This window comes from Bradyrhizobium sp. MOS003 (assembly GCF_003020125.1).
In the GTDB taxonomy this organism is placed as follows: Bacteria; Pseudomonadota; Alphaproteobacteria; order Rhizobiales; family Xanthobacteraceae; genus Bradyrhizobium.
This window is the reverse complement of sequence record NZ_PYFW01000004.1, coordinates 339,614-397,284: the sequence shown is the minus strand read 5'-3', so window position 1 is coordinate 397,284 and position 57,671 is coordinate 339,614. Positions and strand designations below refer to the sequence as shown.

General features: G+C 64.8%; 42 protein-coding genes, 1 tRNA gene and 1 pseudogene (2 of these 44 running past the window's edge). 33 read left to right on the top strand and 11 right to left on the bottom strand.

The genetic code is table 11. The annotated features are described in order from the left end of the window. Positions 1–35 carry the 5' end (the start) of an OpgC domain-containing protein gene (locus C7G42_RS20655; protein ID WP_106950788.1) on the bottom strand. 1,141 nt of this gene lie to the left of the window's left edge, so only the first 35 of its 1,176 coding nucleotides appear in the window; the start codon lies at positions 33–35; the stop codon falls past the left edge of the window. A 254-nt stretch (positions 36–289) separates the two neighbouring features. On the opposite strand from C7G42_RS20655, the gene C7G42_RS20650 reads away from it, so the two are divergent. From C7G42_RS20650 to C7G42_RS20635, 4 genes and pseudogenes are all read left to right on the top strand, one after another. After that, complete coding sequence (locus C7G42_RS20650; protein ID WP_014495449.1) at positions 290–595, top strand: ETC complex I subunit; 306 nt, start codon at positions 290–292, stop codon at positions 593–595. Positions 596–725: 130 nt separating this feature from the next. Then, positions 726–2,611 (top strand): annotated as a pseudogene (locus C7G42_RS20645) (caspase family protein). Positions 2,612–2,768: 157 nt separating this feature from the next. After that, positions 2,769–3,257 (top strand): Lrp/AsnC family transcriptional regulator, encoded by a 489-nt coding sequence (locus C7G42_RS20640; RefSeq protein WP_106950787.1) that lies wholly within the window; start codon positions 2,769–2,771, stop codon positions 3,255–3,257. Positions 3,258–3,492: 235 nt separating this feature from the next. Beyond that, the gene (locus tag C7G42_RS20635; protein ID WP_106950786.1) at positions 3,493–3,792 is read left to right on the top strand and encodes a DUF3551 domain-containing protein; all 300 of its coding nucleotides are present in this window, start codon (positions 3,493–3,495) and stop codon (positions 3,790–3,792) included. 96 nt (positions 3,793–3,888) lie between these two features. Here the strand turns inward: C7G42_RS20635 and C7G42_RS20630 are convergent, their stop codons facing one another. Continuing rightward, the gene (locus C7G42_RS20630; RefSeq protein WP_106950785.1) at positions 3,889–4,917 is read right to left on the bottom strand and encodes an AraC family transcriptional regulator; all 1,029 of its coding nucleotides are present in this window, start codon (positions 4,915–4,917) and stop codon (positions 3,889–3,891) included. Between the two features lie 144 nt (positions 4,918–5,061). Here C7G42_RS20630 and C7G42_RS20625 point away from each other — a divergent pair, with 144 nt between their 5' ends. Genes C7G42_RS20625 through C7G42_RS20610 form a run of 4 tightly spaced genes read left to right on the top strand, consistent with a single transcriptional unit; the run spans position 5,062 to position 10,753 of the window. After that, on the top strand, positions 5,062–6,189 hold the full coding sequence (locus C7G42_RS20625; RefSeq protein WP_106951072.1) for an isovaleryl-CoA dehydrogenase: 1,128 nt from the start codon (positions 5,062–5,064) through the stop codon (positions 6,187–6,189). Between the two features lie 24 nt (positions 6,190–6,213). Further along, positions 6,214–7,818, top strand: a complete 1,605-nt coding sequence (locus tag C7G42_RS20620) for a carboxyl transferase domain-containing protein (RefSeq protein WP_106950784.1) — start codon at positions 6,214–6,216, stop codon at positions 7,816–7,818. Between the two features lie 4 nt (positions 7,819–7,822). Then, positions 7,823–9,826, top strand: coding sequence for an acetyl/propionyl/methylcrotonyl-CoA carboxylase subunit alpha (locus C7G42_RS20615; protein WP_199581034.1), 2,004 nt, complete (start codon positions 7,823–7,825; stop codon positions 9,824–9,826). 15 nt (positions 9,827–9,841) lie between these two features. Further along, on the top strand, positions 9,842–10,753 hold the full coding sequence (locus C7G42_RS20610; RefSeq protein ID WP_106950782.1) for a hydroxymethylglutaryl-CoA lyase: 912 nt from the start codon (positions 9,842–9,844) through the stop codon (positions 10,751–10,753). 103 nt (positions 10,754–10,856) lie between these two features. Here C7G42_RS20610 and C7G42_RS20605 read toward each other — a convergent pair whose 3' ends face one another. Genes C7G42_RS20605 through C7G42_RS20595 form a run of 3 tightly spaced genes read right to left on the bottom strand, consistent with a single transcriptional unit; the run spans position 10,857 to position 13,785 of the window. Then, on the bottom strand, positions 10,857–12,215 hold the full coding sequence (locus C7G42_RS20605; protein ID WP_106950781.1) for a TRAP transporter large permease: 1,359 nt from the start codon (positions 12,213–12,215) through the stop codon (positions 10,857–10,859). Continuing rightward, positions 12,212–12,766, bottom strand: coding sequence for a TRAP transporter small permease (locus C7G42_RS20600; RefSeq protein ID WP_106950780.1), 555 nt, complete (start codon positions 12,764–12,766; stop codon positions 12,212–12,214). Before C7G42_RS20600 ends, C7G42_RS20605 begins: the two co-directional genes overlap by 4 nt. Continuing rightward, on the bottom strand, positions 12,763–13,785 hold the full coding sequence (locus tag C7G42_RS20595) for a TRAP transporter substrate-binding protein (RefSeq protein WP_106950779.1): 1,023 nt from the start codon (positions 13,783–13,785) through the stop codon (positions 12,763–12,765). The genes C7G42_RS20600 and C7G42_RS20595 overlap by 4 nt, the downstream gene beginning before the upstream one ends. Before the next feature lie 335 nt (positions 13,786–14,120). Between C7G42_RS20595 and C7G42_RS20590 the strand changes: the two genes are divergently transcribed. Continuing rightward, the gene (locus C7G42_RS20590; protein ID WP_018323138.1) at positions 14,121–14,366 is read left to right on the top strand and encodes a pentapeptide MXKDX repeat protein; all 246 of its coding nucleotides are present in this window, start codon (positions 14,121–14,123) and stop codon (positions 14,364–14,366) included. Positions 14,367–14,507: 141 nt separating this feature from the next. On the opposite strand, the gene C7G42_RS20585 is transcribed toward C7G42_RS20590, so the two are convergent. Next, positions 14,508–14,855 carry a DUF6481 family protein gene (locus C7G42_RS20585; protein ID WP_094974237.1) on the bottom strand — a complete coding sequence of 116 codons (348 nt, stop codon included), beginning with the start codon at positions 14,853–14,855 and terminating at the stop codon, positions 14,508–14,510. Positions 14,856–15,116: 261 nt separating this feature from the next. Between C7G42_RS20585 and C7G42_RS20580 the strand changes: the two genes are divergently transcribed. The 3 genes from C7G42_RS20580 (at position 15,117) to C7G42_RS20570 (ending at position 16,609) form a co-directional block, all read left to right on the top strand. Further along, entirely contained in the window at positions 15,117–15,353 is a 237-nt protein-coding gene (locus C7G42_RS20580) for a hypothetical protein (protein ID WP_199581033.1), read from the top strand. A 79-nt stretch (positions 15,354–15,432) separates the two neighbouring features. Continuing rightward, positions 15,433–15,663 (top strand): hypothetical protein, encoded by a 231-nt coding sequence (locus C7G42_RS20575; RefSeq protein WP_106950777.1) that lies wholly within the window; start codon positions 15,433–15,435, stop codon positions 15,661–15,663. 175 nt (positions 15,664–15,838) lie between these two features. Then, positions 15,839–16,609 (top strand): hypothetical protein, encoded by a 771-nt coding sequence (locus tag C7G42_RS20570; protein ID WP_199581032.1) that lies wholly within the window; start codon positions 15,839–15,841, stop codon positions 16,607–16,609. Positions 16,610–16,950: 341 nt separating this feature from the next. Here the strand turns inward: C7G42_RS20570 and C7G42_RS35050 are convergent, their stop codons facing one another. Next, on the bottom strand, positions 16,951–17,124 hold the full coding sequence (locus tag C7G42_RS35050; protein ID WP_158537615.1) for a hypothetical protein: 174 nt from the start codon (positions 17,122–17,124) through the stop codon (positions 16,951–16,953). 682 nt (positions 17,125–17,806) lie between these two features. Here C7G42_RS35050 and C7G42_RS20565 point away from each other — a divergent pair. Beyond that, positions 17,807–18,037, top strand: coding sequence for a hypothetical protein (locus C7G42_RS20565; RefSeq protein WP_106950775.1), 231 nt, complete (start codon positions 17,807–17,809; stop codon positions 18,035–18,037). 376 nt (positions 18,038–18,413) lie between these two features. Here the strand turns inward: C7G42_RS20565 and C7G42_RS20555 are convergent. Continuing rightward, positions 18,414–18,490: transfer RNA gene (locus C7G42_RS20555), tRNA-Arg, on the bottom strand. 405 nt (positions 18,491–18,895) lie between these two features. On the opposite strand from C7G42_RS20555, the gene C7G42_RS20550 reads away from it, so the two are divergent. The 6 genes from C7G42_RS20550 (at position 18,896) to C7G42_RS20525 (ending at position 30,110) form a co-directional block, all read left to right on the top strand. Continuing rightward, positions 18,896–24,100, top strand: a complete 5,205-nt coding sequence (locus tag C7G42_RS20550; RefSeq protein WP_106950774.1) for an alpha-2-macroglobulin family protein — start codon at positions 18,896–18,898, stop codon at positions 24,098–24,100. Between the two features lie 110 nt (positions 24,101–24,210). Then, positions 24,211–26,319, top strand: a complete 2,109-nt coding sequence (gene pbpC, locus C7G42_RS20545; protein ID WP_106951071.1) for a penicillin-binding protein 1C — start codon at positions 24,211–24,213, stop codon at positions 26,317–26,319. Positions 26,320–26,369: 50 nt separating this feature from the next. Further along, positions 26,370–28,112, top strand: coding sequence for an ArnT family glycosyltransferase (locus C7G42_RS20540; protein WP_106950773.1), 1,743 nt, complete (start codon positions 26,370–26,372; stop codon positions 28,110–28,112). Position 28,113: 1 nt separating this feature from the next. Then, positions 28,114–28,959, top strand: a complete 846-nt coding sequence (locus tag C7G42_RS20535; protein ID WP_106950772.1) for a phosphatase PAP2 family protein — start codon at positions 28,114–28,116, stop codon at positions 28,957–28,959. A 63-nt stretch (positions 28,960–29,022) separates the two neighbouring features. After that, positions 29,023–29,775, top strand: coding sequence for a glycosyltransferase family 2 protein (locus tag C7G42_RS20530; protein ID WP_106950771.1), 753 nt, complete (start codon positions 29,023–29,025; stop codon positions 29,773–29,775). Then, positions 29,772–30,110 (top strand): lipid-A-disaccharide synthase N-terminal domain-containing protein, encoded by a 339-nt coding sequence (locus C7G42_RS20525; protein WP_106950770.1) that lies wholly within the window; start codon positions 29,772–29,774, stop codon positions 30,108–30,110. The genes C7G42_RS20530 and C7G42_RS20525 overlap by 4 nt, the downstream gene beginning before the upstream one ends. An 8-nt stretch (positions 30,111–30,118) precedes the next feature. Here the strand turns inward: C7G42_RS20525 and C7G42_RS20520 are convergent, their stop codons facing one another. Next, positions 30,119–31,810, bottom strand: coding sequence for a Na/Pi cotransporter family protein (locus C7G42_RS20520; RefSeq protein ID WP_106950769.1), 1,692 nt, complete (start codon positions 31,808–31,810; stop codon positions 30,119–30,121). Positions 31,811–31,986: 176 nt separating this feature from the next. Beyond that, positions 31,987–33,171: a cystathionine beta-lyase gene (gene metC, locus C7G42_RS20515; RefSeq protein WP_106950768.1), complete on the bottom strand. Its 1,185-nt coding sequence runs from the start codon at positions 33,169–33,171 to the stop codon at positions 31,987–31,989. Positions 33,172–33,557: 386 nt separating this feature from the next. On the opposite strand from metC, the gene C7G42_RS20510 reads away from it, so the two are divergent. The 8 genes from C7G42_RS20510 to C7G42_RS20475 all read left to right on the top strand — a co-directional run bounded on the left by C7G42_RS20510 (position 33,558) and on the right by C7G42_RS20475 (position 45,711). Next, entirely contained in the window at positions 33,558–34,574 is a 1,017-nt protein-coding gene (locus tag C7G42_RS20510; protein ID WP_106950767.1) for an amino acid ABC transporter substrate-binding protein, read from the top strand. Between the two features lie 25 nt (positions 34,575–34,599). Beyond that, positions 34,600–35,805: an amino acid ABC transporter permease gene (locus C7G42_RS20505; RefSeq protein ID WP_106950766.1), complete on the top strand. Its 1,206-nt coding sequence runs from the start codon at positions 34,600–34,602 to the stop codon at positions 35,803–35,805. Then, a complete protein-coding gene (locus C7G42_RS20500; protein ID WP_106950765.1) occupies positions 35,802–37,322 on the top strand; it encodes an amino acid ABC transporter permease in 1,521 nt (506 codons plus the stop codon). The genes C7G42_RS20505 and C7G42_RS20500 overlap by 4 nt, the downstream gene beginning before the upstream one ends. A gap of 11 nt (positions 37,323–37,333) precedes the next feature. Then, a complete protein-coding gene (locus tag C7G42_RS20495) occupies positions 37,334–38,071 on the top strand; it encodes an amino acid ABC transporter ATP-binding protein (RefSeq protein ID WP_106950764.1) in 738 nt (245 codons plus the stop codon). Between the two features lie 98 nt (positions 38,072–38,169). Beyond that, positions 38,170–40,410 (top strand): O-linked N-acetylglucosamine transferase, SPINDLY family protein, encoded by a 2,241-nt coding sequence (locus tag C7G42_RS20490; RefSeq protein ID WP_199581031.1) that lies wholly within the window; start codon positions 38,170–38,172, stop codon positions 40,408–40,410. A 113-nt stretch (positions 40,411–40,523) separates the two neighbouring features. Further along, the gene (locus tag C7G42_RS20485; protein WP_199581030.1) at positions 40,524–42,797 is read left to right on the top strand and encodes an O-linked N-acetylglucosamine transferase, SPINDLY family protein; all 2,274 of its coding nucleotides are present in this window, start codon (positions 40,524–40,526) and stop codon (positions 42,795–42,797) included. Positions 42,798–42,908: 111 nt separating this feature from the next. Further along, the gene (locus C7G42_RS20480; protein ID WP_199581029.1) at positions 42,909–45,146 is read left to right on the top strand and encodes an O-linked N-acetylglucosamine transferase family protein; all 2,238 of its coding nucleotides are present in this window, start codon (positions 42,909–42,911) and stop codon (positions 45,144–45,146) included. Positions 45,147–45,282: 136 nt separating this feature from the next. Beyond that, complete coding sequence (locus C7G42_RS20475) at positions 45,283–45,711, top strand: hypothetical protein (protein ID WP_199581028.1); 429 nt, start codon at positions 45,283–45,285, stop codon at positions 45,709–45,711. Between the two features lie 30 nt (positions 45,712–45,741). Here C7G42_RS20475 and C7G42_RS20470 read toward each other — a convergent pair whose 3' ends face one another. Next, positions 45,742–46,776, bottom strand: coding sequence for a cysteine synthase A (locus C7G42_RS20470; protein WP_106950763.1), 1,035 nt, complete (start codon positions 46,774–46,776; stop codon positions 45,742–45,744). Positions 46,777–47,485: 709 nt separating this feature from the next. Between C7G42_RS20470 and C7G42_RS20465 the strand changes: the two genes are divergently transcribed. From C7G42_RS20465 to C7G42_RS20440, 6 genes are all read left to right on the top strand, one after another. Further along, entirely contained in the window at positions 47,486–48,973 is a 1,488-nt protein-coding gene (locus tag C7G42_RS20465) for an efflux transporter outer membrane subunit (protein ID WP_106950762.1), read from the top strand. Next, a complete protein-coding gene (locus C7G42_RS20460; RefSeq protein WP_106950761.1) occupies positions 48,963–50,357 on the top strand; it encodes an efflux RND transporter periplasmic adaptor subunit in 1,395 nt (464 codons plus the stop codon). Before C7G42_RS20465 ends, C7G42_RS20460 begins: the two co-directional genes overlap by 11 nt. Positions 50,358–50,394: 37 nt before the next feature. Further along, the gene (locus C7G42_RS20455; RefSeq protein WP_106950760.1) at positions 50,395–53,544 is read left to right on the top strand and encodes an efflux RND transporter permease subunit; all 3,150 of its coding nucleotides are present in this window, start codon (positions 50,395–50,397) and stop codon (positions 53,542–53,544) included. Beyond that, a complete protein-coding gene (locus C7G42_RS20450) occupies positions 53,544–56,648 on the top strand; it encodes an efflux RND transporter permease subunit (protein ID WP_106950759.1) in 3,105 nt (1,034 codons plus the stop codon). The genes C7G42_RS20455 and C7G42_RS20450 overlap by 1 nt, the downstream gene beginning before the upstream one ends. Positions 56,649–56,685: 37 nt before the next feature. Continuing rightward, positions 56,686–57,417, top strand: a complete 732-nt coding sequence (locus tag C7G42_RS20445; protein ID WP_106950758.1) for a tRNA-uridine aminocarboxypropyltransferase — start codon at positions 56,686–56,688, stop codon at positions 57,415–57,417. Positions 57,418–57,616: 199 nt separating this feature from the next. Beyond that, on the top strand, positions 57,617–57,671 hold the 5' end (the start) of the coding sequence (locus C7G42_RS20440) for an ABC transporter permease (protein WP_245427850.1). The gene runs 662 nt beyond the window's last position; the window shows 55 of its 717 coding nt (coding positions 1–55); the start codon lies at positions 57,617–57,619; its stop codon lies beyond the right edge, outside the window.

The window sequence follows — 57,671 nt, the reverse complement described above, 5'->3', positions numbered from 1 at the left end:
TCAGGAAGCGTGGCGTTGATATTCAGGAAGGCCATGCGACGGAAGCTCTCGAAGCGGACGGATACGCCGAGGTCGGCGAGGTGGTGCCGCCGGGCGGGACCCCGGCGCGGAAGGCGGGTACGCAATTGTCACGGTGCAGCATAATGACTATACCGTCGGGGAGGGTGCCAGGGCCGGAATCACCGATCAGTTCCCGACCGGTGTCTCTATACTATGCCCGCGGTTTCCACCAACTGCCACCGTGACGCATCGAAATCGAACGAAAAGACGAAAGAGGCCCGGATCGCCCATGACCGCACGCATTTTCAAGCCCGCCAAGAACGCGATGCAATCCGGCCGGTCCAAGACGAAGGAATGGCAACTCGACTACGAGCCGGAGCAGCCGCGTTCGGTCGAGCCGTTGATGGGCTGGACCTCGTCCGGTGACATGAAGCAGCAGATCACGCTGCGCTTCCATTCCAAAGAAGAGGCGGTCGCCTATTGCGAGCGCAAGGGCATCGCCTACCAGGTGATCGAGCCGCAGGATTCGATCCGCCGCCCGGTCGCCTATGCCGACAATTTCTCGTTCCGCCGCGGCGAGCCCTGGACGCATTGAGGGCGGCCCGGCCGGCCGTCATCCTAGCCTCGGCAAAGCGTGAAGCGCGCAGTGCTGTGTGATCGACGTCACGGAGCCGATGTTTGCGTATTCGTAGGCTCATCGTAAGCTGCGCACAGGTGGGGCACGGATGGGCGCGTTTCGCTGGCTTTCATTGTTTGTCTTGATCAGCCTCGCCTGCGGCTCGGCTCATGCCGAGCGCCGTGTTGCGCTGGTGCTTGGCAATTCCGCTTACAAGAGCGTACCCAGGCTCGCCAATCCGGCGAACGATGCTGCCTTGGTTGGCGGCATGTTCAGGAAAGCCGGATTCGACTCGGTCGACATCAAGACCGATCTCAATGCCGCCGAGATGCGCAGGGCTTTACGCGAGTTTGGCGGGCGTGCACGCGATGCCGAGGTGGCCGTTATCTATTATGCGGGTCACGGCATCGAGCTTGACGGGGCCAATTACCTGATCCCGACAGATGCGGCCCTCGAAACCGATAGCGATGTTCTCGACGAGACCGTGGGGCTTACCGTGCACTGTTCGCCGTTGAGCCCGCGAAGCAGCTTCGGCTCGTTATTCTGGACGCCTGCCGCGACAATCCCTTTGCCAAAAACATGAGGCGCACCGTCGCCTCCCGCGCTATTGGGCGCGGTCTTGCCAAGGTCGAGCCGACGAGCGCGAATACCATGATCGCTTTCGCCGCGAAGGCGGGATCAACGGCTTCTGACGGCGATTCCAAAAACAGCCCCTTCGCGACCGCACTCGTCGAACGTCTGCCGACACCCGGTCTCGACCTGCGTAAGGCGTTTGGCTTCGTCCGAGACGATGTCTTGAAGATCACGAGCTACAGACAAGAGCCCTACGTCTACGGCTCCCTTGGCGGCGAGGATGTCGCGCTGGTCCCGGCAAAGCCAGCCGTGACAGGACCGCAGGCCAATCCGCAGGATGCCGTCCGTCGGGATTACGAACTCGCGCTCCAACTCGGTTCTCGAGAGGTCTGGACCGCATTCCTCGCACAATATCCCGAGGGCTTCTACGCCAGTCTCGCCAAGGGGCAATTGAGCCGGGTCGCAGCCGAAGAGGCGCGGGCTGTGGCCGCGGAAAAGGCCCGCGAAGCCGAGGACGAAAAGGCCCGCCTCGCGGCCGACCGCGCCAAGAAGGCCGAGCGAGATAAGGCCGCTGCCGCGGCCAAGTCGGCCGAGGACGCCCGTCTTGCCGCCGAAAAGGCGAAGCAGATTGAAGAGGCCCGCGCAGCAGCTGCAGAGCAGCGGCGAAAGGAGGCTGAGGCTGCCGCAGCGAAGGCACTTGCTGAAAAGCAGGCGGCAGAAAAGATTGTCGCAGACCGGATCGCCAATGAGAAGGCAGCTGCGGAGTTGGCGGCGAAGCAGGCTGCGGAGAGGAAAGCTGCCGAGACCAAGGCGAAGGAGGAGGGTGAGCAGAAAATTGCTGCTATCGCTCCGGCGTCAACGCAACCGAGCCTCTCGCCACCGGAGACGGCGAAGCTGGTTCAATTGGAGCTGCGCCGTGTCGGGTGTCTGACAGGCGCCAGCGACGGCGAGTGGAACGCGCAGTCGCAGCGCTCGCTGACACTGTTCAACAAACATGCCGGTACGACGTTCGAGCCGAAGCTCGCGAGCTTAGACGCGCTTGATGCTATCAAGTCGAAGCAAGGTCGCGTCTGCCCCCTGATTTGCGACCGCGGCTACAAGGCCAGCGGAGACACATGCGCAAAGATCACCTGTCGCTCCGGCTACCGCGTCAATGATGACAATGAATGCGAGAAGCTGCAGGAGAAAAAGCCCGTTGCCACGCGCGACGACCAAAAGCCGCGTGATGCCGAGCGCAAGCAGATTGAGCAAATGCCGTCAAAGCCGCAAGCCTCGGGTCAGATAATCTGCGGTCAAACCGGCTGTCGCCCGGTCCAGAAAGGCTGCAGGCTGGAACGCGCTAGTGCCGCGGCCGGTTCGGGAAGCGTCGGCTCGACATACGCGGCAAATGGTATGGGTGGTTTGGTCGAGATCTGCAGGTAGAGAAACATCACATGCATGCCGATGAGAAGTCGGAGCGCGCCAGGGTTGGAGACTTGGCGTCCGCCCGATGATGTTGCGATACGGCTGCCAGAGCCCTTGGCAGTGATTGTGGTCCGTGCTTCGCTGGCCTACCTGACGGGATATGACGAGGCAGGGTATGGCCGGGCGTGACCAGCTCGACGGCGTCGATCTGAAGATTCTCTCCGAGCTGCAGCAGGACGGGCGCATCCGCAACAACGAACTGGCGCTGCGCGTCGGCGTGTCCGCGCCGAACTGCCTGCGGCGGTTGAAATCGCTGTTCAGCCGCGGCGTGATCCGGGCGGTGCGGGCCGTTATCGACGAGCGGCGTCTTGGTTACGAAGTGGTGTCGTTCGTCTCGATCCAGCTCGGCAGCCAGGCGCAGCCGGTGCTCGAGGCGTTCGAGAGCTCGATCGCCGCGATCCCGCGCATCCAGCAGTGCTGGCGGATTTCCGGCGACACCGACTATCTCCTCAAATGCGTCGCGCCGAGCGTCGAGAGCATGCGCCAGCAACTGCTGCATTTCGCCGCGATGCCTGACGTAAAGAACGTTCGCAGCTTCCCGGTGCTGGGTGTTGCGAAGGATGTGCCGCTGCCGCTGCAGGAACTGACGGCGCCGGCAACCTAGGCTGCGCACAATAATTCCGACTCGGAACGCTGACCGCTAAGGGAATACAGTTTCGATTATTACGAATTTATAACTTAGTAATTCACCTAACTGTGACATGTGATTTGGGAAGTCCTGCAATGCGCTGATCCGTGATTGTCGGAGCCCGTGCGCCGCCTAGATGCGAGGTGTGAACCTCAGCATGTGTCGCATGCCGGGGATTCTTTTGTGGGGCCCTCAAGCAGGAAAAGACAACATGACCTCGAGCTCCAAGACGTTCGTCGCCTCCGCCGCGACGCTGTTCGCCTCTGCGTTTCTCGTGATGACCGCGCCGGCTGCCAGGGCCGACGACTACTGCATCACCAACGGCGCCCAGGCCGCGCACGGTTGCGGCTTTCCGACGATGGAAGCCTGTCAGCAGGCGGCCGGCGGTATCGGCGGCACCTGCTCGCAGAGCGGCGGCACGAAGACCTCGAACGATGCGCTCGCCTATCAGCCGAAGCACGCGAAACCACGCGCCAGACTTCGCTCCGGTGGTCAGACCAACTCGAACTGACGTCGAAACCGACACCGGTTTCGCGATGTTGCGGCCTTCGGGATTGATCCCGGAGGCCGTTGGTTCATGGCGGCAAGGCGATGGCTCGGAGGCGCTTCAGCGATACCTGCCGCGAAACTCGCGCGGGCTCGCGCCTGTCCAGGTGCGGAAGGCGCGGGAGAAGCTCTTCTCGTTGCGAAAGCCGGAGATCTCCGCGATGCGTTTGATCGGCGTGCGGCCGCGCATCAGTTCCTGTTTTGCCAGTTCGAATTTTGCCTCTTCCTTGAGGTTGCGCAGCGAGGTGGCTTCCTCGCGCAGGCGCCGATGCATGGTACGGGTGGAGAGCGCCAGTTCGCTTGCGACATCCTCGGCGCCTAGACCGCGGCCGCGCGCAGTGCGCAGCACGCGGCGGACACGTTCGACCAGTAGCCGGTCGCGGCGATAGGGCAGAACGGTCAGCCGCAACGCGCCCTTGAGCATGTTGTCGAGATCGGCGGCGCTACGGGTGATCGGCAGCGACAGATAGTGCCTGTCGAAGACTATGCGGGCACCATCCGCGTTGAAGCTCAGAGTCCTGCAGAAGATGGTGGGATAGACCGAGACATGGCCGGGCTCGGCATAGGGAAACGCCGCCGCGCGCAGCGCGATCGCGGAATCGACCGCCCAGCAGGAGAAGCCGAGCACATAGCGGAGCAGGGTGACCAGGCAGAATTCGCGCAGAGGGCCGAGGTCGCGCTGCTCGCGAATGGAGATGGTCGCGGTTTCATCGCTGATCGCGAGTTCGAACAACACGTCCTCGGTGAGCAGGCGGTGATGTCGGCACCAGCGTTTGAGCGCGACTTCGAGCGTCGGGGCCGTGATCGAGGCGCGGCACAGCATGCCGTAGGTTCCCCAGGGCAGCCGGCGCGAGAACCAGCCGAGCGCCTCGTCGTCGAGTTCGCGCATCGCATGGCCAGCCAGCGCCTCGAACTGGGCCGCCGTGACCCGCGCATCCGCGGATTGAACGAGGTCTTCGGTGACCTGTCCCTTGCCCAGGGCTTCAGCCGGATCCCGCCCATAGCGAGCATAGGCCGCGACCACGCCGCGAACGAAGGCGGCGGGGGTCATGGCGCGGCGGGGCGTCGCGGTCGCGGCTTGGAAGGTCATGAAAAATCCTCGCCAAAGTTGGCGGAAAATGCAACCTTTTCGACCGCCAAGGCGCCCGGACGGAGGTAGGTTCGGGCGATAAAAGACGGAGGAATCGCCTTGAACATCCCGAGCATCGATTTCGATCTGGGCGAAGACATCAGCATGCTGCGCGACACCGTGCGCGCCTTCGTGGAGGCGGAGATTACGCCGCGCGCCGCTGAGATCGAGAAGGCCAATCTGTTTCCGGCCGACCTCTGGAAGCGCCTTGGCGACCTCGGCCTGCACGGCATGACCGCGCCGGAGCAATATGGCGGCTCGAACATGGGCTATCTCGCCCACATCGTCGCCATGGAGGAGGTCTCGCGCGGCTCTGCGGCCGTCGGCCTGTCCTACGGCGCCCACTCCAACCTCTGCGTCAACCAGATCCGACGCAACGGCAACGACGCGCAGCGCCAGCGCTATCTGCCGAAGCTGATCTCCGGCGACTATGTGGGCGCGCTTGCGATGTCCGAGCCGGGCGCCGGCTCCGACGTCGTCTCGATGAAGCTGCGCGCCGACAAGCGCGGCGATCGCTATGTGCTCAACGGCTCCAAGATGTGGATCACCAATGGCGGCGACGCCGACGTGCTCGTCGTCTACGCCAAGACCGATCCCGAGGCCGGCCCGCGCGGCATGACCGCTTTCCTGATCGAGAAGGGTTTCAAGGGGTTTACCCACGGCCAGCATCTCGACAAGCTCGGCATGCGCGGCTCCAACACCTATCCCTTGTTCTTCGACGAATGCGAGGTGCCGGAGGAGAACGTGCTCGGCAAGGTGGGCGAGGGCGTCAAGGTGCTGATGTCCGGCCTCGACTATGAGCGCACGGTACTGTCGGGCGGCCCGCTCGGCATCATGGCGGCCTGCATGGACGCGGTCGTGCCTTATATGCACGAGCGCAAGCAGTTCGGCCAGCCGATCGGCGACTTCCAACTGATGCAGGGCAAGCTCGCCGACATGTACGCGACCTGGCAGGCCACGCGCGCTTACGTCTATGCGGTGGGCCGCGCCTGCGACCGCGCCGACCACGCCCGCAGCTTGCGCAAGGACGCGGCGGCTGCGATCCTCTATTCCGCGGAAAAGGCAACGTGGATGGCGGGCGAGGCGATCCAGGCGCTTGGCGGCGTCGGCTACACCAGCGAATTTCCTGTGGGGCGCCTGTGGCGCGACGCAAAATTGTACGAGATCGGCGCGGGGACGTCCGAAGTTCGCCGCATGCTGATCGGCCGCGAACTGATGTCCGAGACGGCTTAAAACCTTCACCCAATTGGAATCAACATGCCGCTCCATTCCAGCATCGATCCGTCGTCGTCAGACTTTGCGCGCAACTCCGAGGCCATGCGCTCGCTTGTCGCGGATTTGCGCGAAAAGCTCAGCCAGGTCGCCGGCGGCGGCGGAGAGGCCTCGCGCAACCGCCACACCGCGCGCGGCAAGATGCTGGCGCGCGAGCGCGTCGACCTCCTGGTCGATCCCGGCACTTCGTTCCTGGAGCTGTCGCCGCTCGCGGCCTACGGCCTCTATGGCGGTGACGTGCATTCGGCGAGCGTGGTGACGGGGGTCGGGCGCGTTGCCGGTCGTGAATGCGTGATCGTCGCCAACGATGCCACCATCAAGGGCGGCACCTATTACCCCATGACCGTGAAGAAGCATTTACGCGCGCAGGACGTGGCGCGGCAGAACAATCTTCCCTGCGTCTACATGGTCGATTCCGGCGGCGCCTTCCTGCCACTGCAGGACGAGATCTTTCCGGACGAGCGGCATTTCGGCCGCATCTTCTACAACCAGGCACAGATGTCGTCGCAGGGCATTCCGCAGATTGCGATCGTGATGGGATCGTGCACCGCCGGCGGTGCCTATGTGCCGGCGATGTCGGATGAGAGCATCATCGTGCGCAACCAGGGAACCATCTTCCTCGGCGGTCCGCCGCTGGTGAAAGCTGCGACCGGCGAGGTTGTGAGCGCGGAAGAGCTCGGCGGTGCCGACGTGCATTCGCGTCAGTCGGGCGTGACCGATCACTACGCCCAGAACGATGCCCATGCGATCGGCATCGCCCGGCGCATCGTCGGCACCTTGAAGCCCGCCACGCGGCCAAACCTCAACATGCACAAGCCACGCGAGCCGCTGTTCGCGGCGGAGGAGATTTACGGCGTGGTGCCCGTCGACGGCCGCAAGCCGTTCGACGTGCGCGACATCATCGCCCGTGTCGTCGACGGCTCCGAGTTCGACGAATTCAAGAAGTTGTACGGGACGACGCTGGTCTGCGGCTTCGCCCACATCTGGGGCTATCCGGTCGGCATCATCGCCAACAACGGCATCCTGTTCAGCGAGAGCTCGCTGAAGGGCGCACATTTCATCGAACTGTGCTGCCAGCGCGGCATTCCCCTCGTGTTCCTGCAGAACATCACCGGCTTCATGGTCGGCAAGAAATACGAGGCCGGCGGCATCGCGCGCGACGGCGCCAAGCTGGTGACGGCAGTCGCGACCGCCTCGGTGCCGAAATTCACCGTCGTGATCGGCGGCTCCTACGGCGCCGGCAATTACGGCATGTGCGGCCGTGCCTACTCACCGCGTTTCCTGTGGATGTGGCCGAACGCGCGCATCTCGGTGATGGGCGGCGAGCAGGCCTCGATGGTGCTGAGCCAGGTCCGCCGCGACAATATCGAGGCCAAGGGCGATAGCTGGTCGAAGGACGAGGAAGACAAATTCCGCGAGCCCATTCGCGCGCAATACGAGAGCCAGGGGCACCCGTATTACGCGACTGCGCGGCTGTGGGACGACGGCGTGATCGATCCCGCCGACACCCGCCTCGTGCTCGGCCTTGGCCTCTCGGCGGCGTCGAATGCGCCGATCGAGCCGACGAAATTCGGCCTGTTCAGGATGTGATGCGATGGACCGCTCAAAGCTCTACCGGCGATTTCGCACGCTCCTGATCGCCAACCGCGGCGAGATTGCAGCCCGCGTCATCCGCACCGCGCGCGCCATGGGCTTGCGCACGGTCGCGGTCTATTCCGAGGCCGATCGCGACGCGATGCATGTCGCACTCGCGGATGAAGCCGTGCTGCTGGGGCCGGCTCGCGCCCGCGACAGTTATCTCAATGTCGAGCGGTTGATTGAAGCTGCGAAGAAGACAGGCGCTGAGGCCGTCCATCCTGGTTACGGATTTCTGTCGGAGAATGCCGAGTTCGCGCAGGCCTGTTACGATGCCGGCCTCGTCTTTGTCGGCCCGACCGCCGAAATGATGAATGCGATGGGCTCGAAGTCCGGTTCGAAAGCGCTGATGGAAAAGGCCGGCGTACCGTTGGTACCCGGCTATCACGGCGATGCGCAGGACGTCGCGACGCTGGCGAAGGCGGCCGACAAGGTCGGCTTCCCCATCCTGGTGAAGGCTTCCGCCGGCGGCGGCGGGCGCGGCATGCGCATCGTGCGTTCGGCCGACGAGCTTGCGCCAGCCATCGTCAGCGCCAAGCGCGAGGCCAAGGCCGCGTTCGGCGACGATCGCATGCTGATCGAAAAATATGTCGACAATCCCAGGCATATCGAGGTGCAGATCGTCGGCGACAGCCACGGCAATCTGGTGTCGCTGTTCGAGCGCGAATGCACGTTGCAGCGCCGCCACCAGAAGGTGATCGAGGAGGCGCCGTCGCCGACGCTCAACGCTGCCCAGCGCGAAACGGTCTGCGCCGCCGCGCGAAAAGCGGCCGGAGCGGTGAACTATGTCGGCGCCGGCACCATCGAGTTCGTCTCCGACGGCAAGGACGTGTTCTTCATCGAGATGAACACCCGTCTCCAGGTCGAACACCCCGTGACCGAGTTGATCACGGGGATCGATCTGGTCGAATGGCAATTGCGCGTCGCCTTCGGCGAGGCGCTGCCGCTGAAGCAGGACGAGATCCGGCTCAACGGCCATGCCGTCGAGGCGCGCGTCTATGCCGAGAACCCGACCAAGAATTTCATGCCGTCGGTCGGCAGAATCTCGACATGGCGCTTGCCAGCGGAAGGCGGGGGCTTGCGGATCGATGCCGGCTATCGCGATGGTGATACCGTCTCGCCGTATTACGACGCCATGCTCGCAAAGATGATCGCGTGGGCGCCGACGCGGGATGTCGCGATCGAAAGGTTGAACCGTGGACTGGAGGAGTCCGACGTTCGCGGCATCGTCACCAATATTCCATTCTTGTCGGCGCTGATGACGCATCCGAAAGTGCGGACCAATGCGATCGACACCGGCTTCATCGAGCGAGAGCTGGCGGTGCTGACACAGGCGGCGCCGGCGCCGGGTGAGCTCGAGCTCTGCGCGGCGGTGGCTGCTGTCATCAACGACGAGCAGCGGGCAGCTCAAGGCGAGGCGAATTCGCCTTGGCAGACCTTCGGTTGGCAGCCGGTCGGCCGCCGGCAGCGCAGCTTTGCCTTTCGCGTCGGGCACGGGCCCGAGCAGAAGGTCGTGCTGAACTACGGCAGCGGACCGTCGACGCTGGTCATCGGCGAGCGCGAATTGGCGTTCGCGACCGTCGCGAAGGACGGCGGCTTCGACCTGACGCTTGACGGCGTCAAATCGTCGGTTGCCGCGGTCATCACCGGCCACGAGCTTTACTTGCGTACCCGCAACGGCCGATTCGACCTGCACTGGGTCGATCCGTTCGGCGGCGAGACCGAGGAGCAGACCGGCGCGGACAAGATCGCGGCGCCGCTGCCGGGCACGGTCGTCGCCGTGCTGGCCGAGGAGGGGGCGAAGCTGGAGAAGGGCGCGCCGATCCTCACCCTGGAAGTGATGAAAATGGAACAGACACTGCGCGCGCCCTATGCCGGCGTGCTGACGTCCATCAAGTGCAAGGTGGGCGACATCGTGCAGGAGGGCGTCGAACTCGCCGTGGTCGAGCCTTCGGAAGAATGACTTAGGGAGAGTGAGATGAGCGACCAGGTCCGCATCATCGAAATGGGTCCGCGCGATGGGCTCCAGAACGAGAAGACGCCGGTCAGCGTCGAGGACCGTATCGCCTTCATCGAGGCGCTGGTCGGGGCCGGCCTCGATACGGTCGAGGTCGGTGCGTTCGTCTCGCCCAAGGCGATCCCGCAAATGGCGAGCTCGGATGCCGTGCTGCGCGGCGTAAGCCACGTCAAGGGCGCCGAATTCCACGTGCTGGTGCCAAACGAGAAGGGCTATGACGCCGCGCGCGCGGCGGGGGCGAAAGTGACCTCGGTGTTTGCCGCGGCCTCGGAGGGCTTTTCGCGCGCCAACATCAACTGCACGATTGCGGAGTCGATCGAGCGCTTCAAGCCGGTGCTGGCGCGCGCGAAGGCCGATGGCATACCGGTGCGCGGCTATGTCTCCTGCGTGCTCGGCTGTCCGTTTGACGGCGAGATCAAGCCGAAGGCAGTGGCTGATCTGGCGAGCACGCTGTGGGATCTCGGCTGCTACGAGATCTCGCTCGGCGACACCATCGGCGTCGGCACGCCAAGCAAGGCCAAGGAGATGCTGCGCGCGGTTGCCGCCAACATCCCGCCGGGAAAGCTTGCCATGCACTTCCACGACACTTACGGGCAAGCGCTCGCCAATCTCTATGCGGGGATGGAGGAGGGCGTGCGCGTCATCGATGCCGCCGCCGGCGGCCTCGGCGGCTGTCCCTACGCGCCGGGTGCGACCGGCAATGTCGCGACTGAGGATGTCGTCTACATGCTCGAAGGCATGGGCATCAGGACCGGCGTCGACATGGAAAAGCTGCTGGCCGCGACGAACGAGATGAGCGGCGTGCTGGGCAAGCCGCCCGTGAGCCGGGTGGCGTCCGCGCTGAATGCGAAGAAGAAGCGGGCTGTTTCGTAGGGTGGGCAAAGGCGCGTAGCGCCATGCCCACCATCTCTCCGCGATCGCCGACAGACGGTGGGCACGCTCCGCTTTGCCCACCATATGGCAGCGGTGATTGCCGCTATCGGCTTCCGTCCGGCCCCATCACCAGATCGGGCAGCCCGGTCGAGATCTCCGGCACGAAACACAGCAGCAGCACCGCGAGCATCATCAGCAGCACGAACGGGAGCGTGCCCCAGATCACCTCGCGCAGGGGAATGTCCGGCGCGACGTTGCGGATGACGAAAATGTTGAGGCCGACGGGGGGATGGATCAGGCCCATCTCCATCACGATGGTCATGACCACGCCGAACCAGATGATGTCGAAATTCGCGGCGCGTAAGGGAGGCAGGATGATCGGTGCCGTCATCAGGATGATCGAGACCGGCGGCAGGAAAAAGCCGAGCACGACCACCATGACCAGGATCGCGAACAGCAGCTCCCAGCGCGGCAGGTGCATCGCGACGATGGATTCGGCGACCGACTGCGAGATGTGCAGATAGCTCATCACGTAGGAATAGAGCAGCGACATGCCGATGATCATCATCAGCATGGTCGATTCCCTGATCGTCGACTTCATGATCGGCGCGAGGTCGCTCGGCCGCCATACGCTGTAGATCGCAGCGATCAGCGCCAGTGCAAGCAGGCCGCCGAGGCCGGCGGTCTCCGACGGGGTGGCGTAGCCGCCATAGAGCGCGATCATGACGCCGGTGAGCAGCAGCACGAACGGGATCACGCGCGGCAGCACGCTGAAGCGTTCGGCGAGCGTATATTCGTCGCGCTGCAGGATCGGCGCCTCCGGGCCGCCGTTCTTGTAGACCGCTTCGGCCGCGGCATATTCCTGGCGGAAACGGATGACAGCGTAGGCGCCGAACAGCGTGACCAGCAGCAGGCCGGGCCCGATGCCGGCAAGGAACAGCCGGCCGAGCGACTTTTCCGCCGCGACCGCGAACAGGATCATGGTGATCGAGGGCGGCAGCAGGATGCCGAGCGTGCCGCCGGCAGCGATGATGCCGGCCGCGAAGCCGCCGGAATAGCCGCGCTTGCGCATCTCGGGGATGCCGGCCGAGCCGATCGCCGAGCAAGTTGCGGGCGATGAGCCCGCCATCGCCGCGAACAGCGCGCAGGCAAACACATTGGCGACGCCGAGGCCGCCGGGCACGCGGTGCAGCCAGGCATGCAGGGCCGAATAGAGATCCTGGCCCGCGCGCGACTTGCCGATCGCCGCGCCCTTCAGGATGAAGAGCGGGATCGACAACAGCGTGATCGAGGCCATTTCCTCGTAGACGTTCTGCGTCACCGTATCGAGGGACGCTGTGGGCATGTAGATGCCCATGAAAACGATCGCGACCGCGCCGAGCGCGAATGCGATCGGCATGCCCGAGAACATCACGAGCAGCGTCGCAACGCCATAGGCAACGCCGATACCGAACACGCTCATGAACGCTTGGCTCCGGTGAAGGGCAGCGCAAGCTGCACGAGGATCTGGATGCAGAGCAGGCTCATGCCGAGGGCCATCAGCGAATAGGGGATGGCGAGCGGCGGCGACCACATCGAGTTCGAGACCTGGCCGTCGACATAGGCCTCGTGAGCCAGCGTCCAGGATTTCCAGGTGAAGAAGGCGCAGAACAGGAACGTGACGGCATCGACCAGCCAGAGCCTGATCCGGTTCGCCAGCGGCGACAGCAGGCCGACAAAAGCCTCGATGCCGATATGACCGCGGTTCTGCTGCACATAGGCGGCCGTCATGAAGGTCGCACCGACCAGCAGGAACACGGCGGCCTCGTCCTGCCAGTAATTGGCGGCCTTGAACAGGGCACGGCTGAGCACGCTGTAGCTCAGGATGGCGCAGGCCGCGACCAGCGCGATCGCGGCGAACACCACGATGATGTTGTTGAGGATGGCGAGACCGCGATCGATCGCCGCCGCAGGGCCGGTGCCTGCGGCAGCGTTGGCGCTGGCGTCACGATCCGGAATCGGACCGTGGCTCATGCCGCGACGTCGATTGCGAGCTTGAGCAGGTTTGCAGCGGTCGCGGTCTTTGCGCTGTAGTCCTTCCAGGCGGTGTCGCGGGCGATGTCGCGCCACTTGCCGACGGTCGTGGCATCGAGCGCCGAGACCTTGGCGCCGGCCTTCTCGTAGACCTTGGCGACCTCGACGTCGTCGTCCTGCGCACCCTTGCGGCCGAAGGCCTCGAGCTCGGTGCCGACGGTAAGCAGGATGTCCTGCTGGTTCTTCGGCAGCTTGTCGAAGATCGCCTTCGACATCATCAGCGGCTCGAGCATGAACCAGTAAGATGCGCCGGCACCTGACGTCAGCGACTTCGCGACCTCTTCGAGGCGGAACGAGATCAGGCTGGTGGAGGAGGTGATGCCGGCATCGCAGGCGCCGGTCTGCATCGCCGCGTAGATTTCATTCGAAGGCACCGACAGCACCGATGCACCGGCGGTCTGCAGCACCATGTCCATCTCGCGCGAGCCGCCGCGCACCTTCAGGCCCTTGGCGTCTTCCGGCGCGACGATCGGCTTGGAGCGGCTGGCGACGCCGCCGGCCTGCCACACCCAGGTGAGCAGGATGATTCCCTTGTCGGCCAGGAAGTCGGTCAGCGCCTTGCCGACCGGCTCCTTCTTCCAGCGCAGGCCCTGGTCGTAGGTGGTCACGAGGCCGGGCATCAGGCCGATATTGGTCTCCGGCAGCTCGCCGCCGGCGTAGGGCATCGGATAGAGGCTGACGTCGAGCGCGCCCTTGCGCATCGCGGAGAACTGCGCGTTGGTCTTGATCAGCGAAGAGTTCGGATAGATCTCGGCGGCGATGTCGCCGTTGCTGCGCTTGGCGACCTCAGCTGCGAACATGCGGCAGAGCCGGTCGCGGAAATCGCCCTTGTCGATGGTGCCGCCCGGGAACTGATGCGAGATCTTCAGCGTGGTCGCGGCGTGCGCGGTGCCGGTGCCAAAGCGGAGGATGGCGGGTGCAGCGACAGCGGTCGCGATCAGATGGCGGCGCGTGAGCATGGTGTGATCCCCTTGAGCACTTCTTCGAACGGTTCTTGTTGGAGTGATGTGGACAGGTCATGTGACCGGTGCGTAGGCCCATCCTAGCCGGTCTTTCACCCGATATTCTCTCATCTGATAGTTCGAGACCGATTGCCGGGGCAAGGGGTGGCCGTGCTGCGCTGCAGCACTTGCGCCGTTCGCAATCAGTGCGGCTCGCGCGGACGTGATTGCGATGAACGGCAGCGCCTCCAGAAATTTATCGGCGGGGCCGTAACAACGCAGGGCTTCAATCCGTCGAGACTGAATAGCGGCGTCCGTCGCTGACAAACTCCATCCCGAAGGGAATTTCACTCATGACCATTCGTACCCGCATCGTGCTCGGCGTCTCCGCTGCCGCCCTCTCGCTTGGCCTCGCGCTCGCGCCGGCCGCCTTTGCTCAGGACAAGATGGGCAAGGATGACGGCATGATGAAAAAGGACACGATGTCCAAGGACGGCATGATGAAGAAGGACACCATGTCCAAGGACGATGGCATGAAGAAGGACCACATGTCGAAGGACGGGATGAAGAAGGACGACGGGATGATGAAGAAGAACTGATCGTCGGTCCTCGTTACGGGCGTTTGCGCAAAGCCAAACACGCGCTTGAAACGACCGGAACGGCAAAATTACGGGGCGGCCACGTGGGCCGCCCCGCAATCATGTCTCAGCTCAAATTCAAATGAACGTCACTTGCGAACGTTACTTGCGTTTCGCCTTGCGCGCGGCGTAACGGGCGTCTCGCCTTGCCTTTTGCTCGGCCTCGGCTTCAGCCGCCTTTGCGAGGGCTTCTTCGGCTTCGCGGGCGATCCGCGCGGCCTCGAGCGCGGCGGCTTCTTCTGCAAGGCGCTTCTGCTCGGCCTTTTCCGCTTCGCGCGCAGCCTTTGCCTCGGCACGCTTGGCCGCGAGGGCCTCGCGCTCGGCACGCTTTGCCACAACCGCTGGATCATCCGGTCCCGGCTGCGACTTGAATTTGTTCAAAAGGTTTTTGCGTGCTTCCTGTGCCGCCTTTTGTCGGTCGGAGAAGCCTGGTTCCCTAAATCCACTCATCGACGAGCCTTGTCTTCCTCGCTTCCGATCCTACATCACTGCGGTTGGTACGTCGGCTGGGCATAGCAGGCGCCACGCGACGTAGAAGCGTTTACATCGCCGCGCGTCGCGACGCCACCCATAATCGCAGCCGATCAGGTAGACGAAACATCGCTCCCCCGACGATCTCTCGTATCCCCGAAAAACTGCCGAATTGTGATGTCCCTCATAAGGGGCCCGCGGACAGGCGCCTAGCGTCCGCCCGGAATACGGAGCACGGGCATGACGATCTCAAAAACGAGCCTGAAGGCGGTTTTAATCGCCGTCGCGGTGACGGCGGTGGCCGGCGCCGCGCTGCTGCTCTCTCGTCCGCAGCCCATCGAGAGTGCCGTCCTGGGCGCCGACTGGGAATGCACCCAGACCGCGTTTGTGCTCACGACCTGTGCACCGCGGCTCCAGCCGGCGATCCCCGCGGTCGAAACCTCGCGCAAGGATGCGATCCGGGCGACCCGGGGCTGAGACTGACGATCTGGGCTGAGCGGGATGTGACGGGACGTCGCAGCGGTGGTAAGCCGGCTGGCCCGCGCAGCAGGTAGCCATGCCCACGTCCAAGCTCGAGTCCAAGCCCGAACCGGGCGAGAAGCCGAAATCCCGGCCGAAGCCCCAATCCGGTGATAACCGCCGCGGTGCAATCGCCGGCTTGATCATCGCGATCCTGATCCTCGGTGTCGGATGGTGGCTCGCGCGAGACCTCACCGCGGCCAGCAAGATGCAGGACTGCCTGATGTCCGGGAGACGCAATTGCAACGTGATCGAGCCGGCCCGCTAGAAGCGCTCAAACGCGGCCCGTCGAGCCGAAAAAATGCCGCCATCTTAATCATTTGTAACGCGACTTAGCCGACCAAGAGGGGCAGCTATATCAGCCGGCATCAAGCCAAGCGCGATTCGAATCGTCTGTCGCGCCAGGCACCACGGCAATCGAGAAAGTAGGGGGTCAAGCGCGCATGAGTGCGTCCAGCCGCATGAAGATCATCATTCCCTTGGTTTCGGCCATGTCGTTGCTCACGTTTTCGGCGCAAGCCCAGGACGCCAGGCCACCGAGGGACGCCGGGCAGCCGCCGGTCCGCCCGGGCGCAGGGGCACCGCCTCCGGACAGTCAGAACATCCGCAAAGGCCCGCCGCCGCAGCAGGCAGCCCGGCCCGCGCCGCAGCCCGGTGCCCAGCCCCATGCGGGTCCCGGTCCGCACGGCGCCGGCGGTCCGCCGCCAGGGCGTTATGTCGCCCGCGGTCCTGTTCCGACGCGCGACTGGGGCGGACAGGCCTATCGTGGCAATCGCTCCTGGGACGGCGGGCGCTGGCGTCACGAAGTCCACAACGGCCGCTCCGGCTGGTGGTGGGACGTTGGCGGTGTCTGGTATTATTATCCGCAACGGATGGCTGGCCCGCCCGGCTATATCTCTGAAGAATATTACGACGACGTGCCGGTGGCCTATGCCCCGTCGCCGCCTCCGGTCGCCTATGCACCGCCACCTCCGCCACCGGCCGATCCCGGCGCGAGCGCGCTGGGCGGCGCCATCGTCGGCGGCGTGCTGGGTGGACTGATCTCGGGCAATGCGACCGGCGCTGCCGCGGGCGCGGTTCTCGGCGGCGCGACCGGAGCCATCGCCGGTGCCACCGCAGCATCCCAGCCGGGCTATTACTGGTCTCAAGGCAATTGCTACTACCGCTATCCGGATGGGCAGTACGTGCCGACCGATCCGCGGGCGTGCCGCTAAGGCACTGCTCGCATCCTGAGCTGAAAGAGGCGGGCGAATTGCCCGCCTCTTTTGTGGCACGACCAACCAATTGTCTTGATGCGATTGTCGGCGCGGCTTTCGGCGGCGCACAACAACTGCCTTAAAATAGCACTGGCTCTCGGTGCCGCTTCACGCGATTCTCAAAAGAAAAAATGTTGGGAAGTGATTCGCGGGGATGTGGGACATGCTGGATGCAATCCAGATCAGCTTGGCGCTTTGGGCCATGATCGTTTGCGGCGGGATCAAGCTGGGGCAGGTGCTGCACTGCCTGATCTAAAGCGGTGCGAGCCCTGCGCGCCAACGCGACGGATCGCGCTGCGTCACACCAGCCAGTTGAAGAACGCAATCGCGCCCCAGACCAGGCCGGCGATCCAGGCCAGCATCACGACGCCGATGGTCCCGAGATAAGCGATACCGATCAGGTCGGTCCTTTGTCGTTGCGTCGGGACGTTGGCCGGAGCTGCTGCTTCGTGTGTCATGACGGGAAATGCCATCGATGTCTCCGCGTGCTGCCGAGAGCGTCGAGGTATGGTTTAACCGAGATGCGGGTCGCAGACTGTGACGCAATTCACAGTTAGCCTCGATGAAGCGCAGCCAAATGGCTTCGCAAACAGTCATGCATAGTGAGGCAGTCGCCGGTGCCCCCAGTCCGGCAAATGCGGACGTTACCCCGCAATCATACGGACGAAATTGCCATGTGCTTGTCCAGATGGCCGGCTAGAGTTCGGTCTCATGTGTATCAAGTACGACCCACAGCACGAAGCGGAGGCCGCAATGAAGCGGGCCGCGGCATCGGAAGGTGCCGACCGGCAGCGGCTGATCCAATTGGCCCTTGCCTGGTACGAGTTGGCCCGCGATCGACGCGATGAGCGGGCGGACTGAAGGCGTCCCCAGGAGATTTTCGCAAAACGATGCGAGCCGTAATCGGGGGTCAGACGGCTGATCTCAATGAGAAAGCCCCGTGCTCGGGGGACAAGCACGGGGCCCTTCAAAGCCGACCGGGGCAGGGAGGTCGGCACCACCAGATTTCGTGTCTTCCAACGTACCGGTCGAGATCTCGTTCCGTGCCGCGGCGCATTTTGTTGTGCCGTGTTCGATGGGCTTTGCGTTGCGCTGGGAGGCTCGGCTTGCTCGCGCCGAACAGGAACCTCCGTTCCCTGCGGACGTTGGCCGTCCATGACCGACCCCGAGTTACGCACACAATCCTTCGACATCGCCTGGAAGTATCTCGACCGATCCGGCTTGCTCACAGGCGAGCGCGAAGACTCCGCCCGCTTCATCCTGAACCGGATCGACAGGTTGATGCTGCGAGGAGAGCGGCGCAGGCTGCTGTTGTCGAACGCCGCGATCGATGCGTACCGCTTGCGACCGATCCTCGTGACCAGCTACGTGATCGATCCGCTCTGATCCGACGAAACGCAACGTTAAGACATCGGCAGCGCGGATATTGAGATTGCGATTCGTGCTTTTTGGAACGAAGCGCTGAACGGCGAAAGAAAGTTGATGCTGGCCCATGGCGGCGCCAATGATCGATGCTTGAGCCACCTTGATGGGCCTCGTGATCACGCTGGTGTTCACCACGCCGGCGTCGATGGCCAGATATTACTTCGCGACGATTGCCACCGCAAATGCGATGGCCATTCTCGTCCATTCGGCTGGAAGCATCGGAGTCCTTAACCGGGCGCAATTTGCCCGGCGCTTACATAGGACTGATCGGCGCCGTTCAAAGGCCGGCGTATGGTTACCCACGCGTTCGTGAAGGGCGGTGGATTTAAGATGAGGCTGGCGATCCCGGCAGGAATCGAACCTGCAACCCTCAGAGTAGAAATCTGATGCTCTATCCAGTTGAGCTACGGGACCGTCTTGAGCCGCCCCAAAGACGAGGCCGGCTGTCCATCTACCATGCCAAATATGAAAAATATCGTCTTTCGCCAAGTCTGAACCGAACCGTTTTGCTCAGAGCCGCGACAAAGCGAGACGGTGGCATGTCAGGGTGCCGGGTTGAGCGGCAGCGGACTGGACGATGGATCACATCGCCGGCAACGCTGGCCCGCTTCCGGGATGTGGCCGCCGGTCGACGGGTCGGATATTGCTGCGCCATCAGGACGGCGTGAGCGGCGGTATCTTGATCGGTCTCCTCTGGGCTTGCCTTTCCATGGCGAATGCGACGATTTGCACCTTTGGTTCCATCGCCTTGAGTCCGTCACCTTTCCGCGCATTTCATGCTGCCTGCGGGCGGCTGTCCGCGATTTCCGGGAGTCCATCATGATCGGTCTTGTTCGCGCCGTCACAATCTGCGCCACGCTGGCACTCGGCCTTGGCGCAGCGCATGCTGCCGACAAGGCGTTCAAGCGCGACGACCTCGCCGATTCCGCGATCAAGCTCGAGGCCCAGATCAAGAGCGAGGCGGGGCCTGTCGCCAAGACCAACGCGACGCTGAAGACAGACGCCGACGCCGCCTTCCGGCGCAACGATTATCGTACCGGCCTGTCGGTCCTCGGTCAGATCGCGGCGACCGCGCCCGAGGACGCCGGCAACTGGCTGCGGCTCGCCAAGGTCATCTTCCAGATCTCGCCGAAGAGCTCGAGCGAGCAGACCTTCCTGCTGGAGCGCGCCTCGACCGCAGCCTATATCGCCTACCAGCGCGCCGGCAATCCGGGCGAGGAGGCCGATGCGCTCGCCGTGCTCGGCAAGTCGCTGTCGGAGCGCAAGCTGTGGCGGCCGGCGCTGGATTCGCTGCGGCTGTCGCTCGACATGCGCGAGGTCGCCGACGTCCGCGGCCAATACGAGAAGATGCGCGACGAGCACGGCTTCCGGCTGCTCGACTATACCGTGGACTCGGATTCGGCGAGCCCGCGGGCCTGCTTCCAGTTCTCCGAGGAGTTGGCCAAGCGCACCGACTTCGCGCCTTATCTCGCGCTGGCGGGGCAGGACAAGCCGGCGCTCTCGGCCGAAGGCAAGCAGCTCTGCGTCGACGGCCTGAAGCACGGCGAGCGCTACAACATCAATCTGCGTGCCGGCCTGCCGTCGACGGTGAAGGAGGGGCTGCCGAAATCGGCCGAGTTCAACGTCTATGTGCGCGACCGCAAGCCGTTCGTGCGCTTCACCAGCCGGGCCTATGTGCTGCCGCGAACCGGCCAGCGCGGCATTCCCGTGGTCAGCGTCAACACGCCCGCGGTCAATATCAACGTCTTCCGTATCGGTGACCGCAATCTGATCAACACGGTGGTCGATAGCGATTTCCAGAAGACGCTGTCGAAATACCAGCTCTCCGATCTCGGCGACGAACGCGGCGTCAAGGTCTGGACCGGCGAGCTTGCCACCGCGATGACGCTGAACCAGGACGTCACCACGGCATTCCCGGTCGACCAGGCGCTCGGCGAGCTCCAGCCCGGTGTCTACGTGATGACGGCCGCCGCCAAGGGCCCGGGCTCGGAAGACGATTACCAGCTCGCCACGCAGTGGTTCATCGTCTCCGATCTCGGCGTCGCCGCCTATTCCGGCAATGACGGCATCCACGTGTTCGTCAACTCGCTGGCCTCGACCGATCCGGTCGGCAAGGCCGAGGTGCGGCTGGTTGCCCGCAACAACGAGATCCTGGCGACCCGCAAGACCGACGACAGCGGCCATGTGCTGTTCGAGGCGGGCCTTGCGCGCGGCGAGGGCGGCCTGTCGCCGGCGATGCTGACGGTCACCGGCGAGAAGGCGGACTATGCCTTCCTCAGCTTGAAGTCTTCTGCCTTCGATCTGTCCGATCGCGGCGTCTCCGGCCGTGCGGTGCCCGCAGGCGCCGATGCTTTCGTCTATGCCGAGCGCGGCGTCTACCGCTCCAGCGAGACCGTCTATCTCACCGCGCTGTTGCGCGACGGGCAGGGCAACGCCGTCAGCGGCGGGCCGCTGACGATGGTGATCGAGCGCCCCGACGGCGTCGAATACCGACGCGTCGTGCTCCCCGACCAGGGCGCGGGCGGCCGTACGCTGTCCGTGCCGCTCAACTCGGCCGTGCCGACCGGGACGTGGCGGGCGCGTGCATTCACCGATCCGAAGGGCTCCTCGGTCGGCGAGACCACTTTCATGGTCGAGGACTACGTTCCTGATCGGATCGAATTCAACTTGTCCGCCAAGGACAAGCTGATCAAAGCTAACGCTCCAGTGGAGCTTAAGGCGGACGGCCATTTCCTCTATGGCGCGCCGGCCTCGGGCCTGCAGCTCGAAGGCGACATGCTGGTCGCGCCCGCGGCCGAGCGACCGGGCTTTGCCGGCTACCAGTTCGGCGTTGCTGACGATGAAACCACCTCGAACGAGCGTACGCCGCTGGAGAACCTGCCCGAGGCCGACGCCAATGGCGTTGCGACCTTCCCGGTGACGCTGGACAAGCAACCGGCTTCGACCCGTCCGCAGGAGGCGCAGATCTTCGTGCGCATGGTCGAGACCGGCGGTCGCGCCGTCGAGCGCAAGATCGTGCTGCCGGTGGCGCCCAGTGCGGCGCAGATCGGCGTCAAGCCGCTGTTCGGCGCCAAGAACGTCGCCGAGGGCGACAAGGCCGAGTTCGACGTTCTGTTCGTCTCGCCCGAGGGCGAGAAGCTGCGCCGCGACGGCCTGCGCTACGAACTCCTGAAGATGGAGTCGCGCTACCAATGGTATCGCCAGAACAATTACTGGGAGTACGAGCCGGTCAAGTCGACATCGCGCGTCGCCGACGGTGACGTGTCCATTGCGGCCGACAAGCCGGCGCGGATTTCGCTCAACCCGCAACCCGGCCGCTACCGCCTCGACGTGAAGTCGAACGATGCCGATGGCCCGGTGACCTCGGTGCAATTCGACGTTGGCTGGTACTCCGACGGCAGCGCCGACACCCCGGACCTGCTGGAAACCTCGATCGACAAGCCGCAATATTCCTCCGGCGACACCATGACCGTGTCGGTCAATGTCCGCAGTGCCGGCAAGCTCACCATCAACGTGCTCGGCGACCGGCTGCTGACGACCCAGACCATCGACGTCAAGGAAGGCACCGCCCAGGTGAAGCTCCCGGTCGGCAAGGACTGGGGCACGGGTGCCTACGTGGTGGCGACGCTGCGCCGTCCGCTCGACGCCGCGGCCCAGCGCATGCCGGGCCGGGCGATTGGCCTGAAATGGTTCGGCATCGACAAGCAGACCCGCACCTTGCAGGTGAAGCTGTCGCCGCCGGCGCTGATCCGGCCGAACGCGGCGTTGAAGATCCCGGTCAAGCTCGACGGACTCAATCCGGGCGAGGACGCCAAGATCGTCATCGCTGCGGTCGATGTCGGCATCCTCAACCTCACCAACTACAAGCCGCCGGCGCCGGACGATTATTATCTCGGCCAGCGTCGCCTGAGCGCCGAGATCCGCGACCTCTATGGGCAGCTGATCGACGGCATGTCCGGCACGCGCGGCCAGATCAAGTCGGGCGGTGACGCCGGAGCAGCCGAGCTGCAGGGCTCGCCGCCCACACAAAAGCCGCTCGCGCTCTACTCGGGCATCGTCACGGTTGGCGCCGATGGCAGTGCGGAAGTCAGCTTCGACATTCCGGAGTTCGCCGGCACCGCGCGCGTGATGGCGGTGGCGTGGACCGCGACGAAGCTTGGCCGTGCCAGCACCGATGTCTTGATCCGCGACCCCGTGGTGCTGACCACGACCCTGCCGCGCTTCCTGCTCAATGGCGATCACGGCACGGTCAATCTCGAGATCGACAATGTCGAGGGCCAGGCCGGCGACTACGTCATCAACGTGAAGACCGGTGGCCCGGTGAAGATGACCGGCAACCCAGCGACCACGGTCAAGCTTGCCGCCAAGCAGCGCAACTCCTTCGCGCTCGCGATCGACGCGACCGCGGCGGGGCAGGCGACGCTCGACGTCGACATCAAGGGGCCGAACGGCCTGACGCTGGCGCGCCATTACGCGTTCGACGTCAAGGCGGCGACGCAGGTGTTGGCGCGGCGCTCGATCCGGACGCTGGCGAAGGGCGAGAGCCTGACGCTGACCTCGGACATGTTCTCCGACCTGGTGCCGGGCACCGGCACCGTCTCGGTCTCGGCCAGCCTGTCGACCGCGCTCGACGCCGCGACGATCCTCAAAGCGCTCGATCGCTATCCCTATGGCTGCTCGGAGCAGATCACGAGCCGCGCCTTGCCGCTGCTCTATGTCAACGACCTCGCAGCCGGTGCCCACCTCGCCATGGACACCGACGTCGATCAGCGCATCCGCGATGCGATCGAGCGGCTGTTGGCGCGTCAAGGCTCGAACGGCTCGTTCGGCCTGTGGTCGGCCGGCGGCGACGATGCCTGGCTCGATGCCTACGTGACGGACTTCCTGACCCGTGCCCGCGAAAAGGGTTTTGCGGTGCCGGACGTGCTGTTCAAGAACGCGCTCGACCGCGTCAGAAACTCCGTCGTCAACGGCAACGAGCCGGAGAAGGACGGCGGGCGCGATCTCGCTTACGGCCTCTACGTGCTGGCCCGCAACGGCGCTGCGCCGATCGGCGATCTCCGCTATCTCGCCGACACCAAGCTGAACAACCTCGCGACTCCGATCGCGAAGTCGCAGCTCGCGGCGGCGCTGGCTCTGGTCGGCGACCGCAACCGCGCCGAACGGGTCTATGGTGCCGCGCTCGATAGCCTCGCGCCAAAGCCCGTCCTGGAGTTCGGCCGCACCGACTACGGCTCGCAGCTTCGCGATGCCGCAGCTCTGGTGTCGCTGGCCAGCGAAGGCAACGCGCCGAAGGCGACGCTGACGCAGGCGGTCTCGCGGGTAGAGACCGCGCGCGGGCTTACGCCTTACACCTCCACGCAGGAGAATGCGTGGCTGGTGTTGGCGGCGCGCGCGCTGGCCAAGGAGAACCTGTCCATGGAGGTGGACGGCCAGCCGGTCAAGACCGCACTCTACCGCAGCTACAAGGCCGCAACGCTGGACGGCAAGCCACTGAAGATCACCAACACCGGCGATGCACCGGTGCAGGCGGTGGTCTCGGTGTCGGGCTCGCCGGTGACGCCGGAGCCGGCAGCGTCCAACGGTTTCAAGATCGAGCGCAATTACTTCACGCTCGACGGCAAGCCGGCCGACATCAGCAAGGTCAAGCAGAACCAGCGCTTCGCGGTGGTGCTGAAGATCACCGAGGCCAAGCCGGAGTACGGCCACATCATGGTGTCCGACTATCTGCCGGCGAGCCTCGAGATCGACAACCCCAGGCTGGTGTCGTCGGGCGACAGCGGCACGCTAGACTGGATCGAGGACGGCGAGGAGCCTGAGGACACCGAGTTCCGCGACGACCGCTTCACCGCTGCGGTCGACCGCGCCTCGGATTCCAAGTCGGTCTTCACCGTCGCCTATATCGTGCGCGTGGTCTCTCCCGGCAAATACGTGCTGCCGCAGGCCTATGTCGAGGACATGTACAATCCCTCGCGCTACGGTCGGACGGGCACGGGGACGGTCGAGGTGCGGGCGGCGAAGTGATGAGCGAAGTCGCGCCACATACTCCGCCGTCATGCCCGGGCAAAAGCGCGAAGCGCGTCTTCGCGCGGATGTCCTGGGCATCCACGGACTGCGGTACCGCGGCGAAGAGCGTGGACGGCCGGGACAAGCCCGGCCATGACGGATCAAGGGGCTGGGGCTTTCGCGCGCTCTCTGCTCTCGCGCTGACGCTCATCCTCGCCATCGTCGGCTTCGTCGGCTGGGTCTATTCCCTCGGACCGCTCCCGCTCGACGAAGCCCGGCACGTTTCCACCACCATCGTCGACCGCAACGGCAAGCTGCTGCGCGCCTATGCGATGCCGGACGGTCGCTGGCGGTTGCCGGTCGATGCCAAATCCAACGTCGATCCGACCTATCTAAAACTGCTGTTCGCCTATGAGGACCAGCGCTTCTACGCGCATAACGGTCTCGACCCGCTGGCGCTCGGGCGTGCCGCCCTGCAGCTCGCGACACGCGGCCACATCGTGTCGGGCGGCTCGACCATCAGCATGCAGCTGGCGCGGCTGATGGAGCCGCGGCGGCAGCGCTCGCTCTACGCCAAGCTGCGGCAGATGGTTCGTGCGATCGAGATCGAGCGCACCATGAGCAAGGAGCAGATTCTCGATCTCTATCTTGCGCTGGCGCCCTACGGCGGCAATCTCGAAGGCATCCGCTCCGCGTCGATCGGGTATCTCGGCAAGGAGCCGAAGAGGCTATCGCTGGCCGAAGCCGCACTGCTGGTCGCGCTGCCGCAATCGCCGGAGACGCGCCGCCTCGATCGCCACCCGGAAGCGGCGCGCAAGGCGCGCGATCGTGTGCTCGACCGCATAGTTGAGGAGCATGTGGTCGGCGCGGACGACGCCAGGCAGGCCAAGGCCGTGCCTGTACCAAAACTGCGCAAGCCGATGCCGATCCTGGCGCCGCATGCCTCTGACACCGCGCTGTCGACGGTCAAGGACACGCCGGTCATCAGGTTGACGCTGGATGCGAACCTGCAGAAGGTGCTGGAGCCGCTCGCCCGCGATCGCGCGATTGCGCTGGGGCCCAACATCTCGGTCGGGATCATCGTGGTCGACAATGACAGCGGCGACGTGCTGGCGCGTGTGGGGTCGGCCGATTATTTCGACGAAAGCCGGGCAGGCCAGGTCGACATGACCCGCGCGATCCGCTCGCCGGGCTCGACGCTCAAACCTTTCATCTACGGGCTCGCCTTCGAGGACGGCTTCGTTCATCCGGAGAGCCTGATCGACGACCGGCCGGTCCGCTTCGGCTCCTACGCGCCCGAAAATTTCGACATGACCTTCCAGGGTACGGTGCCGGTGAGGAAGGCGCTGCAACTCTCGCTGAACGTGCCGGCGATCGTGCTGCTCGATCGCGTTGGCTCCAGCCGGCTGGCCTCGCGGCTGCGGCAGGCCGGCGGCAATCTGGTTCTGCCCAAGGACGAAGCGCCGGGGCTCGCCATGGGGCTCGGCGGCGTCGGCGTGACGCTGCAGGATCTCGTTCAGCTCTACACGGGCTTCGCCCGGCTCGGCACTACCAAGCCGTTGCGTGAGGTGATGGCGGACAAGGACGACCGGGAGCCGCTTCGGCTGCTGGATCAGGTCGCGGCCTGGCAGGTCGGCAACGTTCTGCTGGGAACGCCGCCACCCGAGAATGCCGCACACAACCGCATCGCCTTCAAGACCGGCACGTCCTACGGCTATCGTGACGCCTGGTCGGTCGGGTTCGACGGTCGGATGACCATCGGCGTCTGGGTCGGCCGTCCCGACGGCGCGCCGGTTCCGGGCCTGATCGGCCGCGTCGCTGCCGCACCGATCCTGTTCGATGCCTTCGCCCGCACCGGCAAGACGTTGGCCGCATTGCCGAAGCCGCCGAGGGGAACCCTGGTTGCCAGCAATGCCAAGCTGCCGTTGCCACTGAAACGGTTCCGGCCGGTGGGAGAGCTGGTGCGAACCGGCCGCGAGCAGGCGCTGCATATCCAGTTTCCGCTGAACGGCTCGCGGATCGATGTCGATCGGTCCGGGGGACAGGAGAGCGCCGCGATGCCGGTCAAGGTCGCCGGTGGCGTGCTGCCCATGACGGTCATGGTTAACGGCACCGCGCTCGGCGAGATCGACGGCCGCCGCCAGCGCCTGATCGATCCGCCCGGTCCCGGCTTTGCGCGGCTCACCGTGATCGATGCCACGGGCGCCGCGGACACAGTCGTCATTCGAATTCAATGACCCCGCCTCAAGCGGTTGTGGCGATGGCGGTTTCGGCGTAAGCGGAACCAATGGCCGAGACCTATCCTACCCCCCGTTTTGGAGCGCCCCGCGAGCCGAAATCGCCCGCAAATCCGGGCAGCCGGCTCGTGGGCATGCTCGATGTCGTCACGGCCAGCCATGCCCGCGCCGTCGCCTTCCTGCTGGTGTGCGCGCTGCTGCTGTTCCTGCCGGGCTTCTTCACGATCCCGCCGGTCGACCGCGACGAGGCGCGGTTCGCCCAGGCCACCAAGCAGATGGTCGAGAGCGGCGATTATGTCGACATCCGCTTCCAGGAGGATGTCCGCTACAAGAAGCCGGTCGGCATCTACTGGCTGCAATCGGCGACAGTCGAGATCGCCTCGGCGTTGAAGCTGCCGAAGGCCGAATTGCGGATCTGGGTCTACCGGATTCCGTCGCTGATCGGCGCGGTCGGCGCCGTGCTCATGACCTATTGGGCCGCCCTCGGCTTCGTCACGCGACGCGCCGCGGTGCTGGCGGCGCTGATGATGTGTGCCTCCGTGCTGCTCGGCGTCGAGGCGCGTCTCGCCAAGACCGACGCGATGCTGCTGTTCTGCGTGGTCGCCGCGATGGGCGCGATGGCGCGGGCCTATCTGTCGTGGCAGCGCGCCGAGGACGAGACACATCCGCCCTGGAGCTGGCCCGCGATCTTCTGGACCGCACTTGCGGTGGGCATCCTGATCAAGGGCCCGCTGATCCTGATGTTTGCAGGCCTGACCATCGTCGCGCTCGCGATCCAGGATCGCGATTCATCCTGGCTGTGGCGGTTGCGCCCGGTCTGGGGCCTGATGTGGATGCTGGTGCTCGTGCTGCCCTGGTTCATCGCGATCTTCTGGCGCGCGGGCGATGCTTTCTTTGCGGACTCCGTCGGCGGCGACATGCTGAGCAAGATCGGCGCCCAGGAATCCCACGGCGCGCCGCCCGGACTGTATCTCGCGCTGTTTTGGATCACGTTCTGGCCGGGCGCGCCGCTCGCGGCGATGGCGGCGCCCGCGGTGTGGCGGGCCAGGCGCGAGCCCGGCGCGCAGTTTCTGCTGGCCTGGCTGATCCCGTCCTGGATCGTGTTCGAGGCGGTCCTGACCAAGCTGCCGCATTACGTGCTGCCGCTGTATCCGGCGATCGCCATTCTCACCGCCGGCGCGGTGGAGCGGCGCGTGCTGTCGCGCTCCTGGCTGATGCGCGGTTCGGCCTGGTGGTTCGCGATCCCCGCGGCCGCCTCGATCACCGCGGTGGTGGGTGCGGTGATGCTGACGCGGCAGCCGGCTTTCGTGGCCTGGCCGTTCATCGCGGCGGCACTGATCTTCGGCCTGTTCGCCTGGTGGCTCTACGACAACAACCGCGCCGAGCGCTCGCTGCTCAATGCGCTGGTCGCGGCCCTGATGCTGGCGGTCGTGGTGTACGGCATCGTGCTGCCGTCGCTGACGCCGCTGTTTCCGAGCATCGAGGTCGCGCGCGCGCTCCGCAACGTCACCTGTGTCGGGCCCAAGGCGGCGGCTGCCGGCTATCACGAGCCGAGCCTCGTATTCCTGACGGGCACGCAGACGCTGCTCACGGACGGCTCGGGCGCGGCGGATTTCCTGCGGCAGGGCAGCTGCCGCTTCGCGCTGATCGAGCAGCGTTCGGAGCGGAGCTTCGTGCAGCGTGCCGAGGCGATCGGGCTGCGCTACAAGGTCGGCACTCGCATCGACGGCTACAATTTCTCGCAGGGACGCGCGATCTCGATCTCGATCTTCCGCTCGGAAGGCACCGAATAGGATGCCTATTACGACGAGCCCCGCGCCGCGCCCTTCCTATCCCGCGCAGTTGCTGACCGTGTCGGGCCGCGCGCTGAAGCAGCTCGTTCGCACGCCCTCGCATTCGCGCCGGGCAGAGGCCGCGCGAAAGCTGGCGCGGCATTCGCTGTGGCTCAGCGCGGCGGGCGCAGCTCTCATCATTGCGCTGATGGTCGCGTTCGACCAGACCGAGATCGAGCTTATGCCGGCGCGCGGCACGCCGAGCCTGTGGCCGATCCGCATCCTCACCGATTTCGGCAAGGACGAGTATGTGCTCTCGGTACTCGGGGTGGCGCTGGTGGTGCTGGCGCTCGTTGCAGCAGCGCTTCACGGGACACGCCGCACACTGCTCCTCGGCCTCGGCACACGGTTGCAGTTCATGTTTCTGTCGATTGCCGTCTCGGCCTTCGTTGCCGAGATCCTGAAATATGTCATCGGCCGCGGACGTCCGTTTGTCGGCGGCAAGGCCAATCCGTTCAACTTCGTGCCGTTCGAGGGGACGGGGACTTATGCCAGCCTGCCGTCGGGCCATGCCGTGGCGGCGTTCGCCTTGGCGTTTGCGGTCTCAGCATTATGGCCGCGGCTGCGCGTTTTCATGTTCACTTACGCAATCGTGATCCTGCTAACGCGGCTGGTGCTGGTTGCGCATCACCCAAGCGACGTCGTGGCCGGCGCGCTGGTCGGCACTGTCGGCGCCATGACGGTCCGCTACTGGTTCGCGGCCAGGCGGCTCGGCTTTGCCATCCGCGCCGACGGCACCATTGTGCCCCTTGCCGGGCCGGTCCCGGGCCGTCTCAAAAGGGTTGCCCGCGGGGCATCCGCCCCATAAAAGCGGCTGCCTGTCGGGGCCGCCGGTTCCCCGGCAAGGCCCATTCCAACCACGAGCCTTGATTTGTCGTCGTCCCAGCCTCCGACGCCCCAGCCCTCGGTTTCCATCGTCGTTCCCGTGCGTAACGAAGCCGACAACATCGCGCCGCTGATCGCGGAGATCGGCGCGGCGCTCGATGGCCGCTGGGCCTATGAGATCATCTACGTCAACGACGGCTCGACCGATGCAACCGGCGAACGCCTCGCAGCAATCATGGCGCAGCGGGACAATCTGCGTCAGCTTCGGCATACCAGATCAGGCGGCCAATCCGCGGCGGTGCGCAGCGGCGTGCGCGCGGCGCGCGGCGTGATCGTGGCGACGCTCGATGGCGACGGCCAGAACAATCCGGCCTTCCTACCCGACCTGATTTCGGCGGTCGAGAAGGGGGCAGGGCGCGTCGGCCTCGCCGCGGGGCAGCGCGTCGGGCGCAAGGATACCGGCTTCAAGAAACTCCAGTCGCGCGTCGCCAACGGCGTCCGCAACGCCATCCTGAAGGACGGCACGCGGGATACCGGCTGCGGGCTGAAGGCATTCCGTCGCGAGGTCTTCCTGATGATGCCCTATTTCGACGGGCTGCATCGCTTCCTGCCGGCGCTGGTCCGGCGCGAAGGCTACGACATCGCCTATGTCGACGTGATCGACCGGCCGCGCCATTCCGGCGTGTCGAACTACGGTTTCTTCGATCGGCTGTGGATCGGCATCATGGATCTCGCCGGCGTATGGTGGCTGATCCGCCGCAAGAAGCCGACTCCAGAAGTGACTGAGGTGAACGCATGATCATCCAATACGGTCAGGCGCTGAGCAACTATCTCTACGACGTCTTCGTCGCCAAATTCGATTTCTGGCTGGCATTCGGCCTCGTTGCGCAGCTGTTCTTCACCGCGCGCTTCCTGGTGCAGTGGATCGCGAGCGAGCGCGCCGGCAACAGCGTGGTGCCGATGGCATTCTGGTTCTGCTCGATGGGCGGCGGGATGATGACGCTTGTCTACGGCGTCGTGAAGCGCGAGCCGGTCATCATCCTCGGACAATCGCTCGCGACGGTGATCTATATCCGCAACATCATGCTGATCATCAAGAACCGCAGCAAGGCGTCGAAGACGCTGGAGCGCTAGTAAAGCAGTCAGCGCGGCACTGCCGACGCCGCGCCTGAGGCGGGCAGGGCAGCTGTCTCCGCCTCGGTCCTGCGATATGGCACGCCGGCTGCGTCGAGCACGGGATAGGCGACCGAGCAGATGTGCGAGTGGATGCGCCTGAGGTCGCGCAGCACGTCCAGATGCAGCGAGGTCGTTTCGATGGTTTCGGGCCGGCCCTCGCGCAGGCGGTCGAGATGCCGTTCGACCGCCGCAAGCTCGGTGTTGCGCAGCGCGGTTTTCTCCACCAGCAGCTTGCGCGCCTCGTTGGCGTCGCCCGACATGAAGACGCCGAACGCGATCCGCAACGAGTCCATCGTGCGCTTGTGGAAGGCAGCGAGCTCGTCCGCCCCTTCCGCCGAGAACTGGAAGCGACGCTTGATCTTCTTGGTGGCGAGTTCGCTCAGGCTCTTGTCGATGATGTCGCCGATATGTTCGAGGTTGATGGCGAAGGAGATGATCTCCATCGCGCGCCGTCCTTCGCTCTCGTCGAGGCTGCCCCGCATCAGCTTGGTCACGTAGAGCTTGATGGCCTCGTCGAGGCCATCGACGAGATTGTCCATCTTGGAGACCTGGTCGACCAGCGCACGGTCGCCCGTCATCATCGCCGCCATCACCTTGCGGAGCATGACCTCGACGAGATCGCCCATCCGCAGCGCCTCGCGAGAGGCGTCGGCGAGCGCCAGCGACGGCGTCTCCAGCGCGGTCTCGTCGAGATAGCGCGGCCGGGCCGGATCGGCCTCCTGCACGCGATCCGGCAAGAGGCGGGTCAGCACGCGCGACATGGTGTCGAGCAGGCCGATGAAGATGACCGCCGTGCCGGCGTTGAAGGCGATGTGGAAAGCCGCCGTCATCCTGGCGAGATCGGGCTGCCAGGCATGCATGTGCTCGGCGATCGTGCCGAGGAAGGGCAGGACCAGAGCGATGCCGACGACGCGGTTGACGAGATTGCCGACCGGCAAGCGATAGCTTGCGGGATCGTCACGCTTGGCGCCCTCGAATACGGGATTGATGGCGCTGCCGAGATTGGCCCCGAGCACCAGCGCCAGCGCCGCCTCAGGCGTGATGAATTGCGAATAGGCGAGCGACATGATCAGCAGCACGCTGGCAACGCTCGAATGCACGGCCCATGTGACGAGGGCGGCAATGACAATGCACAGTATGGGATCGCCCGTGATGGCCGACATCACGATCCGGACGCCTGGTGCGTTCTCCGCCGGCGCCAGCGTGTCGAGCAGGATGTGCAGCGAGAGCAGCATCAGGCCGAGGCCGATGCAGACGCGACCGATGTCCTTGATCCGCGATCGCGGGCCGGAGCGGAAGGCGACGAGGCCGAGCACGAACAGCACCGGCGCAACGGCTGCGATGTTGAACGACAGCACCTGCACGATCAGTGTCGTGCCGAGATTGGCCCCGAGCATGATGGCGAGCGCGGCGGCGAGACTGACGAGGCCTTCGGCCGCGAACGAACTCGTGATCAAGGCGGTCGCGGTGCTGCTCTGGAGCAGTGCGGTGAGGCCGAGGCCGGCAGCGAAAGCACTGAGGCGGTTGCTCAGCGCCTTGCCGAGCAGCCGCCTGAGGTCAGGACCGAAGGCGCGCAGGATCCCGCTGTGGACCATGTGCAGGCCCCACAGCAACAGCGCAACGCCGCCCATCAGATCGAGCAGAACCAACGTTCCCATGCTCCGTGTCCGGATAAGAGTCGATTGGTGAGGCTAGCGCCAAATGCTTGAGGTTGAAACCTTTTGTTGGCGCATCGGCGTTAACGTTTGCGCCAGCTGCACGTTCCCGCGGCGCGTTGGGCGTCCGCCGCGGCGCGCGTTGGCGCGTTCGCAGGCGTTTTGCCTCGTGAGCAAGCTCACATTGCCGCCTTGAAGGCAGCAAAGCCGCGATCAAGATCGGCCTTGAGATCATCGACGCTCTCGAGCCCGATGTGCAGACGCAGCGTCGGGCCGCCGGGCGACCACTTGGTCGCGGTGCGATAGGCGTCGCAATCGAAGGGAATCGCGAGGCTCTCGAATCCGCCCCATGAAAAACCCATGCCGAACAGCTTGAGCGTGTTGAGCATGGTGTCGACGGCCTTCTGCGGCGCGGGCTTCAGCACGATGCTGAACAGGCCGGAGGCGCCGGTGAAGTCGCGCTTCCAGATCGCGTGACCGGGATCCGTCTCGAGCCCCGGGTGCAGCACGCGCGCGACCTCGGCTCTAGCAGCGAGCCATCGCGCCATGTCGAGCCCGGAGCGGTGATGCTGCGCCAGCCGCACCGACAACGTGCGCAGGCCGCGCAGCGCGAGGAAGACATCGTCGGGACCGGCGCAGACGCCGAGCAGGCGGATGCCTTCCGAAACTAGCGGCCAGGCCTTGGCGTTGGCCGAGATCGTGCCGAACATGATGTCGGAATGGCCGCCGATATATTTGGTCGCGGCCTGCATGCTGATATCAACGCCCTGTTCGAGCGAGCGGTGATAGAGCGGGGTCGCCCAGGTGTTGTCGTCGATGACGAGCGCGCCGCGTCCATGCGCAACCTCGGCGATGGCGCGAATGTCCGGCATCTCGAACGACTGCGAGCCCGGGGCCTCCACCAGCACCGCGCGGGTGTTCGGCTTGAACAGCTTGTCGATACCTGCGCCGATCGTCGGATCGAAATAGGTGGTCTCGACGCCGAAGCGGGCGAGCATGCCGTTGCAGAAATTGCGCGAGGGCCGATAGACGTTGTCGCAGACCAGGAGATGGTCGCCGGCCTTGAGCACCGAGAGCAAGGTGGTGGAAATCGCCGACAGCCCAGACGGGACGATGCCGACGCCGGCGCATTGCGGCCCTTCCAGCGCCATCAGCGTCTCCTGGAACGCCTTGGTGGTGGGGGAACCGTGGCGCCCATAGGTGAACTCGCCGCGATGGGCGTGCAGATCCTCGGCGGTCGGGTAGAGCACGGTCGAGCCATGAAAGACCGGCGGATTGACGAACCCCTTCTGCGCCTTGGTGTCGCGGCCGGAGGTGACCAGCCGGGTCTCGGCATGCTGCTGGGAGGGATGCGAGGAATCCATGCGTCTGCTTTCAAAACCGCGTTTCCGCTCGGGCCTGGCGCCTGACGGGCTGGCCGAAGGCCGCTGACTTTAATAACAGAACACAGAAGAGTCCCGTCAACCCCTTGACCCGGCACGCCAGTCGTTCTGTGATGCGCAGGTGCTATTCAGTCGCCGCATGTTGAGGGGCCTGCAGCGACCTTCGTCCCTCGTCTGACCGGACCTTGCGCCACAGCCATATCGGCGGGCGCCGCGGCGGGGATTAAGGTAGGGCCTCCCGGGATCGGCGGGTGTTCAGCAAGGTTTCCCAGCATGACTCTTGCAGGGCGGGCCGTGATACGCTTGGCCCTGGCAGCGATGATCCTGAGACAACGATCCTTGAGACGACTTTGAAAGGCCCAAAGCCCATGAAACGCGTAACCCTGGCTCTCACCCTTGCTCTCGCCGCCGGCCTCGCCGCCCAAGCCGCCGATGCGCAAACGCTCAAGACCATCAAGGACCGGGGCATGCTGTCCTGCGGCGTCAGCCAGGGCCTGCCGGGATTCTCCTCGCCCGACGACAAGGGCAACTGGACCGGCCTCGATGTCGACGTTTGCCGCGCGATCGCCGGGGCGATCTTCAACGATGCGACCAAGGTCAAGTATGTGCCGCTGTCCGCCAAGGACCGCTTCACCGCGCTGCAATCCGGCGAAATCGACGTACTGTCGCGCAACACCACCTGGACCATCTCGCGCGATACCTCGCTCGGTGCCAACTTCACCGGCGTGACCTATTATGACGGGCAGGGCTTCATGGTGAAGAAGTCGCTCAAGGTGAATTCGGCGCTCGAACTCAACAGCGCCTCGGTCTGCGTGCAGACCGGCACCACCACCGAGCAGAATCTGGCCGATTACTTCAAGGCCAACAACATGAAGTACGAGGTGATCGCGTTCGGCACCAACGACGAAACGGTCAAGGCCTACGAGGCCGGGCGCTGCGACGTCTTCACCACCGACCAGTCGGGTCTGTACGCCAACCGTCTCAAGCTTGCCAATCCCAACGACCACATGGTGCTTCCCGAGATCATCTCGAAGGAGCCGCTCGGCCCCATGGTGCGTCATGGCGACGACCAATGGTTCGACATCGTGAAGTGGACGCTGTTCGCGATGGTCACCGCCGAAGAGCTCGGCGTGACCTCGAAGAACGTCGATGAGAAAGCGAAGCTGGAAAATCCCGAGTTGAAGCGCGTCCTCGGCACCGACGGCAATTTCGGCGAACAGCTCGGCCTGACCAAGGACTGGGTGGTGCGGATCGTGAAGGCGGTCGGCAATTACGGCGAAGTGTTCGATCGCAATGTCGGCGCGGGCTCGCCGCTCGCCATCAATCGCGGTCTCAACAATCTCTGGAACAAGGGCGGTCTTCAGTACGCGCCGCCGATCCGCTGATCGCCTCTGACCCGCCGGCAGCGGCATGAGCACCGAGGCCCGAAATCCGCCGCCCCAGATCGCCCTGAAGATCAGGCGCATCCTGGGCGGCAAAACAGGCTGGAACGGCGTTGCCGTCCAGTTTGCCTTCGCGGCGATCCTGGGCTGGATCGGCTATGAGATCGTCTCCAATGCCCGCGCCAATCTGGAGAACCAGCATATTGCCGCCGGCTTCGGCTTCCTCAGCAACAATGCCGGCTTCGACGTCAACCAGACCCTGATCTCCTATACCGGCTCGGACACGTTCCTGCGCGTGTTCGTGGTCGGGCTCCTGAACACGCTCGTTGTCTCCGTGGTGGGCATCGTCTTCGCCACGCTGATCGGTTTCATCGTCGCGCTGTGCCGGCTGTCGCCCAATTGGCTGTTGTCGCGCGTCGGTGAGATCTATGTCGAGATCATCCGTAACCTGCCGGTGCTGTTCCAGATCCTGTTCTGGTACCTCGCGGTTCTCGCGGCCTTGCCCAATCCGCGCCAAAGCATCTCGCTGCTCGGCATCGCCTTCATCAGCAATCGCGGCCTCGTCATTCCAAGTCCGATCGGCGGGAGCGGCCTGGAGCCATTCCTGGCGATGCTGGCGCTCGGCGTCGTCGCGTCACTCGCCCTGCGTTTCCATGCGCGGCGCGCGCTGTTTCGGGAAGGGCGAATGATCCGGATCTGGCCCACTGTGCTGGGCCTGCTGGTCGGACTGCCGCTCGCCACCATGCTGGTGTTCGGCGTGCCGTTCACCTTCGAGCTGCCGCAGCTCAAGGGTTTCAACTTCGCCGGCGGCTCGCGGATCATCCCGGAATTCGTGGCGCTGACGCTGGCGCTGTCGACCTACACCGCTGCCTTCATCGCCGAGATCGTGCGCGCCGGAATCCTGTCCGTCCACAAGGGGCAGATGGAGGCGGGGGCCTCGCTCGGCCTCAGCCGCGGAGCCACGCTCCGGCTGGTCGTCGTGCCGCAGGCCATGCGCGTCATCGTGCCGCCGCTGACCAACCAGTACCTCAATCTCACCAAGAACTCGTCGCTGGCGGTCGCGATCGGCTACCCCGACCTCGTCTCGGTGTTCGCCGGTACGTCGCTGAGCCAGACCGGGCAGGCGATCGAGATCATCGCCATGACCATGGGCATCTATCTCCTGATCTCGCTGCTCACCAGCGCGATCATGAGCGTCTACGGGTGGCGTCTCAGCCGGAGTCTGGGCGCATGAGCGACATCGCCTCGAGCAGCTTCGTCCGGAAGGACCTGCTCACCGAGCGTCCGGCGCCGGTGAAGACCACGGGCTTTGTCGGGCTGATGCGTACGCGCCTGTTCAACTCGCCGACCAACATCCTGCTCACGATCGTGGGCGTCTTGCTGCTGTGGTTCACCATCATCCCCTCGGTCCGGTTCCTGATGGTCGATGCGGTCTGGAGCGGCAAGGACCGCGCGGCATGCCTCACGGAGAATGCCGGCTTTGCGGTCGGCGCCTGCTGGCCCTACATCCAGGCCAAGCTGCCGCAACTGATCTACGGCTTTTATCCCGAGGCCGAGCGCTGGCGGGTCGACCTCACCTTCATCCTGGCGGCGGCCCTGCTGGTGCCGCTGCTCGTACCGCGTCTGCCGGCGAAGGGGCTCAACGCCGGCCTGTTCTTCTTCGCATTTCCGGTGGTCGCGTTCTTTCTGCTGCACGGTGGCGGCATCAAGGGCTTCGGCCTTAGCTGGACCGCCGGCGTGCTGGAATTGTTCGACGACAGCATCATCGGCGCCGGGCAGGCCGTGCTCGGCGTCAGCAAGACATCCGCCGTCCCACCGGTGTTGTGGGTGGTCGGAAATTTCATCGTGCTGGTCGGCGTGGCGATCTCTTGGCTGATCCTCCCGCTGACCTGGCTGCGCGATCAGATCCAGGGGGCGGGCCAGCCGGTCTGGGGCGATTTCGCCGTGACGACCGTCATCGTCTCGTTGATCGCCTTCGGCCTCGGCGGCGGCTGGCGCACCGGTTGGCGCGCTCTCGCCTCGAGCATCGCTACCTTCATAGCCATCGCCCTCGTGATCAAGCTGATGGGGCTCGATCGCGGTGGACTGCCGGTCGTGACGACGAATTTGTGGGGCGGCCTTCTGGTTACCTTGGTGGTCTCCGTCACCGGCATCGTCACCTCGCTGCCGATCGGGATCGCGCTGGCCCTCGGCCGCCGCTCCACCATTCCGCTGATCCGGATCTTTTCGATCGCCTTCATCGAGTTCTGGCGCGGCGTGCCGCTGATAACGGTGCTGTTCTTCGCCACTTACATGCTACCGCTATTCCTGCCCGGCAACTTCACGGTCGATGGCCTGGTCCGCGCGCTGATCGGCATCGCGCTGTTCACTGGAGCCTACCAGGCCGAGAACGTCCGCGGCGGGCTCGCCGCGATCCCGCGCGGCCAAGGCGAGGCGGCCGCAGCCTTGGGCCTGTCGTGGTGGAAGACGACCTCGCTGATCGTGCTGCCGCAGGCGCTGCGCCACGTCATTCCGAACCTCGTCAACAGCTTCATTTCGCTGTTCAAGGACACGTCGCTGGTCTCGATCGTGGCGCTGTTCGACCTGCTCGGTTCGCTCAGGGCCTCGTTCTCGGACCCGAAATGGTCCACGCCGTCGACAGCGTTCACCGGCTTCGCCTTCGCCGGGATCATCTATTTCATCTTCTGCTTTGGAATGTCGCGCTACTCGCTGTTCGTCGAGCATCGCCTCAACGCCCATCGTCGCAACTGATCGAGGTCACCATGTCCGACCCCATCGTCAAGATTTCCGGCCTCAACAAATGGTACGGCGATTTTCACGTGCTGCGCGACATCGACCTCGCGGTCGAGAAGGGCGAGCGCATCGTGATCTGCGGGCCCTCGGGCTCCGGCAAGTCGACCTTGATCCGCTGCATCAACGCGCTGGAGGAGTTCCAGGAGGGCGAGATCGTCGTCGACGGCATCGAGCTCGGTCCGAACCTCAAGCATGTCGATGCGGTGCGCCGCGAGGTTGGCATGGTGTTCCAGAGCTTCAACCTGTTCCCGCATCTCACCGTGCTCGACAATTGCACGCTGGCGCCGATCTGGGTCCGTAACATCCCGAAGAAGGACGCCGAGGCCGCGGCGATGAAGTTCCTTGAGCGGGTCAAGATCCCGCATCAGGCCAACAAGTTTCCGGGGCAGATGTCCGGCGGCCAGCAGCAGCGCGTCGCCATCGCGCGGGCACTGACCATGAACCCGAAGGTCATGCTGTTCGACGAGCCGACGTCGGCGCTCGATCCCGAGATGGTCAAGGAGGTGCTGGACACCATGGTCGACCTTGCCGAGGAAGGCATGACCATGCTGGTCGTCACCCATGAAATGGGCTTTGCCCGCGAGGTCGCCAACCGCGTGATCTTCATGGATGCCGGCCAGATCATCGAGGCCAACACGCCGAACGAGTTCTTTGCGGCGCCCCAGCACGCCCGCACGAAACTGTTCCTCAGCCAGATCCTGCGCTGAGCACCTGCCATCCTGAGGCCCCGCCGGCCTGACTGACCCGCCAGCCTGGCACCAGCGAATCAGCTTTGCCTCCTTTCGGATCATCCCGGAGAGAGACCTTGCAGAGCAGTGTCGGCGCGCGCGCATACCAGAACGTGCGATTGCAGAAGAAGTTGAGGAAGCAGGCGGACGCCGTCATGTCCCTCGCGGTCGAGGCTCTCCGGCAGGGCAGATTTGCGGAGGCCGAGACGCTCTGCCGCGGCATCGTGGAGGAGGTTCCGGATCATTTCCACGCTACGCACCTGCTCGGCCTGCGCGCCTATGAGGGCGGGAGGCTTGAGGAGGCGCAACAGCTGTTTGAGCGCGCCATTGCGCTCGATCCGCGCTCGCCCGATGCGCATGGCAATCTCGGCGCCGTGTATTTCGACCTCCAGAAATTCCGGGACGCCCGCGCATGTCAGGAGAAGGCCCTCGCGCTGAAGCCGAATTGTCCGATCACCCTGACCAATCTCGGCAATACGCTCCTGAACATTGGCTTCGGCGAACAGGCGATCGGACTGCACGAACGCGCTATCAGGCTGCGGCCCGACTATGCCGATGCCTTCTGCAACCGTGGCATGGCTGAACTGATGATCGGCCGGTCCGAACGCGCCAAGCAGAGCTTCGATCGCGCCCTCTCGTTTCAGCCGCGTCATGCCGAAGCGATCGCAGGCAAGGGCATGGTGTGCATCGCGCTCCGGCACTACGAGGAGGCGGAAGCCGCCCTCGCAGCCGGGCTCGCGATCAAGCCGGGTTCACCGCGGATTCTGGCGCAGCGCGGACGGCTCAATTTCGATTTGCACCGGCTGGAACAGGCGGCGGCGGACTTCGATGCGGCGCTGTCGCAATCGCCACGGCTCGAACTCGCGCTGCGTGGCAAGGCGCAGGTCAGCCTTCTGCTGGGGAACACGACGCAGGCGATCGCCGCCGTCAAGACCCTGCTCGACGACAATCCACGGTCCGATTACGCCATCGTGCTGCTCGGCGCCTGCCATGCGAACCAGGGAGATGTCGCCACCGCGCTCCAGCATCTCGACGCGGCACTCGAGATCACGCCCGACTATGCGGATGCCATCGCACGCAAGATCTTCATCCTGGATTTTTGGCCCGAGGCCGACTTCGCGGTCCAGCAGGCGGCGCGAAAATCCTGGTGGGATGCGATCGGCGCCAGACTGCCGCAACGGTCGCTGCCGCCCCGCGAGCTCGATCCCGACAGGCGGATCGTCGTCGGATATGTCGCCTCGGAATTCAGGAACCACTCGGCAGCGTTCGCGCTGTTGCCGGTGCTGCGCCATCACGATCACGCCAGGTTCGAGATCGTCTGCTATTCCTGCTGGCCGTTGCAGGACGAGATCACCGAGCGATTCAAGCTTCTCGCGGACGTCTGGGTCGACGCCGCGCAGCTTTCGGACGACGAACTGGCCGATCGCATCCAGGCGGACAGGATCGACATCCTGATCGACGTGTCCGGGCATACGGCCGGCAACAGGCTCCCCGTATTTGCCCGCAAGCCGGCCCCGATCCAGGTCACGGGTTTCGGACACGCCACGGGCACGGGCCTTAAGACCATGGACTACGTGCTCGCCGATCCGGTCTTCATTCCGCAACCGGCGCGGCATTTGCTGGCCGAAAAGGTCCATGATCTGCCGTGCCTGATCACGATCGATCCCATCCTGGACGTGCCGCCCTCGGAGCTTCCCATGCTCCGGAATGGCCACGTCACCTTCGGTGTGTTCAACCGCATCTACAAAATATCGGATGACGCCATCCGTGTGTGGTCGCGCATCATGCGGGAGGTGCCGGGATCGAAGATCATCATCAAGCACGGGCTGCTCGACGATCCTTTGCTGCGCGACGGCCTGGTCGCGCGCTTCGTGGCCCAGGGCATTGCCGAGGACAATATCACCTGCCTTGGCTCGACCACGCGCCACGAGCATCTGCTGGCCTTTGCGCAAGTCGACATCTCGCTCGACACCTTCCCGCAAAATGGCGGCATCAGCACCTGGGAATCCCTCTATGCGGGCGTTCCGGTCGTCGCCAAGCTCGGCAACGGCTCTTCGGCGCGCGCTGGCGGCTCGATCGTGGCGGCCGTCGGCCTCGACGACTGGGTTGCCGAGGATGACGACGGCTACGCCGCGATCGCGTGCAAATATGCGATGCAGACCGCTCGTCTGGCCAAATTGCGAGCGGATCTGCCGGCTCGGATCGCAGCCTCGCCCGCCGGCAACGTCGAACTTTACGCGCGTGAGGTCGAAGCGGCCTATCGCGGATTCTGGCACGACTACTGTGCCGGCGCCTCGGAACGCGGCGAGGCGGGGTAGCCCGACCTTGCGCCGCCCCCGGGAAATCCCGGTGTCGCTGCAGGTCGGGTGACCGGCCGGCCGGGGCTGCGAATCAGTTAGACTCGTCTGAGGGCATCCTCCGGAGAGACACCTTGCAGAACAGCGGCGGCGGCGCGCGCGCATTCCAGAATGCGCGGTTGCAGAAGAAGTTGATGAAGCAGGCCGACGCCGTCATCGCCGCTGCGGCGAACGCCTATGGCCAGGGCCGCTATGCCGAGACCGAGGCGCTGTGCCGCGAGATCCTGAAAGCCCTTCCGGACCATGTCGATGCCCTACACCTGCTCGGCATGTGCGCCCATGACGGCCGGCGCCTGGAGGAGGCACAGCAGCTGCTGGAGCGCGTCATCGCGCTCGATCCGCGCCTGCACGATGCCCATAACAACCTCGCCACCGTGCATTTCGACCTCGGCAATTACGAGGAGGCGCGGCGGTGCCAGGAGAGGGCGATCGCGCTGAAGCCGAATTTCGCGGTGGCGTTGACCAATCTCGGCAACACGCTCATGCATCTTGGGTTTTACGAGCAGGCGCTCGAGATGCACGAACGCGCCATCAAGTTCAAACCGGATTATGCCGATGCCCTCTGTAATCGCGGCATGGTCGAGATCGTGCTCGGGCAGATCATGCGTGCCAAGGAGAGTTTCGATCGCGCCCTGTTGTTTCAGCCGCGTCACGCGGAGGCCATTGTCGGCAGCGGCATGGTCAGCATGGAGTTGCGGCACCACGAGGAGGCGGCAGCCAAGTTTGCCACCGCGCTCGCGATCAAGCCTGGCGCGCCGAGGATCCTGGCGCAGCGCGGGCGGCTCAGTTACGAGCTGCAGCGCCTGGAGCCCGCGCTTGCGGATTTCGATGCGGCGCTTGCGGTTTCGCCCAAGCTCGAACTGGCCCTTAGAGGGAAGGCCCAGGTTTGCCTCGTCATGGGAAGGACCGCGCAGGCGATGGCGGCCGCGACGACCCTGATCGAGCGAAATCCGCGCTCCGAGATGGGGTTGGCGCTGATGGGCTTCGCTTATTCGAACCAGGGAGACATGGACTCCGCGATCCAATATCTCGATCGCGCGCTTGCGCTCCGACCGGATTACGGAGATGCGATCAGGGGCAAGATTTTCTTGCTGGACTACCTCGCGGACGCCGATTTTGCGGTCCAGCAGGCTGCGCGAAAGTCCTGGTGGGATGCGATCGGCTCGAAGATTCCGCAAAGGACGTTGCCCAAGCGGCCGCTCGATCCGGACAAACGGATCGTGGTCGGCTATGTCGCCGCCGAATTTCGGCAGCACTCGGCGGGACTCACCCTGCTACCCGTGCTGCGCAACCATGATCACACCAAGTTTCAGATCATCTGCTATTATTCCTGGCCGGGAGAGGACGAGTACACCGCCAAGTTCAAGGAGTTGGCGGACGTTTGGGTGGACGCCTGGCAAATGTCGGACGACGAGCTCGCCGATCGCATTCAAGCGGACAATGTCGACATCCTGATCGACGTGTCCGGCCACACAACCGGCAACCGGCTGCAGTGTTTCGCGCGGAAGCCGGCCCCGATCCAGGCCACGGGCTTCGGACACGCGACAGGCACGGGCATGCAGACCATGGACTATGTGCTCGCGGATCCCATTTTCATTCCGCCATCGGCTCGGCATTTGTTTCCGGAAAAGATCCAGGATCTGCCATGCCTGATCACGATGGAGCCCGTCACCAATCAGCAGCCCTCCGAGCTGCCGATGCTTCGCAACGGCTATGTCACTTTCGGCGTGTTCAACCGTATCTACAAGATCTCGGATGACGCCATTCGTGTGTGGTCGCGCATCTTGCGGGAGGTGCCGGGATCGAAGATCGTCCTCAAGCATGGTTTGCTCGATGATCCCTTGCTGCGCGACAGTCTGGTCGCACGCTTCATCGCGCAGGGCATCGCCGAGGAGACCATTACCTGCCTCGGCACCACCTCGCGCGACGACCATCTGAAGGCCTTTGATCAGATCGATATTTCGCTGGACACGTTCCCACAGAACGGCGGCATCAGCACTTGGGAATCCCTCTACAAGGGCGTTCCGGTCGTCGCCAAGCTCGGCATCGGAGCATCCTCGCGTGCCGGTGGCTCGATCGTGGCCGCCGTCGGTCTCGGCGACTGGGTCGCCGAGGATGACGAAGGCTACGTCGAGATCGCCCGCAAGTTTGCTTCGCAGCCCGAAGATCTGGCGAAGTTGCGCGCGGGCTTGCCGGCTCAGATCGCCGCTTCGCCCGCCGGCAATGTCGAGATCTACACCCGTGAGCTCGAGGCAGGGTACCGCAAGTTCTGGCGCGACTATTGTGCCGCGGCTGCGGATGGCCGCGATGCTGCAGTCGACAAGGCGGACGTACCCAGCGGTTCCTGAGACAGGAATCCTGCGGCAAGCCCCGTTACATTCCGGAAGGAATGTTCAGGCCAGCCGGCCCGACGAGCGAATCAGTTAGACTCGCCACCAACCATCTTCCGGAGAGATACCTTGCAGAGCAGCGCCGGCGCGCGCGCATTCCAGAATGCGCGGTTGCAGAAGAAGTTGAAGAAGCAGGCCGAGGCCATCATCTCTGCTGCGGCGAGTGCCTATGGTCAGGGGAGGTATGCCGAGACCGATGCGCTCTGCCGCCAGATCCTGCAGGTTGTTCCGGATCATTTCGACGCCACGCATTTGCTAGGCGTGTGCGCGCAACAGGGCGGGCGTCTTGAAGAGGCGCAACAGCTGCTCGAACGCGCGATCTCGATCGATCCGCGTTCGCACGAGGCCCAGAGCAATCTCGCGACGGTCTACTCCGCCCTCCAGCAATTGGACGCGGCCCGCGCCTGTCATGAGAAGGCGGTCGCGCTGAAGCCGAATTTTACGCCGGCCCTGGCTGGCCTCGGCAACACCTTGCTCCAGCTGAACCTGCCCGAGCAGGCCATCGAGATGTACGATCGCGCCATCAAGCTGAAGCCAGACTATGCCGACGCGCTTTGTAACCGTGGCGTGGCGGAGCTGGCGCTGTTTCGGTTTGGCCCCGCCAGGGAGAGCTTTGATCGCGCGCTGTTGTTTCAGCCGCGCCACGTCGAATCGCTCATCGGCAAAGGGGTGGTCGGTATCGAGCTCAGGCGCTACGACGAGGCGGAAGCCGCGCTCGGGGCGGCGTTCGCGATCAAACCCGATTCCGCAAAGATTCTGGCCCAACGTGGCCGCCTCAACGCGGCACTGTCACGGCTGGAGCAGGCGGCAGCGGACTTCGATGCGGCACTCGCCATTTCACCCCGGTTCGAAGTAGCTTTGCGGGGAAAGGCAGAGGTCGCACTCAGCACAGGGAACACCGCACAGGCTATCCTGGCCTGCACGACCTTGCTCGAGCAAGATCCACGCTCCACGACCGCCTTGGCATTGTTGAGTTCCTGCTTTGCAAATCAGGGAGAGATCGCCTCGGCAATCGAACATCTCGACGCGGCACTGGCGATCGCGCCGGATCCGGACTTGATGGCGCGGAAGATCTACTTTCTGGACTTCCTTCCTGATGCCGATTTCACGATCCAGCAGGCCGCGCGAAAATCCTGGGGCGGAGCCATCGGCGCTCGTGTTCCACAGAGGAAGCTCGCGCCCCGGCAGCTCGATCCCGACAGGAGGATCGTGGTCGGTTATGTCGCGGCAGAGTTCTGGTACCACTCGGCGGCGTTCGGCCTGTTACCGGTGCTGCGCCACCATGACCACGCCAAGTTCGAGATCGTCTGCTATTCGTGCTCGCCGGTCAGAGATGAGATGACTGCCGAGTTCAAGTCGGCGGCCGACGTCTGGGTCGACGCCTGGCAGTTTTCGGACGATCAGCTGGCCGACCGTATCGAAGCCGACAAGGTCGATATCCTGATCGACGTCTCCGGGCATTCGTCGGGCAACAGGCTCCAGGTCTTCGCCCGCAAGCCGGCGCCTGTTCAGGTCACGGGCTTCGGGCACGCGACCGGTACCGGCCTTCCAACGATGGACTACGTGCTCGCGGACCCCGTGTTCATTCCGGAATCGGCCCGGCACCTGCTGGCCGAAAAGGTCTTCGACCTGCCGTGCCTGATCACGATCGATCCGATCCTGGACGTGCCGCCGTCGGAGCTCCCAATGCTCCGCAACGGCCATGTGACGTTCGGCGTGTTCAATCGCGTCAACAAGATCTCGGATGAGGCCATCCGCGTCTGGTCGAAAGTGATGCGCGAGGTGACGGGATCGAAGATCGTCATCAAGAATACCCTGCTCGATGATCCGCTGGTGCGCGACGGCCTTCTCGCACGATTTGTGGCACAGGGGATTGCGGAAGAAAATATCACCTGCCTCGGCTCCTCCGATCGTACTGAGCATCTGCGGGCCTTCGCACAGGTGGATATCTCGCTGGATCCATTTCCGCAGAACGGCGGCGTCAGCACCTGGGAATCCCTTTATGCGGGCGTTCCGGTCGTTGCCAAGCTCGGCCACGGCGCTTCCTCGCGCGCCGGCGGCTCCATTGTGGCGGCGGTCGGTCTTAATGACTGGGTCGCCGAGGACGATGAGGGTTATGCCGCGATCGCATGCAAATATGCGGCGCAGCCCGCTTATCTGGCGACGTTGCGTGCCGAGTTGCCAGCCCGGATCGCGGCCTCAGCCGCCGGCAATGTCGAGATCTACACGCGTAGGGTCGAGGAGGGCTACCGCCAGTTCTGGCGCGACTATTGTGCCACGGGTTCGAAGGGCGGCGAGGGGGCGTGATGCTGCCCGCCGAAGACAAAAGCCGCGCATTGCCGGGACCGGCTTAGTCCTCCGGAAACCATGAGCCTGCTTGCAGCCGCCCGCTTCACGGGTCCGAAAGCTGTCTGTGCGCATGTGACACCCAGAAGGTGCGCCAATGCTCGACCTCGTATTCGGCCTCAATACCCGGCTGGGACGCTTGCAGTTCTTCCTGGTCACGATCGTGCTTGCGGTGGTGACGACCGCGATCTGCTTTGCAGTCGCGATGTCCGTGCTGCGCGACATCACGCCGGCCAATGTTCGTCCCGCGGATCTCCTGAAGAGTTGGGGGATGATCGCAGCGATCGCGTTCTTTGCGCTGGCGACCATGACGCTTTACTCGATGCGCGTCCGGGACATCGGGTGGGACCCGGTTTGCGTGGTCCCGGCCTGGATCGCGCTCATGATCGTCGACTATGTCGTCGCGACGCGGTTTCCCGCCTATGCGGTCAGCCAGGATCATACCGGCACGATCGTCGGCGGCATCGTCAATCTCGCGCTGACGCTGGCGCTGTTGTTCTGGCCGAGCCGCGACCGTCACGCCTGAAGCACGATGAGATGAGGTGCCGCTCGCTTTCTAGACGAACGGCAGCTTGATGTTGCTGCGCTTCTCCAGCCATTCCGGTACAGGCAGGTTCTTGGCGCGCATGAAGTCCGCGTTGAACAGCTTGGACTGATAGCGGCTGCCGGAATCGCACAGCACGGTGACGATCGTCTTGCCGGGTCCGAGCTGCCTGGCGAGGCGCATCGCGCCCACGACGTTGACGCCCGTCGAGCCGCCGAGGCACAGGCCCTCGTGCTGCAGCAGCTCATAGATCACGCCGACGGCTTCGGAATCGGGAACGAGATAGGCGTCATCGACCTTCGCGGTCTCGACGATCGCGGTCGCCCGGTTGAGGCCGATGCCTTCGGTGATCGAGCCGCCCGGCGTCGCCTTGGCATCGCCGGTCCTGAAGTATTCGAACATGCCGGCGCCGTGCGGGTCGGCGCAGGCGATACGAATGTTCTTGTTCTTCTCCTTGAGGTAGCGGCTGGTGCCGGCGAGCGTGCCGCCGCTGCCGACCGAGCAGACGAAACCGTCGACCTTGCCATCGGTCTGCTGCCAGATTTCGGGTCCTGTCGACTCGTAATGCGCCTTGGCATTGTCGAGATTGTTCCACTGGTCCGCGAACAGCACGCCATTGGGTTCGGTCTTGCGCAGCTCGTCAGCGAGGCGGCGGCCGACATGCTGGTAGTTGTTGGGATTGGAGTAGGGCAGTGCCGGCGATTCCAGCAGCTCGGCGCCGCAAAGCTTCAGAAAGTCCTTCTTTTCTTGGCTCTGCGTCTCCGGGATCACGATCAGGGTGCGGTAGCCGCGTGCGCTCGCGACGACCGCAAGCCCGATGCCGGTATTGCCGGCCGTCGATTCCACCACGAGCCCGCCGGGCTTGAGCTCGCCGCGCTTCTCGGCCTCGAGGATCATCCATTTGCCGGCGCGATCCTTCACCGACTGGCCGGGATTCATGAACTCGGCCTTGCCGAGAATGGTGCAGCCGGTCAATTCCGAGGCGCGCTTCAGCTTGATGAGCGGGGTGTTGCCGATGGCTTCGACAACGTCGTTTCGAATGATCATGTCGGGGAAATCGCTACCAAGGGGGTTGATCTGGTTGGCCAGAACGTAGTGCTTGGGAGGCCAAAGGGGAAGGCTTTTGCGCTGCGGCGAAACCGAGCGAAACCTCTGCTCAAACAACGATATTCCCAAGAGACGCGCCCGGCGAAGATGGGCTCGGCCGCAAGCCGGGACATCGGGAGGAGGAAATGCCCGCGCTCCGTCCGGCCGGGAAAGATGACAGTCGTCATCGGCCTCCTCGCGACCTCTTTTTGCCAAGAGCGAACTTCCCGTCCTCGATGGCTGTGGATGGCCCGGATGCCGTAATCGCATCTGCTCGAAGAACGGCCTTCTCTCGGAGATTGAGGCGCTTGTGGGATTTCGCAGGCAGGGGGCGCGACCGGGGTGCGGTCGATGGAAAGGCCCAGGTGTCGCTGTGGCACCAATATCACATGAAATCTTGGTAAGCTTGATTGTGCATTCCGATGCTTCAAAATGAGAGAAACCACTGCAAGACAATTACCTTTCGAATTTGAAGTGGTTCGTCCTACTTCGCTTGCGTGGCCATCTCGCAACTGCGGGACTGTCCCGCAGTTCGGCGCCCGGCTAGTATGATTTTTGAGGTTCCGCAGAAAGCATCGCCGCCTGTGAATGAGTTGTCCAAAGACCCCCGAATGTCCCGCCGCGAATCGGTTAATCCGGCTGCGCGGCGGTTCGATCTGCCCGGCGGGGGATGGATGTGACACAGGATGTTCCTGGGATCGCCGTGCAGCGGTCTGAAGGTTCTGCATCCCGGACGACGTTGCGCGCGGCGCGCTGGCTTGCGGTGGTGTGCCTCGCCGTCGGTTCCAGCGCTTGCGTGCTGACCCAGGATCTCCCCGATCCCGCCCTCAATGTTCCCACGCAGTACAAATATGCCGGGAAGGCGGATGCGCCGCCGTCGCTGGATTGGTGGCGCAGCTTCCGCTCCAGGGAGCTGACGCAGCTGATGGAGGAGGCGCAGACCGTCAATCTCGACATCGCCGCCGCAGTGGCGCGCATCGTCCAGGCTGACGCCCAGGCCCGGCAGGCGGGCGCGGCGCTGCTGCCGAGCTTGTCCGGCACCGGGCAGGAGGCCTATTCGCGCACCTCCGGCTCCTCCGCTTCAGGGCTTACCAATGGTGGCCGCGAGGTCGTCAACTACCAGGCATCGCTGAGCGCGAGCTACCAGCTCGACTTCTGGGGTCAGAACCGGGATGCGCTTCAGACGGCTGAGGAGACGGCGAACGCCAACCGTTTCGACCGTGACACCGTCGCGCTGACGACGCTCGCGGCCGTCGCCAATGCCTATTTCCAGGTGCTGTCCTCGCAGGACCGCATTAGGACCTCACAGCGCAACATAGCGAGCGCGCAGCGCATCCTCGATGCCGTGAGGGAGCGGCGCAAGGCCGGCACAGGCACCGATCTCGACGTTGCCCAGCAGGAGAGCGTGCTTGCCAACCAGAAGGCCCTGGTGCCGCCACTGCGCCAGACGCTCGACCAGAACGTCAACGCACTCGCCGTGCTGGTCTCGCGCCCGCCGGAAAGCGTGCGCGTGCTTGGCGGCTCGCTGGACCGGATCGCGATCCCGCGCGTGACGCCCGGCCTGCCGTCGGAGCTGCTGACGCAGCGGCCGGATATTCGCCGGCAGGAGGCGCAGCTCGCCTCGGCAACGGCGAATATCGGCAACGCACGCGCGCAGTTCTTTCCGACCATCCAGCTTACGGGCAATGGCGGCTATCAGAGCTCGGCCCTGGTCTCGCTGTTCCAGCCCCATGCGGCCTTCTTCCAGCTCGTCGGCAGCGCTACGCAACCGATCTTCGACGGTGGCAAGATCCTCGGCAATTTCGAGTTCGCCAAGGCCCGGCAGGACGAGTTGCTCCAGACCTATCGCAAGACGATCATTCAGTCCTTTGCCGACGTCGACAATGCGCTGTTCTCGATCAAGCAGACCACGATCAAGCTTCAATTGCAGCGCGATGTCGTCACGGCCTCGCGGCGCGCCTTCGATCTCGCCGAGCAGCAATTGCGCGCCGGCACCGCCGACATCGTGACCGTGCTCAACACTCAACTGACCCTGTTCCAGGCGGAAGACGCGCTGTCACAGGCGCAACTGGCCCGCTTGCTCGCCATCGTCAGCCTGTATCAGGCGCTCGGTGGTGGCTGGGAGCCGCGCATGGAGAAACCGGTCAATGCTCTTTAAGCCGGATAACAAGCAAGGCGTAGAGCAGGGCACGGCGAAGAAATCGCGCGGCCGCAGCTTCATCATGACCCTGATCACGCTCGCGATCCTCGGCGGGCTCGGTTATTACGGCTGGACCGTCTGGCATCAGCAGCCGCAGCAGGCGAACGGCCGCAACCAGCGGCCCGATCTGCCGGTGCCGGTGCTGGCGGCGACGCCGCGCATCCAGGACGTTCCTGTCTATCTCGACGGCGTCGGCGCGATCCGCGCGCTCAACACCGTGACCGTGCGCTCGCAGGTCGACGGCAAGCTGATCGCCGTGAAGTTTACCGAAGGCCAGGACGTCAAGAAAGGCGACGTGCTCGGCGAGATCGATCCCGCGCTCTACCAGGCCACCTACGACCAGGCGGTCGCCAAGAAGGCGCAGGATCAGGCCCAGCTCGCCAACCAGCGCATCGACCTGACACGGTATGAGCAGCTCGCTGCCTCCAATGCCGGCTCCAAGCAGCAGGCGGACACCCAGCGCGCGCTGGTCGCGCAGACCGAGGCGCTGGTCAAGGCCGACCAGGCTGCGATCGACAACGCGGCGGCGACGCTGAGCTATACCAAGATCGTGGCGCCGATCTCGGGACGCGCCGGCCTGCGCCAGGTCGACCAGGGCAACATCGTCCACGCCTCCGACACTACGGGGCTCGTGGTGATCACGCAATTGCAGCCGATCGCGGTGTGGTTCAGCCTGCCGCAGCAACAGATCATGCGCGTCAATGCCGCGGCCGCCAAGGGTTCGCTCGCAGTCGATGTGTTCGGCAACGACGGCGTCACGGTGATCGACACCGGCAAGCTCACCGGCATCGACAACCAGGTCGACCAGACCACCGGCACGCTCAAGCTCAAGGCGGAATTTCCCAACGCCAGCTACCAGCTCTGGCCGGGCCAGTTCGTCAATGTCCGCCTCAAGGTCGAGACGCTGATGCAGGCGTTGGTGGTGCCGACATCGGCCGTGCAGCGCGGCCCGATCGGGACATTCAGCTATGTCATCGGCGAGGACAATATCGTCTCGGCCAAGCCCGTGACGGTGATCCAGCAGAACGAGCACGACGCCGTGATTGCCAACGGCCTGTCGGCGACCGACAGGGTCGTCACCACGGGCTTCGCCAATCTATCCGACGGCTCCAAGGTGACTATCGGCCGCGACGACCAGACCCCGTCGGCCGATCTCGCCCCGCGCAAGCGCTCGCGTGGGCCGGAGGGCCAGAAGGACGGCGCCAAGGAGGGTCAGAAGGACGGACAGGGTAAGGACAGCGAGTTCCGCGCCAAGCGCAAGAGCAGCGAGGGCGACCTGAAGGGACAGACCGGGCCGGCACCAGGGCCTGGTGCATCGGGGAGTGGAGCCAAACAGCCATGATCCCGACAACAGCCGCTTGACGCGGTAGGCAGATCCCATGGGTGTTTCCGAACCCTTCATCCGCCGTCCCATCGCGACCTCGCTGCTTGGCATCGCGCTTCTGATCGGCGGCTTGCTGGGCTATTTCGCGCTGCCGGTCTCGGCGCTGCCACAGGTCGATTTCCCGACCGTACAGGTGACGACGCAGCTTCCGGGCGCGAGCCCCGACGTGATCGCCTCGTTGATCACGGCGCCCCTGGAGCGGCAGCTCGGCCAGATCCCGTCGCTGTCGGCGATGAATTCGATCAGCTCCTTCGGCGTCAGCCAGATATCGCTGCAGTTCGATCTCAACCGCGACATCGACGGCGCGACCCAGGACGTGCAGGCCGCGATCAATGCCGCGGCGGGCGTGCTGCCCAAGACGCTGCCTTATCCGCCGACCTACGCCAAGGTGAACCCAGCGGACGCGCCGGTGATGACGCTGGCGCTGCGTTCCGACACCATCTCGCTGCGGGCGATGAGCGACATCGCCGATACGCTGCTGGCGCAGCGGCTGAGCCAGATTTCCGGGGTGGGGCGGGTCTCGGTGCTGGGCGGGCTGAAGCCGGCAGTCCGCATCCAGGCGGATCTCGCACGGCTCGCTGCCTACGGCATCGCCATGGAGGACTTGCGTGCCGCGATTGCCAATGCCAACGTTTCCGGGCCGAAGGGCTCGCTCGATGGCGCCCAGCAGGCCTACATCATCGCAGCCAACGACCAGATCGCCGCCGCCGACGCCTACAAGCCGATCATCATCGCCTACCGCAACGGCTCGCCGGTCACCATCGCCGACGTCGCGCAGATCGTCGACGGCCTGGAAAACGACCGCACGGGCGGCTGGTACCAGGGCACGCCGGCCGTCATCATCGACATCCAGCGCCAGCCCGGCGCCAATGTCATCGACGTCGTCAGCCAGATCCGCGCCGAAATCCCCAAAGTGCAGCGCGCGATCCCGGCCGGTGTGAACCTCACCATCGTCTCCGACCGCACCGTAACCATCCGCGCCTCGGTCCACGACGTGCAGTTCACGCTGGTTCTCAGTGTCGTGCTGGTGACGCTGGTGGTGCTGCTGTTCCTGCGCTCGCTGCGGGCGACCCTTATCGCCGGCGTGGCGCTGCCGCTGTCGCTGATCACCAGCTTCGGCATCATGTATTTCGCCGGCTTCAGCCTCGACAATCTGTCGCTGATGGCACTCACGATCGGCACCGGCTTTGTCGTCGACGACGCCATCGTCATGATCGAGAACATCGTCCGCCACATGGAGAACGGCGACAGCGCGATGGAGGCCTCGCTGAAGGGCGCCAGCGAGATCGGCTTCACCGTGATCTCGCTGACGGTGTCGCTGATCGCGGTGTTCATCCCGCTCCTGTTCATGTCGGGCCTCGTCGGGCGCATGTTCCGCGAATTCGCGCTGACACTGACGATCGCGGTCGTGACCTCGGCCGTGGTCTCGCTGACGCTGACGCCGATGATGTGTTCGCGCCTGCTCAAGCACGCGCATGAGGAGCTTGCGGTGCCGGGCCTTGCCGCCATCAGCCGCTTCATCGACCGCACCGTCGAGGCCTACCACCGCACGCTGCTGGTGGTGTTGCAGCACCAGCGCATGACTCTGGTCGTGACCTTCGCCACGCTGATCGCGACCCTCGTCCTCTACGTCGTCGCGCCGAAAGGCTTCCTGCCGCTGCAGGACACCGCCTCGATCACGGCAGTGACGGAGGCGGGGCCCGACGTCTCGTTCGCGGAAATGCAGAAGCGGCAGACCGAGGTCGCCGATGCCATCAAGGCCGATCCCGATGTGACCGGCGTGGTCTCGGTGATCGGGGCGGGCTCGGTCAACCCGACCACCAATGTCGGCCGGCTCGTCATGTCGTTGAAGCCGCGCGGCGAGCGGCGTGACGATGTCAGTGCGGTCGTGATCCGGCTGAAGGAGAGGGTGGCCGGCATCCCCGGCATGACCGTCTATTTCCAGCCGGTGCAGGACGTGCAGATATCGACTCAGTCGAGCCGCTCGCAATACCAGTACACGCTGACCGGCACCGATGCGGCCCTGGTGTCGGAATGGGCGCGCAAGCTAGTGGCGGAGATGCGGCGCGATCCGCTCTTCCGCGATGTCTCCTCGGAGGCCCAGGAAGGCGGCCTGCGCGCGCAGCTCGATGTCGACCGCACGCGTGCCGGCCAGCTCGGCGTCAGCCTCCAGGCCATCACCGACACGCTGAACGACGCCTTCGCACAGCGACAGATCTCGACCATCTACGGCCAGGCCAACCAGTACCGCGTCGTGCTGGAGGCGCTGCCGATGTATCAGCGCGATCCCTCGATCCTGTCGAAGCTCTATCTGCCGGGTGGTGCGAGCGCCACCGCCGGCGCGCCCAACGCGCAGGTGCCGCTGTCGGCCGTGGCGACGCTGAAGCGCACCACCGCGCCGCTGGCGATCTCCCACCAGGCGCAATTCCCGTCGATCTCGCTCAGCTTCAACCTCGCGCCGGGCGCAGCGCTAGGCGATGCGGTCGAAGCGGTCAAGTCGATCGAGACCCGCATCGAAATGCCCAACAGCATCGTCGGCGTCTATTCCGGCGACGCCGCAGAATTCGCCAAGGCGCTCGCCGGGCAGCCATGGCTGCTGCTCGCCGCCGTGATCACGATCTACATCGTGCTGGGCGTGCTCTATGAGAGCTACATCCACCCGATCACGATCCTCTCGACGCTGCCCTCGGCCGGCGTCGGCGCCATCCTGGCGCTGATGCTGTGCGGGCAGGACCTCTCGGTGATCGGCCTGATCGGCATCATCCTGCTGATGGGCATCGTCAAGAAGAACGCGATCATGATGATCGACTTCGCGCTCGATGCCGAACGGAACCAGGGCATGTCGCCGCAGGAGGCGATCGTGCAGGCCTGCCTCTTGCGCTTCCGTCCGATCATGATGACGACGCTGGCGGCGCTGTTCGGCGCGCTGCCGCTCGCAATCGAGAGCGGCACCGGCGCCGAGCTGCGCTTCCCGCTCGGCATCTCTATCATCGGCGGCCTGCTGCTGAGCCAGTTGCTCACGCTCTACACCACGCCCGTGATCTACCTCGCGCTCGACCGTATCAACCGCCGCCTCGAGCGCGCGCTGCCGCCGGCCGAGCCAGGAGGTCCGCCGGTCGCGGGCGCGACCGAGGGGATGCAGTGATGGCATCGATTTCGGAACCCTTCATCCGCCGCCCGGTCGCGACCACGCTGCTGTCGATCGGGTTGTTCCTGCTGGGTGTCGTGGCCTACGATTTCCTTCCTGTCGCTTCGGTCCCGAACGTCGATTTTCCCGCCATCTTCGTCTCGGCCAGCCGGCCGGGCGCCGATCCGTCCGTGATGGCGGCGACCGTGGCTTCGCCGTTGGAGCGGCGGCTGGGCGAGATCTCGGGCATCAACCAGATCACCTCGACCTCGTCGCTGGGCACGACCAACATCCAGCTCCAGTTCGACATCGGCCGCAACATCGACAAGGCCGCGCGCGACGTGCAGGCGGCGATCAACGCATCGCTGGTCGACTTGCCGAGCGACCTGCCGGCGCTGCCGCGCTTCCGCAAGGCCAACACCGCCGGCGCGCCCGTCTTCGTATTGGCGCTGACCTCGAAGACCCTTGCGGCGAGCGCGATCTACGATGTCGCCGACACCGTGCTGGCCCAGCGCATCTCCCAGGTCCCCGGCGTCGGCAACGTGACGATCAGCGGCGCGGACCAGCCGGCAGTGCGGATCCAGCTCAATCCTGTGGCGCTGTCGAACGCCGGCATCGCTACCGACGACGTCCGGACCGCCATCATCAATGCCAATCCGCTTGGCCCCGTCGGCATCTTCAACGGCGAACGCCAGAGTGAGACGCTGTCGCTGAACAAGCAGATGCGCACGGCCAAGGAATTCCGGGACATCGTCATCAAGAGCGGGAACGGCAGTTTCTTGCGGCTGTCCGACGTCGCCGAGATCGAGGACGGCGTCCGCAATGCCCGTTCGATCGCATGGTTCAACAAGCAGCCGGCGGTGCTGATCCAGATCACCAAGCAGGGCGACGCCAACGTCATCGATACCGTCGACCGGGTGAAGGCGCTGATCCCCGAGTTGAAGCAGTGGATTCCGGCCGGCGTGGACGTCTCCATCCTGGTCGACCGCACAAGCACGATCCGCGCGAGCGTGATGGACATGCAATGGACGCTGCTGGCGACTGCCATCCTGGTGATGGTTGTGGTGTTCGTATTCCTGCGCCGTCTGACTCCGACGATCGCGGCGGGCATCTCGGTGCCGCTGGCGCTGGCCGGCACCTGCGCCGGCATGTGGGTCGCAGGCTTCTCGATCGACAATCTGTCGCTGATGGCGCTGGCGATCTCGGTCGGTTTCGTGGTCGACGACGCCATCGTCATGATCGAGAACATGTACCGCAATCTCGAGCACGGAATGCGGCCGTTCCAGGCGGCGATCGAGGGCGCCAGGCAGATCGGCTTCACCGTGGTCTCGATCAGCCTGTCGCTCATCGCGGCGTTCACGCCGTTGATTTTCATGGACGGCATTGTCGGCCGCCTCCTGCGCGAGTTTTCGCTGACGCTGACCTTCGCGATCGTGGTGTCGACGCTGGTGTCGCTGACCGTCACGCCGATGATCTGCGCCCATTACATCCGGCAAACCACGTCCGGCACCGCGACACTGTTCGATCGCATCATCGAAGGCTCGCTATCGCGAATCGTCGCATTCTATGCCCGCACCCTGCGCGCCGTACTGGAATTCCCGCTGCTGACGCTGCTGGTGTTCTTCGCCACGATCGGGCTGACGGTGATGCTCTACATCAAGGTCCCCAAGGGCTATTTTCCGACCGACGATTCCGGCTTCGTCATCGGCGCGACGCGCGCCTCCGCGGACATCTCGTTCCAGTCCATGCTTAGCCTGCAGCAGCGGCTCGCCGACATCGTCATGCAGGATCCGGCGGTGGCCGGCATCGGCTCGACGGTCGGCGGCGGAGGCGGGCCGGGCGGGGCGACCTCGAACCGCGGCACCATGTTCATCAGCCTGAAGCCGCCGGAGGAGCGCGATCACGTTTCGACGCAGGTGGTGATCGATCGCCTGCGGCGCGCATTGTTCCCGGTGCCCGGCATCCGCCTCTTCATGTTCGCCGCCCAGGATGTGCGCGCCGGCGGACGACAGAGCGATTCCGACTACCAGTACACGCTGACCAGCACCGACCTCGGTTTGCTCCAGAAATGGGCTCCGATCGTGGCCAAGCGCATGGAAAGCGTCGAGGGTATCACCGACGTCTCCAGCGATCGAGATCCGGGCGGACTGCAACTCACGCTCTCGATCGACCGCCAGAAGGCCTCGGCGCTCGGCGTCCGCGTCCAGGACATCGACAACGCGCTGAACAACGCGTTCTCGCAGCGGCAGATCTCGATCATCTACACCCAGCGCAACCAGTACATGACCGTGCTGGAGATCGATCCGAAATTCCAGGTCGATCCCTCAAACCTCGAGCGCATCTATGTTGCCGGTGCCGGCGATGCGCAGGTGCCGCTGTCGGCCGTGGTGCATGCGACGCGTGGGTTGGCCGCGCTTGCGGTCTATCACTCCCAGTCGTTTCCCTCGACCACGGTGTCGTTCAACCTGCTGCCGGACGTGCCGCTTCAGACAGCCACCCAGAACGTCCAGCGCGCGGTGGAGGAGCTGCACATGCCCGAAGGCATCCGCGGTAGCTTCGACGGCAATGCCGGCGACTTCGCCAAGACCAGCGGCCGCCAGCCGCTGCTGATCCTCGGCGCGCTGGTGGCGATGTATATCGTGCTCGGGGTGCTCTATGAGAGCCTCGCCCATCCGCTCACGATCATCTCGACGCTGCCCTCGGCCGGGTTGGGCGCACTGCTCGCGCTGCAGCTCACCAATACGCCGCTGACGGTGATCGCCTTCGTCGGCATCATCCTCTTGATCGGCATCGTCAAGAAGAACGGCATCATGATGGTCGACTTCGCGCTCGATGCCGAGCGCCAGCGTGGCCTGTCCTCGGCGGAAGCGATCTTCGAGGCCTGCCAGGCGCGCTTCCGCCCGATCCTGATGACGACCATGGCGGCGCTGTTTGCCGGCATTCCGCTCGTGGTGGCGACCGGCCCCGGCACGGAGCTGCGCCGTCCGCTCGGCATCACCATCATCGGCGGCCTGTTCGTCTCGCAGATCCTGACGCTCTACACCACGCCCGTGATCTACCTGCTGATCGACCGCCTGCGGCGGCGGTCGGAGCCGCGTCCGGTGCCTGCGCCGGCGGAATAGGTTGTTGAAGCGCCGCATCAAGCGTATAGCGGCGCCCATGTCGAACCCGCCAGATACAGCCGCCGCCGAGCCGATCCCCGAGTGCCCGCATTGCCAGAAGCCGATGCCGCTGTGCATCTGCGACAGCGTCACGCCGATTGAAAATCGGCTCTCGCTCCTGATCCTCCAGCACCCGCAGGAACAGGACAGGGCGCTCGGCACCGCGCGGCTGCTGGCCAGGCATTTCGCCAAGGCGACGGTGCGGGTCGGCCTGTCCTGGCCGAGCCTGTCCAAGGCGCTGGGCCATCACGTCGAGAACGCCTCGCACTGGGCCGTGCTTTATCTCGGTTCGGCCCGTGCCGCCGATCTCGAAGCGGAAGCCGAGATCGTCGCGCTCAATCGCAAGGGCGAGGTCGCGGACAACCAGCGCGCAATCCTCGGCAAGCTCGAAGGCATCGTGCTGCTCGACGGCACCTGGAGCCAGGCCAAGGCGCTGTGGTGGCGCAATCCGTGGATGCTCAAGTGCCAGCGAGTGATCCTCAACCCCGCGCACCCCTCGCGCTATGGGCGTCTGCGCAAGGAGCCGCGCAAGGACGGGCTCTCCACCATCGAGGCCGCGGCGACGATTCTCGCCGGCCTCGAGCGGCGTCCCGACATCGCCGAGACGCTGAACGCCAGTTTCGAACGGCTGTTAACACGCTACCGCGAGGTCCAGGCCGAGATGCCGGAATTGGCGCCCAAACCTGCTTCGAAGGGCCGGCGCGACTTCCGGCGGCGCAAACGAGCCTGACTTCGGCCCAACTCATCTGTACGGTCGATTGCACCGCGAGGCGCGGGCGTCTAGAGACCGTCGGCCGGCATAGGTCGCGATCGGCGGTCCTGTTGCGGCGCCAGAGAGCGGCATCCGAAGGGGCAGTCGAATTCAGCTCGCAGCGAAGGAAATTCTGACACAGGCGGCGCGGCCCGATCGATGGGGCACGCTCGCACTGATGGACATTTCGCTGCGCTACCGTCGGACCGTGATCGGCCCGCTCTGGATCACGC

Coding starts and splice junctions, on each gene's coding strand:
- C7G42_RS20650 (WP_014495449.1), top strand. CDS start 290: ATGACCGCACGCATTTTCAAGCCCGCCAAGAACGCGATGCAATCCGGC.
- C7G42_RS20575 (WP_106950777.1), top strand. CDS start 15,433: ATGCCCACGTCCAAGCTCGAGTCCAAGCCCGAACCGGGCGAGAAGCCG.
- C7G42_RS20605 (WP_106950781.1), bottom strand. CDS start 12,215: ATGAGCGTGTTCGGTATCGGCGTTGCCTATGGCGTTGCGACGCTGCTC.
- C7G42_RS20540 (WP_106950773.1), top strand. CDS start 26,370: ATGGCCGAGACCTATCCTACCCCCCGTTTTGGAGCGCCCCGCGAGCCG.
- C7G42_RS20590 (WP_018323138.1), top strand. CDS start 14,121: ATGACCATTCGTACCCGCATCGTGCTCGGCGTCTCCGCTGCCGCCCTC.
- C7G42_RS20445 (WP_106950758.1), top strand. CDS start 56,686: ATGTCGAACCCGCCAGATACAGCCGCCGCCGAGCCGATCCCCGAGTGC.
- C7G42_RS20450 (WP_106950759.1), top strand. CDS start 53,544: ATGGCATCGATTTCGGAACCCTTCATCCGCCGCCCGGTCGCGACCACG.
- C7G42_RS20635 (WP_106950786.1), top strand. CDS start 3,493: ATGACCTCGAGCTCCAAGACGTTCGTCGCCTCCGCCGCGACGCTGTTC.
- metC (WP_106950768.1), bottom strand. CDS start 33,171: ATGGATTCCTCGCATCCCTCCCAGCAGCATGCCGAGACCCGGCTGGTC.
- C7G42_RS20625 (WP_106951072.1), top strand. CDS start 5,062: ATGCTGCGCGACACCGTGCGCGCCTTCGTGGAGGCGGAGATTACGCCG.
- C7G42_RS20565 (WP_106950775.1), top strand. CDS start 17,807: ATGACCGACCCCGAGTTACGCACACAATCCTTCGACATCGCCTGGAAG.
- C7G42_RS20640 (WP_106950787.1), top strand. CDS start 2,769: ATGGCCGGGCGTGACCAGCTCGACGGCGTCGATCTGAAGATTCTCTCC.
- C7G42_RS20495 (WP_106950764.1), top strand. CDS start 37,334: ATGTCCGACCCCATCGTCAAGATTTCCGGCCTCAACAAATGGTACGGC.
- C7G42_RS20510 (WP_106950767.1), top strand. CDS start 33,558: ATGAAACGCGTAACCCTGGCTCTCACCCTTGCTCTCGCCGCCGGCCTC.
- C7G42_RS20535 (WP_106950772.1), top strand. CDS start 28,114: ATGCCTATTACGACGAGCCCCGCGCCGCGCCCTTCCTATCCCGCGCAG.
- C7G42_RS35050 (WP_158537615.1), bottom strand. CDS start 17,124: ATGGCATTTCCCGTCATGACACACGAAGCAGCAGCTCCGGCCAACGTC.
- C7G42_RS20455 (WP_106950760.1), top strand. CDS start 50,395: ATGGGTGTTTCCGAACCCTTCATCCGCCGTCCCATCGCGACCTCGCTG.
- C7G42_RS20460 (WP_106950761.1), top strand. CDS start 48,963: ATGCTCTTTAAGCCGGATAACAAGCAAGGCGTAGAGCAGGGCACGGCG.
- C7G42_RS20620 (WP_106950784.1), top strand. CDS start 6,214: ATGCCGCTCCATTCCAGCATCGATCCGTCGTCGTCAGACTTTGCGCGC.
- C7G42_RS20595 (WP_106950779.1), bottom strand. CDS start 13,785: ATGCTCACGCGCCGCCATCTGATCGCGACCGCTGTCGCTGCACCCGCC.
- C7G42_RS20580 (WP_199581033.1), top strand. CDS start 15,117: ATGACGATCTCAAAAACGAGCCTGAAGGCGGTTTTAATCGCCGTCGCG.
- C7G42_RS20600 (WP_106950780.1), bottom strand. CDS start 12,766: ATGAGCCACGGTCCGATTCCGGATCGTGACGCCAGCGCCAACGCTGCC.
- C7G42_RS20570 (WP_199581032.1), top strand. CDS start 15,839: ATGAGTGCGTCCAGCCGCATGAAGATCATCATTCCCTTGGTTTCGGCC.
- C7G42_RS20550 (WP_106950774.1), top strand. CDS start 18,896: ATGATCGGTCTTGTTCGCGCCGTCACAATCTGCGCCACGCTGGCACTC.
- C7G42_RS20500 (WP_106950765.1), top strand. CDS start 35,802: ATGAGCGACATCGCCTCGAGCAGCTTCGTCCGGAAGGACCTGCTCACC.
- C7G42_RS20610 (WP_106950782.1), top strand. CDS start 9,842: ATGAGCGACCAGGTCCGCATCATCGAAATGGGTCCGCGCGATGGGCTC.
- C7G42_RS20505 (WP_106950766.1), top strand. CDS start 34,600: ATGAGCACCGAGGCCCGAAATCCGCCGCCCCAGATCGCCCTGAAGATC.
- C7G42_RS20470 (WP_106950763.1), bottom strand. CDS start 46,776: ATGATCATTCGAAACGACGTTGTCGAAGCCATCGGCAACACCCCGCTC.
- C7G42_RS20475 (WP_199581028.1), top strand. CDS start 45,283: ATGCTCGACCTCGTATTCGGCCTCAATACCCGGCTGGGACGCTTGCAG.
- C7G42_RS20615 (WP_199581034.1), top strand. CDS start 7,823: ATGGACCGCTCAAAGCTCTACCGGCGATTTCGCACGCTCCTGATCGCC.
- C7G42_RS20525 (WP_106950770.1), top strand. CDS start 29,772: ATGATCATCCAATACGGTCAGGCGCTGAGCAACTATCTCTACGACGTC.
- C7G42_RS20585 (WP_094974237.1), bottom strand. CDS start 14,855: ATGAGTGGATTTAGGGAACCAGGCTTCTCCGACCGACAAAAGGCGGCA.
- C7G42_RS20465 (WP_106950762.1), top strand. CDS start 47,486: ATGGATGTGACACAGGATGTTCCTGGGATCGCCGTGCAGCGGTCTGAA.
- C7G42_RS20630 (WP_106950785.1), bottom strand. CDS start 4,917: ATGACCTTCCAAGCCGCGACCGCGACGCCCCGCCGCGCCATGACCCCC.
- C7G42_RS20520 (WP_106950769.1), bottom strand. CDS start 31,810: ATGGGAACGTTGGTTCTGCTCGATCTGATGGGCGGCGTTGCGCTGTTG.